Below are 57,671 nucleotides of genomic sequence, written 5' to 3'. Positions count from 1 at the left end.
AGAACGACCTCGTGATTTGCGACGGCGACCGTCCGGCTTGCGTAGCCGGCGTGATGGGCGGCGTCGAATCCGAAATTGTTGACACCACCAAGAACGTGTTCCTCGAAAGCGCCTGGTTCAACCCGACCATCGTCCGCAAGCAGGCCAAGCGCCTCTGCATCTCGACCGATTCCAGCTACCGCTTCGAACGCGAAATCGACTTTACCACCCAGGACGAATACAGCCGCTACGCCTGCGCCATGATTCAGGAAGTTGCCGGTGGCCGCATTCTCAAGGGTACCGTCGAATACACGGGCGACGACCACAAGAAGGCCCTCAACGAAGTCACGCTCCGCACCGCCCGCGCCGAAAAGGTCATCGGCATGAAGATTGATGCTGCCGACATCGAAAAGTACCTCACGGGTATCGCTCTCGAAGTCGTGAAGAAGGACGCCGAATCCATCACCTTCAAGATTCCGAGCTTCCGCCCCGACCTCGAACGCGAAGTGGACCTCATCGAAGAAGTCGCCCGCCTCGTCGGGTTCGACAACATCCCGTACACGCTGCCCTCCTTCAAGATGCAGCCCAACGAGCTCCCGCCGATTGAAGTTCTGAACCGCAAGATTCGCAAGACCCTCTCTGCGATGGGCCTGCATGAATGCCTGAGCCTTCGCTTTACCAGCAAGGCCCGCACCGAAGCATTGTTCGGCGCCGAAAATGATGACCGCCGCAGCAAGCCCGCAGCGCTCCTCAACCCGCTTTCCGATGAACTCGGCGTGGTTCCGACCAGCCTGCTCCCCAACCTCCTCAAGAGCGTCGCCGAAAACGAAAAGAACCGCCCCGGTTCCGTTCGCCTGTTCGAAGTGGCCAAGGGTCAGTTCAAGCGCGACCGCAAGGACGTGCGCGATCCGGGCTTCGACGAATCGAACCTCGTCGCCCTCGCCGTTGCAGGCGCCTTTGACGTGAACCCGCTCAACGACAAGCCCGCCCAGATTGACTTTGCAGCCTTCAAGGGCTTGGTGCAGAGCTTCCTCAAGCGCGTGGGCCTCGTGGTGGAATTCCGCGTGCCTGCCAAGGCTGAAATCTACCTGCACCCGGGCAAGCAAGTCGAAGTCCTCGCCGACGGCGTGGTGCTTGGCACCATGGGCGAACTCCACCCGACTGCCATGTCCGCTTTCGAAATCGGCTATACCACTTACGTGATGGAACTCGACATGGACAAGATGGAACACGCCACCCACAAGAAGATCGTGTTCGAGCCGTTCAGCCGCCAGGTACCGTCTAGCCGCGACATTTCCCTCGAAGTCGACAAGACCATGACTCACGAGCAGATTCTCGCACGCATCAAGGGCCTGAACCCGAAGAACCTCGCAAAGATTACGCTCAAGAGCATCTACGAAGGCGACAAGATCGAAGCCGGCAAGAAGAACCTGGTCTACAGCCTCACTTACCAGGCCATGGACCGCACCCTTACCGACGACGAAGTCAACAAGGCCCACAACAAGCTGCGTGACAAGCTCGTCGCAAACGGCGACATCGTGCTGAGATAGGTGTGAGCTCGGGCCTCACGGCCCTTTGAGCTATGAGCAATGAGCGCGCATTCCTTCGGAATGCTGTGAGATACAAAAAGAGCCCCTTACAGGGGCTCTCATTATTTAGATACTCATAGCACACAACGTGTGCGGCCTCACAGCTCAAAGCGAAGCGACCTCAGAGGCGGTTACGCCGACCTCATCGCTATTCCAGCGCTTCCCTAATCTGCTGAATGAAGTCCATTTCTTCAGGGCTGACGTTGCTTTCGTTTTCGTCTTCCTTAGAGGCGTTCGCTACACGGAGCATCGATTCAAGAACCTTGCTTTTGAATTCACCGGACTCATTCTTGATTGCTTCTACGCAAGCAGTGGCACGGTCCTTGGCGGACTTGAACTTGGCGTAAGTGCTATTGAAATCGTCCCAAGAAACATCCGGGGTCAATTCGTCGTGAATCGCATCGAGCATATCGCTTTCGGCTTCGGTCGCCGAAGTGGAGCCTTCCAAGAGTTTGTCGGTTTCGTTTTCATGGAAAAGGCAAGCCACCTGCCAAGAAAGAATCAACAGCGCTAAATTCGGATTCATGATTACCTCGTGGTTTTATTTACAAATAATAAAAAAAAATGTGAAATGTGGAATGTGGGATGTAAGATTACCCATTTTTCATCAGCCTTTCGTCATTTCTCATTAGTCATTACACATGTCACACCTCACACTTCACATTTCTGACTTTTTACTACATTTAAAGTCATGGCATACGTAGCAATGGCCCGAAAGTGGCGTCCGCAATCTTTTTCCGACATGGTCGGTCAGGAACATATCGCAAAGACTCTTCAAAACGCAATTGAAGGAGGTCGCTTGCACCATGCATTCCTGTTTACCGGAACCCGCGGTGTCGGTAAGACCACCAGTGCCCGTATCCTCGCCCGCACGCTGAACTGCAAAGGCGGAGACCCGCTGCACCCTTGTGGAGAATGCGAAAGCTGCAAGGACATTGCCGGCGGAAACCCGATGGATGTGTTCGAAATAGATGCCGCTTCCAATACCGGCGTCGACAACATCCGCGACGTGATTGAACGCGTGCAGTACCCGCCTGTCATCGGCAAATACAAGATTTTCATTATCGACGAAGTCCACATGCTTTCGACGGGCGCCTTCAACGCGCTCCTCAAGACGCTCGAAGAACCGCCTGAACACGTGATTTTCATCTTCGCGACGACCGAAGTCAACAAGGTGCCGCAGACAATCCTCAGCCGCGTGCAGCGTTTCGATTTCAAGCGTTTGTCGATCGAACAGATCCGCAGCCGCCTGCGCTACATCTGCGAACAAGAAGGCATCAACGCCACCGACGAAGCCCTCGACATTTTCGCCGAAAAAGCCGACGGTTCCATGCGCGACGGCCTCACCTACTTCGACCAGGCATACGCCTTTACCGGCAACGAAATGAACGCCGACGCAGTCCGTGGCGTCCTCGGCATTCCGCCTGTAGAACTCTTTTTCTCGCTGATTTCGTCTATCGAAAGCCACGACCTCAAGGGTTGCTTTAAAATGGTGGACGATGCCTGCAAGCGCGGTATCGAATTTACGCCCTTGCTCGACGGATTCGGCAAGTTCTTGCGCAACCTGCTTTACGCCCGCCTTGACGCCTTTACGCCCGACGCCCTGAACATTTCCGAAGAAATGTTCACCAAGTACAAGAGCGTAGTGCCCGAACTCAAGAACGGCGACATTCTGCGCATCAGCAAACTCTTGATTGACCTGCAGGGAACGCTACGCTACAGCACGAACCCGCGCCTGCTGGTAGAAACCACGTTTGCCCGCATGGCATGGCTCGACAGGCTTACGGACTTGAGGCGTGCGCTTGCCGCCATCAACGACCCGAAAAGCGCCTCCGACGAGGCGTTAAAAAAAAAAAGTAACTGATGTCCAAAATATGCTTGACGCCGAAGAAGAAGCCAAGGCGTTACAGCAACAGGACGAAAATCCCTTCGCAGCCCTACAAAACGGCATCGCCAGCGGATACAATGGCGACGTTTACAGTCGTTACGAGATTTCTGCCGCCTGGGGTTCTATCAAGACCCGCATTGCCGATTCCGGCGATTTCGCGTTCTCGGTGGCCCTGAACGACACCGTGCTCGAAACAGGCGATTTGAAGGCAACCCCCTTCCCCATCGCGCTCACCTACTTGGGCGACAACGCAAGCGACGCCTGGGGCGTAAAACAAATGGAAGACCACCCCGAATACATGGAACGCATCAAGCAAATGCTCGAAGAAATGCTCCAGACGCAGGTGGATTTGACCCTCAAGACCAGAGCCTTCAACGAATCGGAGCTCCAAATTCGCAAGCAGGCACAAATGTCGCCTTTTGAACTGGACATGGAAAAAGAACCTGGGCTTCGAAAGCTCAAGGAACTTTTCGCCGCCGAACTGATTTACAGCATCAAGAGCACTCGCCCCGTGGCAGCCCCCCAGCAAGCCGAAGGTTGCGACACCACGGAAAGTGACGAATAGTTTTCTATATTACCCTAAAAACATTTAACGAGGAAAACACTATGGACATGAGCAAAATGCTTCGCGATCTCCAGAAGATGCAGAGCAAGGTGATGAAAGCACAAAGCGACCTTAAGGCACAGAGTTTCGAAGCCGAAGCCGGTGGCGGAATGGTGAAGGTCGCCATGAACGGTAAGGGAGTCCTGACCATGATCAAGATCAATCCCGATGCCGTCGACAAGGACGACGTGGAAGCCCTCGAAGACCTGCTCATGGCAGCAATCAACGCTGCCGTCAAGAAAAAAGACGACGCCACTCAGGAAAGCATCAGTGGTATTACCGGTGGCATGAAAATCCCCGGCCTGATGTAGCCAAAATTACACAAATGTTCACCGCAACAGTCTGTCCCTCCGGCAGACTGTTTTTCGTCCCCAAATAAGTGCAATTCATCACTTAAAACACCGTTGCTCCCTTTTATATAGTGCAAGATTTTTTACATTTGTTGCGCAAAAAAAGTGTATATAGGAGTAAGAATGCCCAGGCATTTAGCAGCATTATCGGCTATGGCATTGAGCCTTGCAGCCCCGCAATGGGCGGGTGCTACAACCTACACGCGCGACGAAGCCGTCAAAATAGCCCTTGAAAAGTCCTCGGACGTCAAAACTGCCGAAGAAGAAGTCATTTCGGCAAATTCCCAGGTTGATGCCGGTTACGGCAACGCATTACCTTCAATCGATCTTGATGCCACCGTCACCCGTATTTTCGGTTTGGACGATGTAAACAACAAAAAGCCCATATTCAACGCGCTGAACCAGACCCAGTCTCAGTTGAATGACGGCTCTGAGCCTTCTGCCTACGACTACGTGAACGCAGGCGCCATCGACGGCCTGATTTACGGCATGTCCCAGCAAGGTTACCGCTGGCAGTCCAGCGTGGGCCTTACCGCCACCCAGATCCTTTACGCCCAAGGCAAGGTCGGTACCGGCATCGAAATCGCCAAGGCCTATAGGCACGTCAAGGAAGTCAACCTTGAAAACACCAAGGCAAACGTCCGCTACGACGTGGAAAATGCATTCGACCAGCTCATTTTCCTGGATTCATCAATCGTTATCCTGTACCAGTCCAAGGACATGCTCCAGGAAAACCTGGACTTCGTGGAACAAGCCCTGAAAAGCGGAATGGCCACCGAACTGGACCTGATTCGCATCCAGCTCAAGATGGACCAACTGAACTCACAAATCAACAGCACCGAAAAGAAGCGCGTTCTCGCTCGCAACGCCCTGCTTAACACCATGGGCCTTGAATGGGATTCCGAAGTCAAGTTCCAGGGAGACCTCCGCGATCCGTTGCAGGGTTACACCTATCCCGACACCTCCATGGCGAACGTGAAAAAGCGCCGCAAGGAACTCGTGATGCTCGAAGCGAGCGAAGAAATGCTCCAAAAGAACGTTTCGATCGAAGAAGGCGGCTACAAGCCGACACTCGTTTTGGTTGGCGGACTCAAGTACACCAACAACAAAAACCACTTTTACCAGTGGGACGCCCCGGACTGGGACGAAAACATCAACAAGTACATCGCCTTGAACCTCAAGCTGAACCTCTTCAACGGCATGAAGACCAAGGAAGCGGTCGTTCAGGCAAAGTCCGACTTGCGTAGCACCCAAATCAAGAAAGAAACCGCCGAACGCGGCTTCCGCATGCAGATTGAATCTTGCGCCAACACGCTCGAAGATGCAAATTCCCAACTTGAAATTGCCAAGCGCCAAATCGACCTGGCACAAAAGAATTACGACCTGACCAACGATAGCTACAAGCTCGGAAGAGAAACCCAGCTGAACCTTCTCACTGCAGAAAACGACCTTCGCACAGCGAAGATCGGCTACATGCAAGCTATCGTGAATTGGAACCAGGCTTACAACGCCCTCCTTCAGGCCACCGGTGAATATTAATAAGAGAGACGAGGAAAGAAATGAACAAGACAGTTAAAACCCTCCTGACAATCGCTGTCGCATCGCTGATGCTTGTCGCCTGCGACAAGAAAGAAGAAAATACCGAAAAGAAGGCGTCGACTATCGAAGAAATCCAGAAAGAAAAGGGTAAGCCCGCCCGCGTCGTCAAGGCTGGCACCTCCAAACTGATCGATGTCCGCAAGTTCAGTGGCACTATCGAAGGCATCAACCAGAACAGCGCCATTTGCAAGATGGGCGACCCGATTGCAAAGATCAACGTACAGGTCGGCTCCACCGTCCAGAAGGACCAGGTAATCGCCGAATACCTCTTTACGGGCGACAACACCCAGTACCAGGAAGCACAAGAAAAGATTGCCGTTCTTGAAAAAGCAACTGAACGCATGCGAGAACTCCATGCCAAGGGCGGCATTAGCCAACAGGACATGGACAGCCAGGAAATGCAACTCAAGGTCGCAAAGATGGGACTTGAAACCGCCCGCCGTGCCACTTTGATTCTTGCTCCTGAAGCAGGCGTGGTGACCGAAATCAAGTTCAAGGTTGGCCAGACTCCGGGACAGGGCGCTCAGTTTGCAACCATTGCAAAGCTCAACAAGGTTATCTTGAAGTTGAACATCACCAGCAAAGACATCGGATTCTTCAAGAAGGGGGCATCTGCCAAAGTCACTGTCGCCGGCGAAACGCTCACGGGTAAAGTTTCCTTGATTCCGCTCGCAGCCGACCCGGCCACCCACTTCTTCCCGGTCGAAATCACTTTCGACAACAAGGCCAAGAAGCTCCTACCCGGCATGTACGTGACCGCAGAACTCGATGCACGCCAGGTGGAAGGCATCGTGGTTCCTGCCGAAGCAATCGTTTACCGCAATGGCATTAACGCCATTTGGACCGTTACCCCCGAAGGAAAGGCTCTCCGCAAGATTGTGAAGATCGGTGTCCAGACCAAGAACGACGTACAGGTTACCGAAGGCCTTGAAGGTGGCGAAACCGTGATTGTCGAAGGCCAGTCCAAGATGAACGACGGCGACAAAGTGCTGATCGTTGAATAGGAGATGATTCTGAATGATTAAGGCCAGTATCTATAAACCGATAACCATGATCATGGTCATTTTGACCGTGGTGGTTTTCGGTCTTTATACCTATTCTATGATGGTGGTGGACTTGATGCCGAAATTCGACGTCCCCGTGGTCACCGGCACCATCATTTACCCGGGTGCAAACCCCGAAGAAATCGAGACGACCATCATCAAGCCTATCGAAGATCAGGTGGAACTGGTGGACGGTATCGATTACGTGCAGTCAATCTGCCTTGAAAACTACGGTATCGTGATCGCCATGTTCAACATGGGTATCAACGTGGACGTGGCAGCAAACGATGTGCGTTCTAAAATCGAACTTGCGGCAGCCGACTTCCCGGATGCCGTGCAGGCACCGATTATTTCGAAGGTGGACATCAATGGTGCGGCCATCATGTCCATTTCGTTTACCGGTCCGCTGAACTCCACGGAACTCCGCCAAAAGGTGGAAGACGAAATCGAACCGCTGTTCACCTCTGTTCCGGGCGTGGCAAGCGTAGACATTTTCGGTGGTACCACACGCCAGATTTCCATTGAACTTGACAAGGACAAAATGATCGACCGCAATGTAGACATTGCGACCATCATGGGAATTTTCGGACAAGCTAACGTCAACAACCCGATTGGTGAAGTCATCGGCAAGCACAAGAACACGACCGTGCGTACCGCAGGTAAGTTCACCAGCCTCGACGAAATGCGCGACTTGGATATTCCGACCAAAACAGGCGTGATCAAGCTTTCTGAAATCGCCGACGTCAAGGACACGATTGAATCAATTACTTCTGCTTCCCGCTTCAACGGAACGAACTCCGTGTCGCTCGACATCAAGAAGCGTTCCGACGCTAACGTGGTTGAAGTTTCGAGAGGCGTGCTCAAGCGCATGGCCCAGATTCAGCAAACACTCCCCGAAGGATTCGAACTTCACCTGGTTTACGACAAGTCCGAAGCAGTGAACGAAGCTATCGATAACGTGATTCAGAATATCGTTATCGCAATCGGCCTTACGGCTGGACTTTTGCTCTTGTTCCTCGGCAAGTTCTCGACCATGTTCATTGCGGCCCTTACGATGCCGATTTCCGTGATTGGTGCATTTACCCTTATGTATTTTGCGGGCTTTGGCATCAACATGATGTCGCTCATGGCTCTGTCGAGTTCCGTGGGTCTGTTGGTGACGAACTCTATCGTGGTGCTTGAAAACATTAACGAAAAATTAAAACTTGGACTTGACCCGAAAGAAGCTGCTTACCGAGGCACCAGTGAAATCATGGTCGCCATCATGGCTTCGACACTCACCAACGTTTGCGTGTTCGTGCCGATTGCCTTCATGAAATCCATTGCCGGTATCTTCTTTAGAACGTTCGGTCTGACCATGGTGTTTGCAACCTTCGTGTCGCTCTTGGTGACATTCACCTTGACACCGCTCATGGCAGCCTACCTGTTCAAGGGCAAGAAGAAAGACGAAAACGGAAACATTATCGAAGAAAAGCCCTCGATTCTCGACCGAATTCTCTCCCTCTTCCCCAAGGCCTTGAATGGAATTCGCTTTGTGTACCTCAAGACCCTTTCGTTCTGCCTTTCTGTTCCGGGCGTCATATTCCAGGTCGTCGCTCTTGGCGCAGGAATTTTCTTCGTGGGCGTTCTTGCCAAGAACTTCCTCACGGTCGAAGTGATGCCGAAACAGGACCAGGGCATGATCTCGGTGAAGCTCGAAATGCCTGTGGGCACCAACATCGAAACCACCGACAGCGTAGCACGTATTATCGAAGAGAGAGTCAAGGGTGTTCCCGAAATCGTGCACTACAGCATGAACGTGGGCGGTTCCAACGGTTTTACGACCGTAAACCAGGCTACCATGCGTGTCAAGCTCCTGAAAGACTGGGAAGGCCGTACTCGTAGCACCGACCAAATCGTCGATTCGCTACGCCCTTACCTTGCAAATATTCCTGATGCATTTATTTCGATCAAGTCTACTTCCGCCTCCGAAATGAGCAACAACTCCGCTGGCGACGTGGTTCTCGAAGTGAGCGGCCTGCATGCCGACTCCGTGGTGAAGGCTTCCGAAATCGTGATGGATAAAATAAGGGAAACCATCGAAGGTGTCGTCGACGTGAAGATGAGCTACGAAGCAGGTAAGCCAGAAATCCGACTTATCCCGAACCGCCAGGCTCTCGCTGATTACGGCATTACGCTCCAGACCGCCGCCAACTACAACTACATTGCCGTGAGCGGTTATGAAGCCGGCCAGTATACCGACGACGGTGAAGAATATGACGTGTACGTGCGCATGATGGAAAAAGACCGTCAAAGCCACGCCGATATCGAAAACCTTCCCATCTTGACCCCCAAGGGATACGTAAATGCCAACGAGCTGTTCTTCATCGAAGATGGCGCTGGCCCGACCCGTATTGACCGCAAGCGCAAGATGAGACGCGTGGACGTTTCAATGAACTTGTTGCCTGGACACACGACTGGTGAAATCATGGGCAAGGTCGGAGCGCTCGCCGCAGAAATGAAGGATCAAGTTCCCGAAGGAATTTCGTTCGGCTTTGGCGGTAACGCAGACATGCAGAATGACATGGTGGACGAATTCAAGACGGCCATCCTGATGGCTATCATCCTCACCTACATTCTATTGATTGCACTCCTTGAAAGCTTTGCCCAGCCGTTCATTATTATGACGACAATCCCGATGGGTGCTATAGGCGTGATTCTTTCCCTTATCGTTACCGGCAAGGCACTTTCGATGATTGCCTTGATGGCTATCGTGATGCTTATCGGTGTGGTGGTGAACAACGCCATTCTATTGCTTGACGAAGCAAACCGACTGTTACGAAGTGGTGCCATGGGCAGACGATCTGCCATTATGACCGCAGGCGAAACCAAGTTCCAGCCGATTGTGCTTGCAACGTTTGCCTCTGTGGTGGCTCAGCTCCCGCTGGCATTCGCCCTCGGTGGTAACGTGGCTGCCATGACCCAGCCGATGGGTATCGCCTCTGTGGGTGGCTTGATTGTGTCTGCAATCCTCACCATGTACTTGGTGCCGACCTTCTTCTGGCTCCCGAACGCCATCTTCCACAAGGCAAAGAAGAAAGCCGGAAACATCAAGAAGAATTTCCAGCGCCATAAGGCATAAGATTTAGACAATAGAGAGAGAAGTAAGTCCCGACTCACTAGAGTCGGGACTTTTTAATACCGTTCGGCTCACCGGTTCCGTTCGGCTAAAAATCTTGCAAACAATGTGTTGCACGCTTGCGCGGGAATGTTTTTTATTTTCGAGGTATGGAGTTTTTACTTTCTACGAAATGGTGTCGCGAGCACGAGGTTGCCCTATTGGGCGACTTGAGCGATTGCAGGCCGGGACAGGCCTATCCTGTTGCGGTTACAAACGACTGCGATGAATTTTTGCTGCAGAAGGTGCGAACGGAACTTGGCGCGCCTGTGCAGGCCTGCATCAAGAGCAAGGCCGAGATTTTCCAGCTGTTGAGCAAGTGTTCCGAAAACTTCGACGATGATTTATTAAAGCCCGAGAACGCGCAAAATGCCTCTTGGGAGTCCGAACCGATTGTGAATCTGGTCGACAGCCTGATTGAGCAGGCGATTGATTTAAAGGCGACCGATATTCACCTGGAGCCTGTGTCACAGGCGTTTCGTGTACGGCTGCGGCAAGACGGATTGCTGAACGATTATAAGAGATTGCCTTTATGGATTGGGGAACCGGTTTTAGTCCGGCTGAAGATTCTTTCAGAAATTGACATTACAGACAAAAGAATTCCGCACGACGGCTCGTTCACTTTTAGCGGGTTCCGCCATAATGCAAACATTCGCGTGAGCACGCTTCCCGTACAGGGGGGCGAAAAAGCGGTGCTCCGGATTTTACCGACAGCGGGTAGCCCGATTGCGTTTTCACGCCTTGAAAGCGAACCATACTCAAGGCTGGAATCACTGCGTTTGAGTTCAAGGAATCTTGAGTTTTTGCGGAAAGTATTCCATAGCCCGCAGGGATTGTTCCTGGTAACTGGGCCGACTGGGTCCGGGAAGACGACTACGCTCCACGCCGGTTTGCAAGAAATCGTGCATAGGCAAATCAACGTGACAACGATTGAAGACCCAGTAGAGTATCCGCTAGAAGGTGTGTCTCAGGTGCAGGTAAACGAAAAATGCGGATTCACGTTTGCCGTAGCGCTCCGGGCCATTTTGCGCCAAGATCCCGACGTGATCATGGTCGGCGAAATCCGCGACAAGGAGACCGCGCAAATCGCCCTCCGCGCAGCCCAAACCGGACACTTGGTCGTATCGACCTTGCATACGAATTCTGCCAAGGCCGGATTCGCCCGTCTCAAGGATTTGGGCATTTCGCGAACGGCCCTGCAGGAATCGTTCCTAGGCATTATGGCGCAACGCCTGGTACGCTGCCGCCCGGCCCAAGCGTTCCCCTATTCGGGCCGCCAAGCGGTGGTCGAGATTCTAATGCCCGACGGCAATTACGTTGACGGCACGCTCCGGGAAAACGCAAGGAGACTCGTTGAAAGCGGATATACCGACATAACAGAAATAAAAAGAGTTTTTGGCAATGTGGAATGTGAGATGAGTGATGTGTGATGTAAGATAGTTCATTTCACATTTCACACTTCACATTTCCTCATAGAGGATAACTCTACTAAGGTACTAAAGTACCAAGTATCGTTTATAACATTTTTTACTATATTCTCGGCCATGAAGATTTCCGATCGTGCATTGGGTTACATTTCGCTGGTAGCGTTGTTTGGGCTGTTCGCCCTCATCGCTTATTGCATGTGGGATGCCCATCATGAGGAATCATCCATTATTCAGGTCGATTTCGACGAGCTCGGTTCCCTGCAACCCGAAGATCAGGTGATGATCCGCGGCTACACGGTCGGAACGATTGGCAAGGTCCTGTGGCTCGGCGACCGCGCCCGCGTTGAAATCAAGTTCAACGAACCTATCGTGATTCGCGAAGGCACCCAATTCAACAACATCAACCATGCGATCATGGGCCAGCGCAGGCTCGAAATCATTCCGTCCAAGACAGGCAAGGTGCTCCCCGAAAGCTACATCCACACGGGGCATTTTGAACCGGGTATTGCCGAAGTGTTGCGCTATATCGAAAACGTGAACGAACAGGTCGAAACGATCCGCCATATTGTATACCTGGTGGCAAACGGCGACTCGACACACCGTTCTGCAAGCGCCTTGGTGGAATACGTCATTCAAAATATCGAAATGGCGCTGTCGAACACCGAAAGGACTCTCCAGACTTTGCAACCGGCATTGAACAACCTGTTCAATCAGGCCGATGTCGCTAGCCGCAACTTGCACATGGTTGCAAACCAGGCCGATTCAGCTATCGAAACCGTAACCGGTACCATTAACGAAAAGATTGCTCTTGCCGAAAACGCCATGAAGCAGATTTCGGAAGGCGCCACAAAGACAAACGAGTTGATCAACACCATCGAAGCGGACCCTGTATACAGCAAGATTCTGTATTCTTCCGAAATGGTCGACAAGGTGAACGAATTGGTCAACAAGCTGAACGAAATCGTACGCGCCATCGATACCAAGGGTATCAAGATGCTTGACGAAAACGGCAACCCGATCAAGCCCTTCACCTGGAAGAACTTGAACCTTGTCGGAAAGACGGCCCGCGTGAAGGCGCGCGAACGTGCTGAACAGGCCCAAAAAGAAAAGGCCCAGAGCGAAGCAAAGTAAGCCATGGACTTGAACAACCTTCCCAAGATGGGTCCAAAGAGTCTCGAGGCCCTCAAGTCTGCGGGTATCATTTCGCTTGCCGATTTTCTATTCAACATTCCCCGCACCTACCTGGACCAGACCAAGGTGACCGCCATCGGGAACCTGCACGTGGGCGACCGCGTGGTGGTGATCGGAAAGATTTTGCGCGGAGGGATTATTCGTGGGCGCGGCAGCCGCTATGTGGCAACCTTGGCCGACGGCACCGGTGAACTGACGCTTACGTTTTTTCAGGGCGCGCAGTACCAGAGCAAGCGTCTGAAACCGGGAACCCGCTGGCTTGCCACAGGCGTCGTTGGCGAATACCGCGGATTCCAGATGACGCACCCCGACATGCAGCCCATGGACGAAGACGAAGAGTTCTGCGGCCAGATTCTGCCGGTGTATTCCATGACCGAGGCGATGATCAAGGCCCGCATTACGCAAAGGGCGCTTCGCAACTGGTTCAGCGTGATTTTCCATTTCCCGGCGCTTACGCTTTCGGGAATTTGCCCGAGGGAACTCACCGATTACCTGCATTACAAGCCCGTCATAGACGATTTGCGCATTCTGCACAAGCCCGCCGACTTCGATTCGATTCGCAAGGCGAAGCGGGAGCTCAAGGTTTTGGAACTGCTCCCCTTCTGCTTACGCATGGTGAAGCGGCGCGAGAACCAGAAGGTTCGCGGGCACGAAAGGCAAATTGACTTGGGCCAGGTCATGCTCGCCAAGTCGCGCTTGCCGTTCAATTTGACCGGCGGGCAGGATGCGGCGCTGAACCGCATCATTGACGGCCTGAACGGCAAAAAGCAGTTCCACGCCTTATTGCAAGGCGATGTGGGCTGCGGCAAGACGGTGGTCGCCCTGCTCGCCATGCTGGCCGTGTGCGGCGCTGGCGAGCAATGCGCATTGATGGTGCCGACCGACATTTTGGCCAGGCAACACTTTAAGCAGATGAAACCGTTTTTCGAGGCCGCAGGAATGCGCATTCAACTTTTAGTTGGGGCGACCCCCGCCGCCGAGAAACGCCAGATTCTGGGTGAACTGCAAATGGGACTTTGCCAAGCGGTGATTGGCACGCATGCGCTGTTCTCGAAGGATGTGACTTTTGCCAAGCTCGGGTTCGTGATTATCGACGAACAGCACCGCTTTGGCGTAAACCAGCGCGAAGCACTGCTTTCGAAGGGCGAATATCCCGACATGCTCGTGATGAGCGCCACCCCGATTCCCCGAAGCCTCGCCATGACCATGTACGGCGACTTGCAGGTGATTTCAATTAAAGAAAAGCCCGCAGGCCGAAAGCCCGTGAAGACGCGCCTTGTAAGCCCCGACAAGCGCGGCGACATGAAGAAATTCATTTGCAGCGAGGCGAAGGGCGGAAACTTGTGCTACTGGATTGTAAGCCGCGTCGGAAGCGACGACGAAGGCAACGCCCGCAGTGTCGAAGATGTGGTCAACGAACTCCGCGCCTTTGATTCCAGCGTCGTGGTAGAAGGCATTCACGGTCAAATGGACGAAGAGCAGCGCGACGGCATTTTAAAGCGGTTCGCCGCCGGAGAAGTCCATATTCTTGTGGCCACAACCGTCATCGAAGTCGGCGTGAATGTGCCCGAAGCAAACATTATGGCTATCGATCAGCCGGACCGTTTCGGGCTTGCGCAACTGCACCAGTTGCGCGGACGCGTTGGCCGTGGCGATCAGCAGGCCTGGTGCTTCTTGATGTTGCCCGATGGCGAAGCTGCCGAAAATTCGCTGGAACGCCTCACCCAATTCAGCCACACCGACGACGGCTTTGAAATCGCAGAACTCGACTTGCAGACTCGCGGCGCCGGCAATCTGGAAGGCAACGAACAGAGCGGCAGCTGGGTATTCCGCTGGTTCGACTGGATTGCCGACCAGGAACTCATTGCGCAAACCTTACAGATGGCAGAAAACATTCTAAAAGACAAAGACGCCTTTGATGAAGACGCCCGCGAAAAAATCCAGCTGTGGTATAGCGAAAAGAAATCCGCCAACGAAGACGGCGTGCATTAATTAGACGAGAGAACGGCACTTCGTGCCTACAGACGAAAGACGAAAGGAATTTCGTACTATTCTAGCATCGGGGCGACCGTCAAAATGACAAGCCCGACCAGCACCGCATTCAAAAAAAAGAACGAACGGCGCACAATCTTATAGAACAGCGGCAACCAGTGGAACACATGGTCGCTCGGCTGCACCAGTTCCTTGAACCCGAGGAATACGCTGATTGCACCCGTGACAATCATCATCATAGCGCCCACAAAGTAACCCTCGTTCCAAACGGCAACCGTAAGGATTGTTCCCATGAGCATGGCGATTACGCCAATGGTTGCCTCAATGCGCAGAATCAATTTACTCAGTTTTTCTTTATTCAAAATATTTCCCGTACGTTATAATGCAAATATAAGATAAAATACAACGAGCGCTTTCGCGATTGTTGTATTTTTGCAATGGGAAAGGAGGGTTTTAGGGAGGGCGGAGCCTTCCCTAGTCGGAGAATGCCTCCGCTGTTAGCGGAGGCATTCAAATAAGGGGCAGTTGTAAGCCGGGTTTTGTTCCTTCTTGCGAAGGCGATGACCATCTCTCTGGACGAATCGTTACCGACCGCCTCAAGCAACCTACCCGAATTCCAGCTGGTGCGGGCCGCCCCAGGTTCACTTGCGTGAACGGAATTCTGCTTGGTCTTGCACCGGATGAGGTTTACCATGCCACTCCTGTCACCAGGAGCGCGGTGAGCTCTTACCTCGCCATTTCACCCTTACCTGCCTTGCGGCCGGCGGTTTACTTTCTGTTGCACTTTCTGTCGTGTTTCCACGCCTGGACGTTATCCAGCATCCTGCCCTGCGGTGCCCGGACTTTCCTCCAGCATTGCTGCCGGCGGCCATCCGCCACCCCACCCCAAATATAGAAAAACGCCCCTCGAAATGAAAGGGCGCTTCAAAAAGTTTGAAATTTGACGTTTTTTAGCGAGAAATACCGAATCGGATGGCACGTTCACCCTTTACGCGCAGCACATACACACCGCGTTCAAGGTCAGCAAAATCCACCGTTTCTCCTGCAGAAACCACGCCGTTTTTCACCATACGGCCACGCAAATCCGTCACGGCGTAAGCGAGGTCGCTACCCTTCGACACCGTAAAGCTCATGTTGTTTTCGCCCATACGGAGTGCAGACGGCTTAACCAAAGCCACCACAATACGGTCGGCGCTTGCAGGTTTCTGGGTCAAGTCATAAAGGAAGTCAAAGACTTTCTTTTGTACCTTCACGTCATAATCTTCGTAATCATAAAATTCATGGGGTTGGCCATCGACAAAGTAGGTGTCATGTTCCACGTTGTTTGCCGTAAGCACCGAGTCAATCACATAGCTACCGTAAAGGGTCGGAGTCGCCACATGGAATGCAAGCGCGCCAACCGATGCCGCAGTCGCAGGCATCAAGTTTTCAAGAACGGCGGCAATGTTACTCAGCGGGCGTCCTGTCTTAAAGACGACCGTACTGTCGGCTTTACCATGAACCAAGAGAACCGGCTTTTTCACGTCTTCGATAATTTTCGGATCATGCACAGCGCCCCACAAGGCCGCCACGGCATTCGCCTGAGAACCATAGCCCTGCACACCATAAGCATCGAGTCCGCCCAAATCCGGAGCATTCTTTGCTGCCGGCGGAATTTCGGATTCCTTGTCCATGTAAATGTTTTCGAGCGAAAGGATTGCGCCTGCGCTATTGCCAATCAGGTAAATGCGATTCGGGTCAATGCCCAATTCGTCGGCGTTCGACCTAACGTAACGGACTGCGGCACGGATATCCTGGATTCCACGATACACCGTTCTCGAGAAATCGAGGCTATCGATAGTGAGCGCCTTGTCCTTGATGACAGCCGTAATCCCCAGGCGATACTCCACCGCCGCAGTCACAAAACCACGGGCTGCCAGAGAGTCGCAATAAGTCACCGTGTGCTGGTCATAATCGTTCTTGGAGCCTGCCGCAAAGGCACCGCCATGCATCACCAAAACAGCCGGGCGTTTCTTTTCAGTATCGTTTTTCGGCTGATAAATATCCATCTTCAAACTGACTTCCTTAAGGTCAGTCTCGTTATCAAACAGGTAGACAGGCATGCCATCGTTCAAAACGGCATACGTAATAATCGCAGTCGAGATGGAATTGAGTGTCTTGAGGTGTTTTACGTTAGAGGCATAAATGACATCTCTCTTGACCGAGACGTCAAACATGCGGTCTTTGTAACGTTCTGCGGCACCGGCAAAGGCTACCGCGCTGGCTAAGAAAAGGGCAATCTTCTTCATATAATCTCCTTACACGCCAAATATAGCTAAAGGAGATAATTTTGTCTGCAATCGTACAATTAAGGATTCGGTTTATTTTCCGACGCCTTTTTAGCCTCCAGTTCCTTTTGCTTGCGTAAGATTTGTTCGCGGGCAAGTTCAGCCTTTGTCTTCTTTTCTGCGAACAAGTTATCCAAAGCGGATACGGCCTTGCCGTCGGCATCTTTCGCACGGGAATTAAAAAACAGCGCCAGCAAGAAGAAAACAACCAGGTAGCAAGCTACCGCCGACAAGAGCGCCACGATTTCGGAACCCGAGGCCGCCTCTACCTTGAGGTAGAGGACAATCGACAGCGGGATTGCAAGCATGAACAGGAAAGCCGGGAGTTTTTCTTTCATGACCGCTAAAGTAGAAAATTACTGGGCTCCGCTTTGCTTCTTGACTCTTAAAGCAAGCTCTGCATCGGCGGAATCAGCCGTATACTTGTAGTCGGGCTTGTAGCCGCGAGCATCGGTAATGAAATCTTCGCCGCCAGCGGTATGCCAGTTGGATTCCATGTCGGCAAAGCCCACCGTAGAATCCACCGGAGCACCGTCTTCGTAATACCAGCGGTATAACGTCACAGGCATTTCGTTATTGAAGATGTTCTTTTCTATCAGGCAGGTAGCGGAATCTGAACATACCACGCCCGACAAATCTAAAGAGTAGAAGAAGTTGTTGTAGGCATGAAGTTTGCCTCCATGAGCAAGAATTCCGTCGCGAGAGAGCCCCTCGAAGTAATTGTGATGCATTGTCAGGCTTTGGGCCGTATCCATAATGATATCGCCGGCAAGTCCGAACAGCACACCCGTCTGAGCATTTTCAAAACGAGACCAAGAAATCGTGACATTATGCGAGCAGCGCTTCACATCGAATTCCACCAGCGGGTATTCCTCGAAGGTGCAATGGTCCACCCACACATGATGCGTACGGTTATGGATCGAAAGGGCGCGGCGAGAGGTCGTATCTTGCGCTGTAATAGACGGCGCCGTAAAGGTCAGATTTTCAAAGATCAAGTTGCTTGAAGCATCGGTAAGCACACCCATGCCCGAAATGCGGATATCGCGACCGCGGCCATCGAATGTCTTGTCGGACTTCAAACGGAGCGGAGCCTGCAGGTTATAAGTGCCATCTTTTTCGAAAAGCACCCATACCGGGCCTTCCTTGTAAGCACATTCACGGAGCGACCCCGGTGCAATCACCGCCGTCGTTGACGCCGAATCCGTACTGGTCGTGTCTTCGACAATAATGTAGTCTTCGGTTGTGGTCACAATACAGACTTCGCCCTTCTGCTTGCTGATATTGCCCGCAGAATCGGTAACGCCCGCAGCACCGAGCACGCCTACAGCATAGCCGTCGGCCAACTTAATCAAGGCATCGTGTTCGTTCCAGTCGGCATCGGGATATTCACTTGCAGCCGTTTCCTTAGGCTTGACCACATTAATGCTTGAAGTGGAATCAGAGCAGTCTACATACAAGGTATCGCCCGTCGTCGACTGCACCTTGGCCGAATAAACCTCTTGCGGGTCGCCGATTTGCACGTCAAAATCGCCCACCGGGAGCGAGTCAATCACAAAATGCCCCGTACTGTCCGGAATCACGTAGCGGTCAAGGCCCGCAATACGGACCACCGGCATCGAATCACCGAGCATCACGTAGCCTTCAATCGAAGAAAGTTCGCCGAGCTTGACCGTATCGATTCTAGCGGCCGACTTTTTCTCCAAGTCTACGCTGCGGATGGCGCCTGTTGCCACTGTTCCATCGACATGGCGAGCCTCCACCGTGTAAGAACCCGGTTCCATCGGAATCTTGACAAAACCCGAATCATTCGTTTCGAGCCAAGGCACCACGCGGTTGCCTTCGGGTAAAAAACCTTCCGGGAGCGCACGCACACGGCTATAAGCGGCTGGCTTACCGCTTGCCAACTGAATCTGCAACGCGATCGTCGATTCGGCTTCGGTACCGCCCGCGACATCGCGACGTTCAGAGCAGCCCACAAAGCTACTGCAAAGCATTCCCGCCACCACGGGAGCTAGAACTGCATATAAAGATTTTCTCTTAAGCATTGTCCGCACCCCCTTCGGCATTTTCACCGGCGATATCATCACCGGCAACTTCTAATTCGTCGCCGTTCGTCATTTCCATACCGCGAATACGGCGCTTGCGCCCGCGGCGCTGCGGAGGCGGATACGGGTCCGAAAGCGGAAACAGCTGCATGCCGAGCTGGAATACCCGATTAGGCTTTGCACACTGCCCCACCTTCGCGAGAATTTCACGGCGAAAACGGCGCACCATTTCTACCAATTCCTTATAGGTGTCCTCGTCACAGGCAAACGCAAGCGTCGACAGGTTTCGTTCATTTCTGTCGAAGCGGTCCATGGCGTCTTGCGCCACATTCAAGTTCTGCTGGATGTAAGAGTTGACCGCCGTACTGAAAGATTCAGACCCGCTCGAAATCAGTCCCTGCGTCTGTTCGTAAAAGCCCGTCACCTCGTTCTTCTTGATCATCGACAAACGTTCCAAGAGCGCAATCGAAGACTTAACCTGCGAGGCCGTAATCGGCGGACGCACCATCAAGCCGAGTGCCGCGTCATCGCCCACATACGGGTAAAAAGTTACCAGTTCGCGAATGACCGCATGGTACCAGTGGTCAAAGTATTCAAACTGATCCTTGGCCACATTTTCGACCTTGCATTCCTTGGTGGCCACCAGCTTTTCCAGGTACTGACGGCTTTCGGAATGGTTCTTCGCCTGGTTGAACGCCACCATGTCGGCAAAGTAGGCCTTTTCGCGGTCATCATTGCAAAAGATATCGGCAAACACCGAAACCAGACGGCTGGTCAGGTTACGCTTGCCCTGCAGAATCTTGTTGAACATCGACGCATCGAACCCGGCACGGTCGGCAATATAGCGGTGGCTAAAACGCCAATCGCCCTTATGGCGCTCTTCATAGGCGTCACGCAAAAATTCGCGGTAGTTCAAGTATTCAAAAAGATTCACCATATTAAAAATCCATAAAAAAAACCGAGCGCAAAAGGCTCCCGGTTATCAATATAATAAATATTTCGCCTAAAAGTCTACATTTTTTAAATAAAAATGTCTACAGTACATAAAAGAACTTAGTTGACAGAACTTAGAGCTTAGAAAAAAGAAATAACCTAAGTTCTGCAACTATACGAAACTTAGAACTTTAGCTCTATAGTTGAGTTATCCTCTATGGGGAGCAGCGATCTAAGTTCTAAGCTCTATTTAACGGCTTCGAAACCACCGGGCGGATGCGTTTGCCGCACAGCGTCACGATAATTCCCGCCTGCGCAAACATGTAGTAAGCCGTGTCGCGGCTGTTGTTCAGCGTGGACTTCGGGTCGTAATCGTCCTTGGTCACGAACACTTCGGCAACGCCCGAAAGGCTCACATCCAGGGCGCAGCGTTCGCACGGAAAACCAATCACGTAAAGCTTCGATCCCGGAGGAACTTTGCCGCGGGCATAGTGCAACGCGTTGATTTCGGCGTGAACCATGAACGGGTACTTGTTCGCCTCGAACTCGTGGTGGCTCAAGAGCTCGCCCGAATCGGCATCCAGCAAATCGTACGCCAGCAGTTGCTTTTCGCGGGTGTACGGCACCGTCTCGTCGTCGAAACCAGCCGGAGCGCCATTGTAGCCTGTGCTGATCACGCGACCGTCGGCACTCACCAGCACCGCCCCCATCTGGGTATTCTGGTCTTTAGAAAGGCGCGCCTGCGCGCACATCATCTGGGTATAGACTTCGTCACGAAGCTTGCTGCGAGATTGAGAATTGTTCATGTGAGATAATATAGTAAGAGTAGACTGTAGGAAGTAGGCAGTAAACAGTGGTTTGCAGGCTATTGAAAGTTCGAATACAGAAAAAGCCCGCCGGGCGCGTACCCGACGGACTTCTTCAATTTTCATCCCGCTAAGTATAAGCGAGTGAGACAAGGCGCGAGCCCCCGTAGCATCACTCTTTATCCCGCTAAGTGGAACCGAGCAAGACAAAGAACGATTTGGCGTAGCGTACTAACGAGACCGTTCGGCTCTACAGCAAATAGGTACCTACGACATCGCCTCACTCTCGCAAAAAACGCCTCGTTAATACGAGGCGCTTTATTGCTCACAAACGTACGTGAATATTTATCCGCTAAGTATAAGCGAGCAGAACGAGGCGTGGTTGCGCGTAGCGTACTAAAACGTACGTGAGCGCAACCGCAACGAAGTTATGCGAAGCTTAGACGACGCGGGTCATGCCGGACATGCGTTCGCGCAGCCAAGCACCGACTTCTTCCACCGGATGCTGACGGATGCTCTTGTTCACCTTGATGAGTTCTTCGTTATCCACAGCGGTGGTCTTGCCTTCGCCGTAGATAGCGCCGATGTCGTCCTTCTTCACTTCGTTCTTCATGAAGTCGGCGAGCAGAGGCACGCACTTGTTGGCGAACAGGTAGCAACCGTATTCGGCGGTGTCGCTGATCACGCGGTTCATTTCGTACAACTTCTTACGAGCGATGAGGTTCGCGATAAGCGGAGTCTCGTGGAGAGATTCGTAGTAGGCGCTCATCGGCTTGATGCCCACGGAGCACATGGTTTCGAATGCGAGTTCCACACCGGCCTTGATCATGGCGGTCATGAGAACGCCGCGGTCGAAGTATTCCTGTTCGGTGATCACCTTGTCGGTAGCTTCGACCTTTTCGAATTCGAGCTCGCCCGTTTCGCCACGCCACTTGAGCAAATCCTTGTCGCCGGCTTCCCAGTCGACCATCATGGTGCTGGAGAACTTGCCGGAGATGATGTTGTCCTGGTGTTCGCAGTAGAGCGGCTTCATGATCTTCTTCATCTTTTCGGCGAGTTCCGTGGCGCGGATCTTGGCCGGGTTGGAGAGACGGTCCATCATGTTGGTGATGCCGCCGTGCTTCAGGGCTTCGGAAATGGTTTCCCAGCCGTACTGGAGCAGCTTGACCGCGTAAGCCGGTTCAACGCCGAAATCCTTCACCATCTTGTCGTAGCAGAGGATGGTGCCGGTCTGGAGCATACCGCAAAGGATGGTCTGTTCGCCCATGAGGTCGGACTTCACTTCGGCGACGAAAGAGCTTTCGAGAACGCCCGGACGGTCGGCATGGAGGCCAGCGGCGTAAGCCTTGGCGTAGTCCCAGCCCTTGCCTTCGGGGTCGTTTTCCGGGTGCACAGCGATAAGGCAGGGCATACCGAAACCGCGAACGTATTCGCTACGGACTTCGGAACCCGGGCCCTTCGGGGCGACCATGATCACCGTGATGTCCTTACGGATTTCCTGGCCTTCTTCAACGATGTTGAAGCCGTGGCTGTAAGAGAGGGCGGCGCCCTTCTTCATGAGCTTCATGATGGCCGGGATCACATTGTGGTGCTGCTTGTCCGGTGTGAGGTTGCAAACGAGGTCTGCATCCGGAATCATTTCTTCGTAGGTACCGACCTTGAAGCCGTTTTCAGTAGCGTTCTTCCAGGACTGGCGCTTCTGTTCGATGGCTTCCTTGCGGAGCGTGTAAGAGACGTCGAGGCCGCTATCGCGCAGGTCAAGCCCCTGATGGAGACCCTGGGCACCGCAACCGACGAACACGATCTTCTTGCCCTTGAGGGCTTCAACACCACGGCTGAATTCAGAATGTTCCATGAAACGGCAGTGGCCAATTTCTTCGAGTTGGCGACGCATAGGGATAGAATTGAAATAATTCATTTTTTGAACCTCTGTTAAATAAAATTGTTCCGGGGGAAAATTTAGTAAAGTAGGAAGTAGGAAGTAGGAAGTAGACAGGAAAAAGATTGGTTTGAAGGGGGAAGAATTCCCCGAAAACCCAAAATCAAAACGCCCACGGCTCCAGAGATATACGAAACTTGGCAACTTGTTGCCTTAGTTGAGTTATGCTCTATGAGTATTAAGCTCTCCTCACTCACATGGCCGTTCCGGAATGTTCGCTCGGAGACTTATCTTCCTCCGCCTTAGGGCCCGCAGCTAGGCGAACCTAGTCTTTTACACAACGAACAGATAATCCATAATAGTTCTTTTCCATGTAATACACCATATATTCATTATGGTAGTTCAAACTCAATCCACACGCGCGATAGTCATTGACCTCAGTTGAACTCCAAAAATTCACGTAGTCGCCATCATCCATATATCTACCGAAAGAACCATAATTGTCGGACCTTTCACCAGCAGGCAATGCAGAAAAACCATAAGCATCCGTGCCTTTACCGCCATACCAAACGCTAGTAGACTTGAGCATCATGCCTGCTATTGACGCCCCTCCAGCTGCGATGAAAAGCATATTCCACTCTGTCGTATCCGGCAAATGCCACCCCTTGGGGCAAATACCGCGCACCGGATATGTCGGCAAGCATGGCTTATCATAGCCACAACCCTTACCGTTCGTAGACCACGTTCCCACACTGTCCATTGCAGTAGCCCAGGTATAAAGGCGGCCATACTTGGTGCAGTATTCTGCCGAATCGTTATAGCACCAACTAGTGGAATCTGAGGTGTAGCTGAGGACATCATAGCCAACCAAGCCCCTATATGTATAGGTTACGTTAAAGGGAACGCTAGTGTACGCATAATTCAAGTTCTCCGCCATCCAAATATGTTCGCCAATCTGAACTGTCTTATAAACCTGGCCATCACGCTCATCTAAAATTTCCCCATATTTACCCGCTTCAAGAAATTCCTGATTCAAGTATTCTGTCGTGAAGCATCTGTATTTGGAACAGTCGTATGTCCCCGATGGCATGACCATCGCTTCGGCGTAACTTTTCGGCGTTTCACCTGAACTTGAAGATGCACCCGACTTTTCCGAACTTGACGAAACCTCATTCTCACTACTGCTAGAATTTACTGACTTTTCGCTGGAGCTAGACTGTACATCAACAGAACTGCTGGACTTATCCTTCTCGCTGGAACTAGATTGTTTTGCGTCGCTCTGGGTGTCGCTGGATGAAGACTTCGCCCTTTCACTGCTAGATTCCGGATCGTTGCCTGGAATGACGGAGGAGGATACACCTCGTTCAACCGAAGAAGACGATTCAACGCCCGGCTCATCATTTGGCCCAGCAGATGCCGACAAGCTGTCATCGCACCCGACAAGCGCAAATGCCACCATGCTCAATGCCACAAAAAACTTTTTCATAAAACCTCCAGCAGGCCGATATAATAAATCCACAACAAATGTAATTTATTTCGCCTAAAACGACAAAAAGGCGGCCTCACAGAAGACAAAAACTACGCCACGGTTTTCAGCAATTCCCTGCCAATACGGCGGAGTTCCTCGTCAATGAGTTTCTTCCTTGCCAAAGAGGGTTTCTTCGTTCCGTTTACGTATGCGGCGAACAGGGGCTGAGGGATCCCCAATCGGCGGGCAAACGCCGAGGCGTTAAGTTCGGGGAACAGCCAAAATACGCGGCCAATGGGATTTGTCTTTTTCGGCGAAAAGAATCCCGAAAGTTCCAGGCCTTCGTCCAGATCGTCAAACCACACGCCATCGTAATCTACGCGGCAGTTCTCCAACTGCTTTCGCGAAGCCTTCCGCAGCGGTTCGTAATCTCGGATGAGTTCACGCCCGATTCGGCCATCTTTCAGTTCCACGCAAACAGCGTCCTTTTCTACCCAAAGCCTTTTTACATCCTTTTCCGTAATCTCGTTCATAAAGAGATTCCACCCCTTTCAAATATCTTCGGCATAATTAATATAGGTTATTATTTAATAACCGTCAATAGGTTAAATATTTTTATTGCCATACTCCTTCACTATTACTAGACAAAAACCAAGGTTAAGGGGGTATATCTTGCAAAAATAACAGAATTTACACCCTTAAATGGTTTTATTAATATAGTGGTGTGGAACCAGTGTTCGCCGCCGGCCATCATGGTCAACGGAAAATCTTTCCGCATAGGTAAAGCGGTAAATGCAACGTTTCCGTTTGTCCGTCATTCGTCACGGCGATATTCTTTTGCGAAAGTACGAATCCTTTCTTAGGCGAAAACCTCTTGCAAAAGACGCCATAGCTTTTCGCTTTCGTGTGTTCTTCCGCCTTGACTTCAATCGGCATCAACTCGTTTTTAATCTCAATCAGAAAATCGAGTTCAGCCTTGTTCTCGGACCGCCAGAAATAAGGGTGCAGCCCCTGCTTCACAAGTTCATTCATTACATAGTTTTCCGTAAACGCACCTTTGAAAGTGGCGTACAGCGGTGTTTCTTCAAGAATCGTGCTGGCGTCAATTCCAGACTTCACGCGCAGTAACCCGACATCGCTCATATAGACCTTGAAAACCGTGCCGTTGGCATTGTTCGATAGCGGCAGTTCCGCATTCGTCACACATTCTAGTTTGTGCAAAAGTCCCGCATTAAAAAGCCATTGCAGCGCATCTTCCAAATCAGCAGCACGCTTGCCCGCCTTCACATGCGAGAACATGAACTTGTTGTTGTCCTTTGCCAGTTGCTTGGGAACGGAATCCCAGATAAGCCCTAGTTTCGGAATATCCGATGGCGGAGCATGCTTTGAAAAATCATCTCCATAATCCAAGAGAATGTTTTTCAGGATTCGGTCCACTTTTTCAAAATCATTTTCCTGTACAAACGACGCCACCGCAGCGGGCATGCCGCCGACAACATAATAAAGTTTCAGATAATTCTGTAGCGGAATGGTGTACATTTCCGGCAGCGCACGACGCAGGTCATAGTTCGAAAGACCTTCGAGCAAGGACCGACCGTCATCAATCGCCATCAAGAATTCCTCAAAACTCATGGGGAACATCTGCAGACGTTCCACCTTCCCCACTGGGAAAGAAATTTCCGACTTGCGGATAACCACTCCCAGGAGAGATCCAGCAGCAATCACATGAAGCCCGGAACGATCTTCGCAGAAATACTTGAGGCTCGTTATGGCCTTGGGGCACGCCTGGATTTCGTCGAAAAAGACAAGCGTCTTCCCATCCGTAATTTTCTGCTTAGAATAGCGCTCCAGTTCCATCACAATGCGAGAGACATCGAGATCGTACTCGAAGATGGACTGCAGGGCAGTATTTCCTTCGAAATTGAAATACGCCAGATTTTCAAAAAAACGGTTCCCAAAATCCTTGATTGCGTAGGTTTTTCCGCACTGACGTACCCCGGTCACCACCAGCGGCTTACGCCCTGGCTCAGACATCCATTCTATGAAATTTTTCAGTATTTCGCGTTCCATGCTCCAAAATCTACATTATTCATATCAATTTTGCAATAGTTTCTGCATTTTTCATATGAATAAAGCAAGCTCTTCCGCATTTTCCGCATTTTACCCTTCGAATTTCCAGCCGCAATCGTTGTGGTAGACCATCTGGCGGGTCATGCCGCCATCGATGCAGATGTTTTCGCCGGTAATAAAGCCGGCTTTTTCGCTTGCGAGGTAAAGCACCATGTTCGCGATGTCCAAGGGGTTCCCGACGCGGCCCGCGGGCTGCTGCGTGGCATCGGGGCCTTCGTAGGTTTTGAAATCCGTATCGATCCAGCCCGGCGAAATGGAATTCACGCGCACGCGACCAGCAAAACTCACGGCCAGCGCATGGGTGAGGGCTGCAATCCCGCCCTTCGCCGCCGTATAGCTTTCCGTTTGCGGTTGGCTCATGCGGTCGCGACTCGAGGAAATGTTTATAATGCTCGCACCTTTCGCGAAATGCGGTGCGAAAAGCTTTGCGAGGTAGAACGGAGCCGTCACGCCCACGGCGAGCGCGTAGCTGAATTCCTCGTAACTGCACTCGTCTATGCCCTTCATCAGCGGCAGCGCATTATTTACCAGCACATCCATGTGGCCGTATTTCTCGATAACGAACTGAGCAAATTTTTCAAGAACATCCTTCTTGGAAAGGTCCCCCACAAAGCAAGGATTCTCGCGGATGTCGATATACGCGACCTTCGCACCCTCTTTCTCGAATTCACTCACGACGGTCGCACCAATCCCGTGCGCCCCGCCCGTCACCACCACCACTTTATTTTCAAACGATTTCATATCGGTAAATATACCTTTCTCACCGCAAAAAAGGTATTTTTAAAGCTATGGAACCAACAGAACCGTTATTCGCGATTATTGCAAAGATTGTACTTATTATCATTTTTGCCATTATTCCATTTGTATTTGGCATTTTTGTCAACATTTCCACCAAACACCGCAAGGCATTTCTTATTGCAGGACGAGTCGTTTCAATTCTGTCAGCCATTTTTATTGCAGTGACTCTTACGGTCGGAACACTTTATGCCACAGAAGATTCATACGAAGTACGACCATTCTATATTTATGCATGCTACTTTTGTGGACTGACTATAGCATTCCTTCCTTTATCCACATTTTACTTCATCACATGCCAAAAGACAAAAAAACGAAAGGCCTGTTATCTCACCATTTCATTTATCGCATTCTTCTTAATTCTATCAGGACTTGAATTTTTGTACAATCGAGCTTATGGATTCGCATTTGAAACGGAACGCCAAGAACTTTCCATAAATGATTTCTACACGAACAATCCTGAGGCTGATAAAAATAGCGATATCAATCTTCACATTTTTATTCAAGATTGGGGTAGCGGCAAATGCCTCAGCCTCATAGCGAATATATCCGTATATAAAGATTCCATCACACTAAAAACAGAAGAGAGTTGTTTTAGCGGGAACAACACATCAGAAACCAATTCATGTTATCGCAATGATTTGCCGCCAGACCTGGTCCAAGATATTATTGATGAAATCACCTATTACGAGCCAGAGATTGAATACAGTTGGTTCACGGACCTATGCTTGCATCCATCCCTATCTATTGAACTTGCTGACAATAAAAAAGCGACAGCAATAGAATTGAACCTTCCTGACCTTGACGGATTTCACCCCAACGCGCAGCGTATAGCAAAAAAAATTAACAATCTTATAGAAGATTCAAATGTCGACCCAACAAAGGGCTGTAGCAACGACTAATTCTTATGCTCCATTTTTTTGACGTCACAAAGAAATCACCGTGGTTGCCGCAGGTCAAGGCTCTGTACGAGTCAGCATTTCCAGCCAACGAACGCATTCAGATAAAGCACTTGCTCGACGATAAAATCAAGCGGGAATTTTGGGCGTTTTTTGATGGAGATACTTTCTGCGGGTTTTCAAATTCCATTTCATACGGGAGCATCACGAACATCGTCTATTTCGCCGTCGTTCCAGAACTGCGCAGCCGCGGGTACGGCTCGAAAATTCTGCAAGCCATCCGCAGGCAACACCCCGACACGCGCATCGTCGTCGATATCGAAGTCGAAGAAGATTCCAAGGACGCCGAAGAACTCGAACGCAGGAACCGCCGCCGCGATTTTTACTTGCGCAACGGCTTTGACGCCGCTCCCGTCGAATACCACTGGCAGGGCGAACACTACCGCCTACTCACCGCAGGCGGCATCGTCACCGAAAAAGAATTCCGCGACTTTTGGAAAGAAATCCTGAAGGATATTCCCGGAGCAAAGTATCCGTAAGATTTTACAGCGGCTCTTCGCACAATCTTTTCTCTATTTCCTCAATAGAGGGCATTGTACCTTCAACCTTTTCAGGGTAGAATTTCTCCAGTTCGTATTCAGAGATACTGATAGGTTGCGTACTTGATTCCAGAGCGTACTGCGCCTGCACCTTGTCCTTTTCCTTGCAAATCAGCAGACCGATTGTCGGGTTGTCGCGCCCTTCCTTTTTAAGGATGTGGTTGCACGCCACCATGTATCCGCCCAATTGCCCGATATCGGCAAATTCAAAGCGCCCGATTTTCACCTCGACAACGACATAGCAAGAGAGATTCAGGTTGTAAAAAAGCAAATCCATGAACTTTTCCCTTTCGCCTACCATAATGCCATATTCCCTGCCGACATAGGCAAATCCCGTGCCCAACTCCACAAGAAAACGGGTAATATTGTTCAGCAGGCTATCTTTCAGCAGTTTTTCGTTGTAGCGGCCCGTAATACCCGTAAAAGCGAAATTGTAAGGATCTTTCGTCAGTTCCTGGGCCAAATCGCTTGTTTCGGCGGGGAGAGTCCGTTCAAAATTCGTCAAAGCCTTTCCCTGGCGCTCGTAAAGATCGGAAGAAAGCGCATTCAAAAGGGACGAACGGCTCCAGCCATTTTCTACCGTCTGGCGGGCAAAAAACAGGGCCTTTTGAGGATTTTCCTTGAACTTGTCCATTAAGACAACGTGATGTCCCCATGGAATTGAAAAGATGTCATGGGCAATTTGCTCAACAACTTGTTGAGTAATTGGAAAATCTTCCTTTTGTTCCCCGATCTTGGGTGCATTTTCCAAATAGGGGCGATACATAAGATAAAAGTTCTTCATGTACAGAATGTTCGTGGGAGAAAAACAAGTGGCACTGGGAATCTGAGCCTTTAAGTCTCGGCTCAGATTCTTCATGAAGCCGCTGCCCCATTTGCTTTCGGCCTGCTTGGTTACAATATCGCGCCCCAATTCCCAGTAGTAGCGCAACATTTCGCTATTTACCTTCACCGCCGCCTTGATCTGGCTCTTGCGATAACGGGAAGAAAGTTCCTTGACCCAGTGAATGTAATCCTTGTCCAAGATATTGATAGATTTTTTCGACATAGATATCCTCTTAAAAATGGTTGCACAACGGTGCGAATACACCGTATAAACGATGCACTATACGCCCTTGCTTTTTTGCTTTGTAATGGAGTTTCCACGATTTGCGTGGAATGGGATAATCTTGCAATTCTGTTGGCGAGGGCTTTCTCCCCTAAAGGGGACCATGGCCCACTAAGTGCTAAAGCACTAAGTGGTTGCAGCCCCGGCGTTACCTGTCACTCTTTCGAATGAACCCGAGTAGGGTATTTTCCTACCAGCTATCCAACAGGACCGTCAAGAAGGTTGATGGGCCCCGCCGCGAATGCACGTACGGACCGAATGGTCTATGTCGACTGTCGCGAGGATTATCGAATTACGATTGTAATATAAGTAAATGCGTACTCTCAGTCAAGGGGCACGCCGCCAGTTTCAAACCACTAGAGTTTCATCTTCTTCAAGAAATCCGCATCCAGTGGCCACCCTGAAGCATCGGGGATTACGGAATCCACGGCGCAATAAAGGCACAATGCCGTCCGACGACGAATCGCCAATATAATCGAGCCCCGCTCCACGGTCTGCCTGCTGAGCGTCACAGACAGAGAGTTCCTGGAAATCTACAGCCATTTCGGCAGTACCAGGGCTCCGAAAAAATGGCCCAAATCGCAGGATTTTATCCAATTTTTCTGATTTTTTTAGCGTCAAGCCGCTTGCGAACCCGCATAAAATAAGGTATATTCAAAAAGTAGGTCTTATAGGTGCTCTTTATGAGCCGAGGTAAAACATGAAAAAAATCATCTTCGCAATCGCCTGCATCATGCTTTGCGCATGCGCCGAAAACGGTGTAAGTCCTGAATCTTCTTCTCAGCCGGTCATTCAACAGCCGTACGATAACGAAGGCAATGCATTGTTGCTTTGCGGTACTACTCTTGAAACGGCCGAGTTCGTCGAAATCTGTACCCGCGACAAGAAGATTTATCCGGTAAATGGAAAATGCGTTTGGGGAACGTCTATAAGAACATGGAGTAACGGGGAAACTACATGTGTTCCTGAATGTCCGGCTGGTAACTACTGGAACAAGGGCAATACACCGTATGTCGACGTGTACGGTAATTGCCGTTCTCTATAAATAATTCATGTGGCTAGGACAGAAGATAGAGAGATATTTGGGTGACGAGCTTTTCGACGAGCTCGATGTCACCCGATCCGATTACGAGACATTACCCGCTGCGGATTTTTACGACAAGGTTGAAGCATCGTGTCGTGAACTCAGGCCTGACATAATAAACGAACTCGAGAAAGAAGAAATCGACGCTAACGCTCCATGGAAAGTATTCACTGACGAACAGTCGGTACGTAAGTTCTGTAACTCGTACGCAAAGGGTAAGTTCTCGCTGTGCATGAAAATCATGGACGAGTCTTATAGGGGCTCTTTACGAGCAGAGGGAAAACTATACCTTTGAAAAAGTGGTATATTGTCCAAAAAGAGGTTTATCTTGTTTAGTTAAGTTCTATAGGGATTCTTTAAAAGCCGAGGCAAGCAATGATAATCGCGATCAACAAAGATGAACCATGGTGGGAAAAGACGCGCGCTTTCGCGAAAGATTGCCCATGGCAGCCGGGGCGTCGTTTAGCCGAGCGAATGTCAAAAAACGATTTCCTAGACTGGGAAAAAATTTTCGTTGCTGTACACGGTGAAGATGTTGTCGGCTTTTGCGTTCTCGAGGAGAACGGGAACATTCCTGCGAAATTCAGTTGCAGCCCCTTTATTAACCTCGTTTACGTTGGCGAAGAATTCCGGGGAGAGCGGCTATCCAAAAGCTTAATTGACGCGGCGCTTGATTACGCCCAAAGGCTCGGCTACAAAAAAGTTTATCTTAAAAGCGAGCACCACGGCCTATACGAAAAATACGGGTTCAAGAAGATTGCCGATTTCGAACCAACGGTCGGGCTTGCGAACCAACTGTTTGAAATCAAAATTTCAATTTAACATTAGCTTTTAAGCATTCCTTCGCGGCAAAAAAATTTTTGACTTTCCGCCTTTTTAACCTATATTAAATGTATGAAATACGTAAAAATGGTTTTGAGGGTTCTGCTGGGCATTTTTATATTCTTTCCGTGAAAGAAATCCTGAAGGATATTCCCGGAGCGAAGTACCCGTAAAATAAACCCCCCGATGAAGAGCGTCCTGAAAATATTCCTGTTTGCCCTGGTGTTCACAGGGCTTGCCTTTGCCGAAGCGCAAGACAGCGACGAGCCCTCGGTTTCCAAGTTCCGTGAACGGTTCTCGCTGCGTTTCTTGTGCGATTACAATTTCGTGGCCATCTGGAATTCCGCCTACAACAACTCGACGCTCAATTCGAACCGCCCGATCAATGTGGGCATCGGCTTCGGTTACGACAACCTGTTTACCACATTCGGGATTTCGTGGGACGTGTCCGCCGATTTCAAGTACAGTCTCCCTTTTACCACTTCAAAAGAAAAATCAGACACCCAGGCTTTCGAGACAGGGCTCGACTTTTTCCCGGGAAACTGGTGGCTTGCGGCAAAGCTCCGCTTTTACAGCGGCTTTACCACGGAAGTCGAACGCGACGGCGAAAAGGAGCAAGAATTCATTGATCTCTGGTTTGCGGACATGTATTTCTCGATGCTCTGGATGGCGACCGCGAAAGAAATTTTCGCCCCCAGGAGCGCCTACTTTTTGGACAGGCGTCAAAAGAAATCTGCCGGGAGCCTGATTATTGGCGGGCGCCTGCAGCGAAACATTGCCGAAGATAACGACGGAGTGCTCGGTTACGTAAACGACAAGCGCGACATCACCTCCATCTGGGGTGACGTCGGGTACACCTACACCTTCGTTTTCAGCAACGGGTATTTCTGGAACCTCTGGGGCGTTGTCGGTATCGCATACGGCCGCGAACACGCTAACGACGGCAACCTGCTGTTACCCGAATCGGACATAAAGACCGCATTTGGCTACATCGGGGAAAAATGGGCATGGAACATCGTTCTTAAAAGCGGATATTCCGCCATCGCGTTTAGCGAACATCTGGAGCAAAAATACGTATCTGCCTTCGAAATCCTTGTGGTACGCAGGTTCTAGCCGCACTCGGAGCACATCCTGTTCAGGGGCATGCGCATCGAAGACCTTTACCGTGACGCCACTTTCACTGTAAATAAAAACGCCCCCGAAGAGAAGTTCATCAAGTTCTACCTGCAATGGGATCATAACTTCTGGGCAACTAGGCAAGAAAAGATGAAAAACGGTAAAGTCAGCGGTCCCACCTTCAACAGCGAAAAGAAATACGGCATCATCAGGACTGTGAACGGCGAATCGTTCTAAGGGCGATTGTTTCGGGGATTTAACCCATTTCGCAATAACCTGTGACATTTAGCATGCGTTTTTGCATGTTGTTTTTTAGGTATTCTTTTTATCTGAAAAAGAACTAATTTTGTTTTATAAGGGTCTCATTATGAGACCCGGTTATCTTTTTTCGACAAGAGGGGCCCTATGAAATCCAGATTTTTATTGACTGCAGGTTTTGCGCTCAGCATGTTTTTTGCGGCCTGCAGCGACGACAGCGCCAGTGCAAATCCAATTGACGCGGGCAAAGACGACGGCCAAATTGCAGACGAGACCCCGTCTGACACAACCACGCATAAAAAGTCCTCCGTCGATACCGAAGACGGAGCTACCTTCGAAACAAAAGGCAACCCTTCCTATAGCGATTACGGCATAAGCGAATCTTACGAAGGCGGCATTCGCATGGTCGACGCCGTCTATACCGCAGAACCGACTTCTGTCATGGTGCCCGGGGAAGTCGCGGACATGACAGTTCTCGACGAGTACATTCCTATAGACTACGCCCCCGGTGGAGGAGATGGCGGATTTAACGGCAAGACTTATGGTCTCCTCACGGCCTCCGAATGGAACGATTTGGACAATTGGAGTTCCTGGACAGAAATAATGTCTGGCGAATTTGCCTCCAAGGCAGACTACTGGGATTTTGACCCGCGCAATCTCGCAGCGGTACAAGTGGTAGACGAAAACGGCACCGGCTTAGCCAACGTTTCGGTAAAGCTATTGAAAGGGGATAATGAGGTTTTCGCCACGAAGACCGATAACAAGGGATATGCCTACTGCTGGGTAAACCTGTTTGACGGTGGCACCGAAGAAGTCTTTAAAGATGAAGATTTTTCGTTGAAAATCAATGATGAAGTATCAGAAGCCCCCGTAAAGCTTACCTCTATCGGCAACGATTCGCTCAAAGTGAACGTGGTTACAAGCGACGCCAAGCAAGCCGACGCCAAGGCAGACATAGCCTTTATCGTTGACGCCACCGGTTCCATGGGCGACGAAATCCGATTCCTCCAATCGGACCTCAAATACATCATAGACCACGCTCATTCTGAAACCAAGGTCGCATTACGTACGGCAGTGGAATTCTACCGCGATGAGGAGGACGAATATATCATCCTGGGTAAGGATTTTTCCACAAACGTCGCCAACACCCAAGCATTCATCGATGAACAGTATGCTAATGGTGGTGGCGACTACCCCGAAGCTGTGCATACCGCGCTTGAAAACTCGCTGCAAAAATTCTCTTGGAACGAATCGGCCCGTGCACGCATCGCCTTCTTGATTCTTGACGCCCCCGCCCACCACCAGGACGACGTCATCGAAAGCCTCCAGAAATCGATAACCCTCTACGCCAAGCATGGCATCAAGCTTATTCCCGTAGCGGCAAGCGGTGTCGACAAGGACACAGAATCCATGTTGCGTTTCTTCGAGATTATCACGGGCGGCACCTACGTGTTCCTCACCGACGACAGCGGCATCGGTTACTCGCATATCGAAGCTTCTGTGGGCGACCACGACGTAGAAAAGCTCGCCGACCTGATGATTCGACTGATAAAAAAATACGTGGAATAACTAGAAATGAACAAAATCATTTTATCACTCTAAAAAAGCGAAAGGGCGGTCGAAAGGCCGCCCTCATTATTTTGTACGCTTGCAGTTTCACATAAAATAAAGTATATTCGGGGTGTTTAAAGATAAATAAAAAGGAGAAACGCAATGAGTCAGTGCAAATCCGAAGACATGGAAAAAATTTGGATGAAGAGAGTCCGTAATCTGGCGGGCCTGATGGGGATGATTCTGCCTTGGGTTTCGTTACTCGGAGCCATTCTCGTTGCTCACACCAAAGGGTTTCCTGAAGATTTCTGGGACCTTCTGTCCATCTCGGAGACCTACTATGTGACGCCTCCGCTGGTAGGAATCTTGACGACAGCCGCAGTCGTGTTAATGTGTTACAAAGGCTATAGCACTAAAGACCACGTCATTTCGGCCCTAGCAGGTCTATTCGGCTTGATGATCGTCCTGTTTCCATGCGATTGTCCTGCAGCAAGCGACATTGTCGGATTTTTCCAGTTGCCCGTAAAGATTTCTAACATCATTCACTGCGCATCTGCAATCGCGTTCTTTTTGCTTTTGTCGTACATGAGCCTGTGCCAGTTTACTCAAGGTAAAGATGACACTCGCAACAAGCACATCAAAAACATCATCTTCAAGATTTGCGGCATCGGCATGCTGGCCTCGTTGGCCTTGATGGTCATTCCCGTTGAATTTTTTGCCAAGACGTTCATTGTTGAAGCAATCGCACTCACCTTTTTCGGTGTCAGCTGGCTTGTGAAAGGAGAATTTCTCGGATTGCTGTCTGACGAAAAGTCTAATTGATGATTCTTCGCAAGCCCGATTTTTACGACCAGTTCAAATGCATTGCCTCGCGGTGCAGCGACACTTGTTGTGTCGGCTGGGAAATCGATATTGACGAGGCGACACAAGAGGTTTACCGCAAGGTGGCGGGAGCCTTTGGCGAGCGGCTCCGCGCAAATATTGAAGACGGGCATTTTAAATTACTCCCCCACGACCGTTGTCCGTTTTTAGACAAAGACAACCTTTGCGAAGTTTACCAGCACTTGGGCGAAGACGCCCTGTGCGATATTTGCACCGAGCATCCGCGATTCGTCGAGGTTTACGGCGACATTATGGAGCGGGGGCTCGGGCTTTGCTGCGAAGAAGCCGCGCGCTTGCTGCTTGAAGGCGAAGGCCCGCTGACCTTTACCCGCGAAGAATGCGATGAACCCGAAGACGAATTGGATGACGACGACCGCGATGTCCGCGACCAGGTTCTTGGGGAACGCGAATGGATGTTCGAAACGCTTGCTGACCAAGGCTTGCCTTTCGCCGAGAGACTCTACAAAATTTTCGGCTATACGGGCGAGAATCCGTTTGCGCCGTTTGAAAGTGCGAATGCCATGTTCGAACTTTTGGCGAAGCTTGAAAGCTACGGCCCGGATTGGGACGCCGCTCTCGAGCGCATCAAAGCTAGGATTGATTCTAGCGAACCGATTGTAGACCAAGGGTTCTTTACCGAAAACGAAAGCGTGCGCCTGCTCGCGTACTTGATTTACCGGCATTACGCCAAATGCCTTTTTGAAGGCCGTGAGCAAGGCAAGCGACAATTCGCGCTTTTATTCTGGAACCTGGCCCGATTCTTTACCAAGGAACTTGCAGGCGCAAATTCCGCCGTCACACCTAGCCCGCGGATCAACACAAAAATAAACGCGGTCAAGATTCTTTCGAAGCAACTGGAATACTGTCAAGAAATTATGGAAATCGTCGAGATTTCTCTGGACGAATAAAAGCTAGGCCGCCAGGCGGTCTTTATCCATCACGTGCTTACGCCATTTACCGCTCTTCCAGCGGAGCCAGAAAATAAGCGGAGCCGTACTATACACGGCAACGACCGTGATCCAGGCGTATTGAGGCGGCAGGTGAAAAATGTAGGCCGCCACGTACAAGGCACCCGCCACGCACCAGTTCATAATGGCACACGCGAACATGACCCACACGGTATCGCCCGCACCGCGAAGCGCACCCGCATAAATCACAAGCAGGACTTCCACAAAAATGTAGAAGGTCGCAATCCGCAACATGAATATGCTCATAGGCCGCGCTGCAGCGAAAATGGCAAGCGCCTCGGCAGAAGCTTCAGCGGCATCGGGTTTAAAGATATCCGTCAGTATGCCCGGCAAGAAGATAAAGAAAACGCCCATCAGCAAAGAATATCCCCAGCCGAGCTTGAGGCCGGAATAAGTCGAACGCGATGCCGCGGCACCGTCGCGCGCACCCACGTAACGCCCCACGAGGCTCGTGGACGCCACTTCAAGGCCCATCAGCGGAACGTAGGCCACCATGTCCCAGTTGAACATGACCGAAGACGCCGTGGCCGCCTCGGGCCCGAGCGCATGGAACATGAGAATCAGGAGCTGGAACGCCGCCATGTTCAGGCACATTTCGACACCGGAGGGAATGCCCTTCTGCAAGAGTTCCTTGGTCAGGGGCCAACTGAATGCAAACGCATAACGGGTGCGGAAACGGTTGTGACAATTCTTGCCGAAAAATTTTGCGAACAAAATCACCGTCGAAACCAGGTTCCCGATCAAGGTGCCATAAGCAGCACCCGCCACGCCCAAAGCAGGAATCGGGCCAAAGCCGTAAATCAAGAAGAAATTGCAGACGACATTCACGAGCATGCCCACGAAAGCAGCCTTCATCACGATCTTGGTTTCGCCGATACCGCTAAAGAAACACGGAGCCGCATTGCGCACCAAGTTAATGATGCCGCCGAACATCAGAATATTAAAGTAGGTCTTTTGATACTGCAGCTGGTCTGCCGGCAAGTGTTCCATTCCAAATGCTACATGACCCAGCGGAATCGTGAGGTACAAAAGCGGCACCGAAACAAGCGACAGGTACACCGCCTGCATAAACACGCGGGCGCAATCCCAGCGCTTTTTGCCACCCAGACGCTGCGCCACCATAGCGGTCGTGTAACTGATGGCACCGGTAAAGAACATGGTGAGCGCAAGCTGCACCGCCCCCGCCCCAAGCGCCGCATTCATTTCGGCAGGGCCAAGCTTCGAAAGGAACAGACGGTCGATAAAAGTCATGATTGTGTCGAAAGACATCGACATGAGCATGGGAAGTGCCACTACGAGCACATCCTTTACATCACCGTTTTTCTTGAATTTAGACGGTCTGTAGAACTTATTGAGTATCGCGTCGACCATATTGGGCGACAAATATAGAAATTTTTACAATTTATGCAAGTTTCTATCGAGCAACACTTTCAAGTTTCTTTTTTAAGGTTGAAAGGACTTCTTTCTTTTCGGTATCAGGGCGAGCATGGAGGCTACCTGTATACAGGGCATCGACAAGCCCGTTTGAAAGCGCTTCGGATGCCTTACCCTGGTCACCCAACTTTTTTACCTGGAGTTGGATTCCTTCGCTAGAAAGCGAAGCCGACACTTTTTTCAGCGTTGATTCATCTTCTACGTTTACGACGCCCACCGTCACGGTCACTGCAGTCACTTCTTTTTTGAGGGTTGCATGCTTACGGGCGCAACAGTCAAATCGAGCCGCAGCAAAAGAACTTAATAAAGCACATAATAAAAGTATTTTTTTCACAGTCCCCCCTAGAAATCGAACATAACTTCGACGCCGAATATCAGAGAAGGATCGTTTTTATTGCCTTCGGACGGCCAATCTTTATCGTCAGGGATATCGGCAAGAACCATCGAGATAATATTTATTTTGTAACCGGGAACATTAAAGTAGAACCGTCCACCGACGCGCCACGATTGCAAATCTTCATCTTTGTCTAAAGTATTCGTATGGTATTCAAGAGGGATACCGATACTTAAGGATTCCAGCAAGGCTACGCTCGGTTCTACCGCTACAAAAAAGTATTCCGGACGAGTTGTCATTTCCAAGAATGTACGTTCCGGGTCATCGATAACCGCATAGAACAGAGAACCTATGATGCAAAATCTCGAAAATTCAAACGACGGTTCAGCCAAGAATACATGATTCGATACCGCATCATCGCTAGCCAAGAAGACCGAATGAAAGCCGTATAATCCATGCAAGGCAAAATGTTCCGACGAAAGCGAAATATCTAGCCCAGCATAAAGTTCATTAAAATCCTTTCGCTGATAGCTTTTGTAATCGGCATAAGGGCGAAATACCTGGTCTGCAATTTCAAGATCGTAAGCGGCATGAATTTCGTACGTAAGGCCTTCTTTGCAATCCATTCCCATGTATTCGCCAAACATATAGTGGTAATAGCAACTTTGGTCGTTACTTCCGCTACCAAAGCCGGCATTGAGTTGCAAGCCTTTCCACAAGAATTCAACGCCGCGAATAGACTTTTGCCTTATGCCCGCAGCATCGTCCCGAGGGTCGCCAAAATCATAATAATTTTTGAACAGACCTTCGAAATAATTTAAATCGCCAATACGAAAAGCCAAGTGTTCAGAAGGCGCATATTGAACATAAGCTCCGTTAAAAACGACAGTCGGGTGCACAGGATCCATGGTTGCGTCATCGCCCATATCCATGCCTTCCATCTCTTCCATTCCATCCATCGCCATTCCCATAGCCTCAATTTCGAGCCATGCAGACCAACGATCGTTAAAACGGACATCGAAATCCAAGTCTAGCATAGATTCATAACGATGCACGACGTTCGATTCATCAGTATTCCAATCGGCATAAGCGTGAACCATAATCATTCCCGAAAGGTCCAGCTTAGGACGCTCAAAGGCAAGCGACAAACCGACTAATAGAAGGACATATAGTAATATTCGTTTATTCATACAAATAAATTCTGGCACCCATCACTTACAAGATTACTTTTTCAAACTCTTAATAAATTCATCGATATAACCCGTTACCGTTTTCACGTCTTCGGCAGAACCCCAATGGGTATTGTGGTCGGCACCTTCGACTTCGTGGAACACAACACTTTTTGCTCCAGAAAGTCCCTTTTGCAAGGTTTTCTGAGATTCGCTGTCGAACAAGGCATCCTTGGTGCCCCATATAATTTGAACATCCGTCGCAATCGAAGAAAGACGTTTGGTATTATCAATTTTCAAAAGATTCTTGACCAGGGATTTCCACACATAGTAGGGAACTTGTTTCAGGTGTTCCAGATTGGCAGCCTGGAAATCCTTATCCGGATTCGTGCTGTAGCCCCACGCCTGAATAAAGCTTTCAGGGAGTTTCTGGGTCGAATCGTATGCATAAATGCCATCGAACGATTCGTCACCGGTACCGTTCACAAGCCAATCCAGCGTGGCATTTTTCTTGTCGACCGAAGCGCCCGAGCCAATCAAGGTGATTGAAGAAACAATTTCTGCGTTCGTGATGGATAATTCCTGAGCAATAAAGGCTCCAAGCGAATGTCCCACAATGTGAACTTTTTTCAGGCCAAGTTTTTCGACAAAGGCTGCTATATCGCTTGCAAGTTCAGCGACAGAATACGAAGATTCATCAATCGGCTTGTCCGTTTTTCCGTTGCCGCGGTATTCGGGTACATAAACGCGATAACCCTTTTTGGCAAGTGCCGGCGCCACCTGCGACCAAGAAACTCGGCCATCGGTAAGTCCGTGAATCAATACGACCGGAGTTCCCTTTTCATCACCCGTCACTGTATAGGCCAAATGTATTCCCGTTGCAAGGTCAACCGATTTTTCTGTCCAGTCGACATTCTGGTATTCGGCAAAGCTCTTTGTCGTAAAGGTATTGTTCTTGCCCATAAAATGATGCCCGTTCACCTGAGCTTCATCTTCAAAAGCATAGACATCCGTATTGTTGCTCCCCACATGAACAACATCGGCACTTCCAGAAAAATCGACACGGCCAGAACGCTTGATGAGCAAATTTCCGGTCACCTTGACATTCTTTAGGACCGTTGCACCTGGCGTTGTCGTAGAAACCGTCAGCACACCATTGATTGTTGTATCTTGCAAGAAAATGAATCCATCTTGAATATCTTCATCTCCAAGCGTCAGGTCGCCGGCGCTAGGTTCTTCCATATGATGGCCATGGTGCTCTTCGTGAGAAGCATTTTCTTCGTGGGAAGTTTCTTCTTCGTGAGAAGATTTTTCTTCGGGGGCGCTACTAGAATCATCAGAGCAAGCGGCAAAGAAAAGTGTAGAAGCAAGAATTGCTGCCGAGAATAAAGCAAAATTATTATGAATTGTCATTGAAGCCTCCGTTTGTAATCGTTTTAAATCGGGCTCAATATTAGATTTTACGGAGGTTTACGTCCAATACTATTTTTTCATGGCAATTGATAGCTTTTTTCTATAACAAGTTCATTTTATCGTGAGCAAACGGCTTACCTCAAATTCAAAGTCCAAGCAAGAAATTACTATATTTGACCCACTATGTTTTCACAGCTGACCGACTCTCTAGAATCTACTCTCAAGAACCTGCGCGGGCAGGGCAAGCTCACCGAAGAAAACGTCGCCGAATCGCTGCGCGAAGTGCGCCGCGCATTCCTCGAAGCCGACGTGAACTTCAACGTGACCCGCGACTTCGTTAAGGCCGTCAAGGAAAAGGCCATGGGCTCCGAAGTGCTTTCCTCGGTGACTCCCGGTCAGCAGATTGTGAAAATCATCCACGACGAACTTGTGGCCGTGATGGGTGGCGAAACCAAGGAAATCAACCTTTCCGCTCCGGCTCCGGTGGGCATCATGATGGTGGGTCTACAGGGCTCCGGTAAGACCACCTTCGCCGGCAAAATCGCCCTCTGGATGCGCAGCAAAAAGAAGAGGAAGCCGCTCCTGGTGGCCGCCGACGTGTACCGCCCCGCCGCCATCAAGCAGTTGCAGGTGCTGGGCAAGTCCATCGGCATTCCGGTGTATGACGAAGGCCAAGGCAATCCGGTCGAAATCATCAAGCACGGTTACCAGTACGCCAAGGACAACGGCTTTGACTTAGTGATTTACGATACCGCAGGCCGCTTGCAAATCGACGAAGAGTTGATGCAGGAACTCGAAAAGGCCCGCGACGCCGTTCACCCGGATGAAATTTTGTTCGTGGCCGACGCCATGATCGGTCAGGAAGCGGTGAACGTGGCAGAGACCTTCTGGAACCGCCTGAACTTTACGGGCGTTTGCCTTTCGAAGATGGACGGCGACACCCGCGGCGGTGCAGCGCTCAGCATCAAGAAGATGACGGGGGTACCCATCTGCTTTATCGGTGTCGGCGAAAAGCTCCCCGAAATTGAACTGTTCCACCCCGACCGTATGGCCAGCCGAATCCTCGGCATGGGCGACGTGGTGAGCCTCGTGGAAAAGGCCCAGCAGGTCATCGACGAAAAAGACGCGAAGGACCTGAAGAAGAAGATTCTCAACAACACCTTCGACCTGAACGATTTCTTGAACCAGCTGCGTACCATCAAGAAGCTGGGCCGCATCAAGGACATTCTGAGCCTGATTCCTGGCCTGAACAAGCTCCCCATCGACCAGATTGACGAAAAGGAACTCGTTTACGTAGAAGCCGTACTCAGCTCCATGACGCCCAAGGAACGCAAGAAACCGCAGATTCTGGACGGCAGCCGCAAGGCACGCGTAGCCAAGGGTTCCGGCACCGAAATCGGTCGCGTGAACGCGGTGCTCAAGCAGTACGAAACCATGAAGGAAATGTTCAAGAAGGTCGGCGACATGGCCCGCAAGCAAAACAATGGCGGAACAGTTGGCAGTAACTACACGCCGCCCAAGGACAAGAAGAAAAAGAAGAAGAAATAAAAATGAAGCCCGCTTTAAGCGGGCTTATTTTATGATTTTGCGAATTTAATTTCGCGGATTTTAGAATTAGTGATTCTCTAGCTTGCTCAAGTCAGTCGAAAGCATTTTCCAGAGGCGGGATGCGAAAGGTTCCGCCCATTCTTTTTCGGGCGCCACACGGCTCGTAGTGGCAGCGGTAAATTCAGAATACACCAGGAACACAAGTTCCCCGTAGCGGGCATCCCACAGCGTCCAGAGCGTCTGCCAGGTGTAACCACCGCTCTTGCCGAGGTCGGTATCCATGCGCACATTCAGCACCACCGGAATCGAAAGGTAACGCAGTTCGTAGCGACTTGCAAGTGCGTTCAGCAAGTTCTTGAAATTCTTCGATAGTTCGCGGGAAATGTCCTGCTCAACACCATCGCGTTCCAGCCACGGGCTCATATCGCTCAACTTTTTACCGTCGGCAAAGACCGAATTCAAAAGCAGCTTGGAAAGGCTATCGACGTATACGGAATCGGCATCGGGCAGGCGCATGCCCGGAAGCATAAGTTCGCGGCGCATCTTGGGGAACGCTTTGACCATCAGGGAATCTTCGACGCGGGCTAGGTCAAAATCCAGGGCGTCTGCACTATAGCTGTGGCAGAACTTGCATTTTTCGGGGCGGTCGGCCTTGACCGAAAGCGCCGGGAACACGCCCCACACCGCCGAGGAATCCATGCGGCTATAAGCCTTCTTGTTCCATTCGCGGTAGGTCTTTTCGTTGCTGATTTTGAGTTCGATATCGCCGCGGGTGCCGCATTCCTGACACGGAGCGTCCTTCATGCTCGCATCGCCCGAAACGTCTTCGCCACCCTGGCTGCCGGCGCAACCCGAGAACGCAAGCAAACCTAGCATCAATACAAAGCTGAACAAGCATTTCGTTTTCATATTTTAATACCTAACTATTTTAAGCTCCGAATTCCGAACTCTGAATTCTGAATGAACTAGACCTGCCTCGGTTTACCAGTCCAACCAAGCTTTTCGCGAAGCGCACCCACAAATCCCGTATGGCGCAAGCGAATAAACGTCGTCACCGACTTGCTTTCGGCAAGAGTCAGCACATCGTTCGGTTTTAAAACTATCGTGGTACGGCCATCGAACACCAAGTCCAGCGGGCCATCAACTGCAGATTTCATTTGGAGTTGTTTAGAAGAAAGCGAAAGCACCAGCGGGCGCACCGAAAGACTGCTCGCCGCCACCGGAGTCAGCACCACCGCGGGCGTTGCCGGATGAATAATCGGGCCGCCAGCCGCCAGGTTGTAGGCGGTAGAACCCGTCGGAGTCGAAACGAGCACGGAATCGGCCCAGTAATCGGTCAGGGCAGTCCCATTGTATTCCACGCTCACGTTCACCATGCGCTCGGGCGCGTGCGCACGAACGTGCACCTCGTTTAGCACCGTCTGCTTTGCCACTTGCTTTTTACCATGGTAAACGACCGCGTCAATCATCATGCGCTCGCGGGTCGAAAAGTCGCCGGCAAGCAAGCTATCCAAAGTCTGCGAAAGGCCTTCGACACGGGTCTCGGCCAAGAACCCGACTCGACCCGCGTTCACGCCCAGAATGGGCGTGTCGTGCCCGAGCGCCATATGCGCCGCCGAAAGCACCGTGCCGTCGCCGCCAATGGCAAGCAACAAGTCGGACTGGCAAAGCGCATTTTCCTTGACAATCTTGATAGGCTTGCGCACCAAATCCTTCAGATTGTTCAACACGCAGAACGTCACCTGCGGATGTTCGTCGGCCCAGCCCGAAATCACATCGAGGGCGAGAGCCAAATCCGGATTCTTGTCTTTCCAGCCCACGATACCAATCGTGCGGAATTGGAATTTTTTGACCTTGTTCACTACGACGCCTCCGTTTCAGGCTTTGCCGTGGCCTGCTCCAAAAGCTGTTTCAACTTCTGCAAGACACCGGGGTAAGTGCTTTCGACAAGTTCGGAATTGGCCACAGGCTCGTCGTTTTCAAGTGCAATCGAAAGCACCGAAAGCGCAAGGCCATTCTGCGGCACCTCTCCGCCGTCAAAATCGCTTCCGTTCACAATCGTTTCTAGCCCGCGAATCACAAGGCCGTCGTCATAGACGCCCACTTCGGCGCCCGTCTTGCGCAAGTTCTCGGCCAAGGCTTCGTTGGTGGAGCGCATTTCTTTACGCAGTTCCTTGGGGATGCGCAAAATGGTTTCGCCTTCGGCAAAGCAGGCGGCCACCGCCAAGAACGGGAATTCTTCGATTCCGGTCGCCATCGTATCTTCCGAAAAGCGCCTGCCCTGCAAGCGCTTGCCCGAAGCGAGCGGATAAACCATCACATCGCCATAGACATCGCCAAAGCGTTCGCGACGGCTCACGGTTTCAAAGTTTCCACCCATGCGCTTGAGGCAAGTGAGGGCACCGGCGCGGGAGCTGTTCAAATCCACATTCTTGAGGCAGACTTCGGTATTTTTGGGAATGCCCGCAACCGTCGTCAAGAGAACAAAGGCCATCGCTTCGGTCGCGTCGCCAGGAATGTAGTAATCGCGGCCCGTAATCACCTGGGTTTCCGAAATTTCGGTGAACTGCGAACGTTCCACCTTCTGGCCGCGCGCAATCATCATGCGGCGTTCCAGTTCTGTCAGTTGTTCCATGCCGCGGCTTTCGTACTTGACATTCACGCCAAAGTACATGAGCATTTTAGTCCACTGGTCGTGTACCGAGCCCTTTTCCTCGAACGACAGGTATTCGCCACGAATGAGCGTGCGCAAAAGCAAGCGGTTACGCATGATGGTCGCTACGTTGCCCAGCGAATCCTTTTTAATCGCCACTTCTTCGGGCGCAAAGGTAAACGTAAACTTTGCCGGTTCATCGTCGACAGGCTTTACCTTGAAATACTTCTGCAAAAGTTCCTTGGCACGTGCCACCTGCGCAATGCCCGTTTCGTCATTTTCGGCGGCAAACGTATAAATCTGCTCTACATCCTTGGAAGCTAGCGTCCAAAGCATCACGCAACGAGATTCGCCCAAGTCTATCGGGAGCATGCTCGGGAGCGCGTACTGAAAACCCTTGCCTTCGAGCACCAGTTGGTGGCCTTGCTGCGTATAATTCAGGCCAAATTCCTTGAGGGCCTCGGCAAAAGGTTCTACACCCGCGGCAAAAGAGAAATCTTCAAAAACGGTACGACCATTTACAAGCAGCGCCATCACCAGCGCAAGCTCCATGCGTTCGCGGTCGGGGTTTAAAACAAATTCCATTAGCGTTCCTTTACGTCGTAACCAAGCTGCAACAGAATCTGCATGGCACGGCGGGCCTCTTCAGGGGTCTTAAACGCAAGCAGCAACGTGCCTGCAATATTTTCGCGGACTTTCATCAGTTCAATATCGCGAATGTTCAAATTGTTGTCGGCTAGGGGCTGCATCACCTGCAGCAGCGCACCAGGCACATCTTTCAGGGGAACCGTAATTTCGGAGAAGGCGGCTGCGGCATTGCGGCCCGGCGCAAACAGACTGGCACGGCCATCGTTACCGGCCTTAAAGACGGTTTCCAATTCGGCAGAATGGTCATCAGCGGCGGGTTTGCCGTCGCACACCACCTTCAAATTTTCCATGGCCTCGACCGTCTTGTCGATTCCGGCGCGGACTTCTTTAAGCGCAAGCACCGTCTGGTCGCGGTTAGTGACGGCGATATCGTGCCACATGTTCCAGCCAGAGGCGGCAATGCGCGTCATGTCTCTAAAGGCACGGCCTGCGTAATGCTGGTAGTTAGGCTTCACCAGGCGCTCCGGCATGCTCGCCGCAAGCGTCGACGAAAGCATCTGCGGCATGTGCGAAACCCAGGCCATGGTGCGGTCATGATGTTCCGGCGGGAACACCACGGCATTTGCGCCCACGAACGAAATCAAGTTCAAGAGCGGCTTGTACACCGATTCGTCGACACCTTCAGGCGGGCACACGAACCAGTAGGCATTTTCAAAAATCGAGGGATCGTTGTATTCGAGCGTACGCTTTTCGGAGCCTGCCATCGGGTGGCTACCCACAAACACGAATGGTTCCGGGAGCTTGGCGCCCGCCTTGCAAATTTCCACCTTGGTCGATCCGATATCGCTCACCAAAATCTGGTTCTGGCCCGCAAGAGCAGCCAAGTCCATCTGCGAAAGAGCATCGATGGTCTTAAGGATATGCAGAATCGGAGCGCACAGCAAAATCACATCGGAACCGGGAACCCAGTCCTTGATTTCGTCGTAGCCGAAAAATTCATCGGCAAGCCCCAGTTCCTTTGCACGGGTAAGTGTAGCCGGGCTACTCACCGCACGCACCACCGTAGGCAACTTAGCCTGCTTAATAGCAGCGGCTACCGAACTTGCCAAAAGTCCAAAGCCAACGAAGGTAATCCGCATTATTCTTCTACCTTGCAAGTTTCGTCAATAATGGTTCTAAAAATGTTCTTGAACGATTCTGGAGGCAAGGGGCCATTCGCCTTTTTCGCTTTTTCGGCGACCCCGTTCAAAACAGCCTCTTCGCGCGCAGCATCAAGCACGGGGAGTCCCTTTTGCTTCTTGATTTTACCAATTTCCACTGCGAAACTCGCCCTCTTGTTCAAAAGGGCAATCAGTTCATCGTTCAGTTCATCAATACGGTTGCGCCAGTCTTCAATATTCATACTTTGAATTTAGAAAAAAGGCTCAATGGTGTCGCTTAAAACTCCACCTTGTACTCGTCAAAAGCCTTCTTATTGGCCTTCATGTTCGGGCCATCCCAGTCAAAAAGCGCTGGCCCCCAGGCTCCACTCAAAGTAGGTTCCCAGAAAAAGGCGCCAATCCAGCGGTCTAGCCTGCGAACCATATCTACAGCCTTCTTGCGCGAGCCATCGTAAGAATATGTATTATCCGATTCACCGCCGTTGTATTCAGCCACAATGAATTCCAAATTCGGATAAGTCGAAATCAAATTTTTGAACAAACTATTCCATTTGTCCGGTTTGTCGTCACCGTAAGCGGTATACGCCGAAAATCCCATCACGTCAGCAGGAACCTTCTGGTTCTTGAAGATTTCATTCATCCACCAATCGACCGTACTCGTCTTGCGAATGCTTTCGATATGAAGAACCGTCTTGATGTTTTGCGACACCGCCTTGACGGCGCGAATGCCCGCCTTAAAGTACTTGCCCGCATTGGCCTTGCCGGCACTTGTACCCATATCACCATTGATTGCAGTAGATGCCTTGTCTACCCCATTGCCCCAGCAGTCTGTTTTGCTGTTCGGCACATGTATCAAAATGCCCGGCGTGGTTTCGTTACCGATTTGCACCATCTCCGGTGTCGCATTCACCTGCTTTAAGGAATTCAACAAGTCGTATGTATAGTTGTACACCGAATCGGCCATAGCATCGGAACTTTTCACGTTGCGCCAGCGAGAGGGAATAATCTGCTTGCCTGGATCGGCCCAGTTGTCGCTGTAATGAATGTCGAGCAAGAACGCCATGCCCGCCGCCTTGATCTTTTGGGCGTAAGCGATAATGTGGTCCTTGTCGGCATAACTTTCGGCATCATGATCGCAGCCCGACGCCGCATAACCGTACTGCGCCTTCGGACTCACAAAAGTTTTCAAGCGAATCGCATTGAATCCGTGGTCTTTCAGGAGCGTAAAGATGTCTTTTTCGGAGCCGTCGACATCGTAGAATTTGGCACCCCAGCGCTCGTATTCCTGCACCGTCGAAATGTCCGCACCGTTATAGAAGCTAAAGTCAAGCGCAGGCCCCTTGCTCGAAGAAGAGGGCGGCTCCATTCTAGAAGAAGATTCCGGAGGGGGTTCCATCTTGGAAGACGAAGAACGCGGCGGCCTCGAGTCCGAAGATAAATCAGGAAGGATTCCCGACGAAGACGATTTTGGCGGTTCCACAGCCGAGGAATGAGACGATTCCATTCCTGAAGAAGCACCCGGATTGACTTCAAGCGCCGACGATTCCGGAGTATCCGCTGTAGAAGAACTCAGGTAAGCAAGCGTATCCCCGCCTTGGGGCGGATAAACTAAGACCTCAGGCGGAGGCATATGAATGGTATCATAAATCGTATCGCGAACAGTTACCGCAGATGAATCGCGTTCATTATCTATGACTTCGTAGTCATATTCCGCAGCATTGTTAGATCCGTTATCGCAACCATTCACGACAAGTGCAAATAGCGTCGCAAAAGAGACTAGACCAAATTTTCCCATTCGAATTCCCATGCCCCTAATCTATACAAAACACCCCGAAAAATCAACAAACGAATTCTTTACACTAGGCCTTGCGCGGCAAAAAACAGCCCCACAATACAGCAAAAGGCCCCGTCAAAGCGGAGCCTTTCGCTAAATTCAACAGACAGGGCTAAGCCCTATGCCGTAAAATTACTTGACCTGGAAGTAGTAGGTCTGCAGGGTCTTGCCATCCTGGGCGAGCTGAAGAATCTGCTTGCCAGACGGAAGAGTGCCCGTCACCTGGAACAGGTTTTCGGCCTTGTATTCCACATTCAGAGTCGTGCCCTTGGACTTGTCTACAAAGAGACCTGTCTTTTCGTCGGCGCCGAAGCCCTGGCAGTCGGAATGGTCAGCCACCTTGCCTTCCACAGCCGGGTAGGTGGTCGCAACCAGCGGAGAGGTCACGGAGCTTGCATTCACGTAGAACACGTTGAGTGCAGCGTCCACGGCCAACGGAGCCGGGAGGCTAGAAACCTTGGCTGCGCCCTTATCGGCCTTCTTCTTTTTCTTCTTGTCAGCCTTCTTGCCCGGAACCTTGGCGGCATCGGTAGCAATCGGCATGGTCAAACGGTAACCGGCAACGGATTCGCTGCAGCTTGTAGAATAGACAACCCACTGGTTATCAATCTTTTCAGGACCTTCGGTCGTACCGCTCTTGTAGAGACCCGGCTTGATCTGGTCGCTGTATTCGTACAGAGTCACAGAGAGGTTCGGGTTCTTTTCGTCGGTAGCAATCTTCTGCTGGCCGAGAATGTACTTGGAACGACGGGCCTTGATCAGGTATTCGCCAACGGGAACCTTTTCAAACTTGAACTTACCCTGCTGAAGGTCGCCCTTGTAGGGGTACTTCGGGTTCTGCGTACCGAAGATGGTTGAATCCATCCAAACGGTCGGCATTTCAATAGCCTTGCCAGTAAACGGATCGAGGACGACACCTTCGATAGTGCCAGTCTTCTGGCAACCGGTCATAGCCATAGCCACGAGAGCGGCTGCACCAATAAAGAGTTGCTTTTTCATTTGAATCCTTTTTTTAATAAAAGGGCCCCCTTACGCAGGGAGCCATTCATTTATCTGTAATTATTCGGCGTCTTCAGCCTTGGCAGGAGCAGCCTTGCGGGTCTTACGCTTTGCACCAGTGATGTTGCCAGCGAAACGCTTGTTGAAGCGGTCGATACGGCCAGCCGTATCCACGCGATGCTGCTTGCCCGTCCAGAACGGATGGGTATCAGCCGTAATTTCCAAGGAAATTACGCTATATTCAACACCATCGATAGTCTTCTTTTCGGCGGAAGACTTCGTGGAGCGGGTGATGTATTCTTTACCCGTATTCGCATCGACGAACACGACCGGTTGATAGTTAGGGTGGATACCTTCTTTCATTTTTAAACTTCCTATGAAGTAGTTAGATTTTGAGAGCCTAAATTTAGAAGAATTTCGCCATTTTGGCAAGGGAAATAGTATTTTTGGGAACATGAATAGAATTTCTGTGGCATTTTTTACAATTATCCCTTCGCTTTTCATGGCCTGCGGGAACGACGCTCCCGTGGCAAAAATCATCGTAACCGACCAGAAAATGCCCCTTACCGAGTGGCCCGACAGCGCCTACATCGCCTCGCTGGACTCTATTTTGGCACTGGAGCCCATTAAAAAGGGCGCAGACACCGAAGCCAAAATCAACATGAACGTGTTTGAAGCCCCCGTTTTCAAGCTGCCGGGGTCGGTCACCGGCAAAAAAGAGGCTTCCGCGAAGGCGAACCACGCAGGCAAGTCCGCGGGGGCAAAACAGGCAAACACCCCCAAGGCCGACAATTCCGCCGAACTTTTTGCAGACCGGTTCGCGACAGCGCTTTCCAAGTTGCAGTCCGACCCCTCTAACGCAAGCCTGTACAAGACAGTCACCGCAAACGAAGGCGACGACCTGTTCAAGCTGTTAAAGCGTACCTACGGCGCCGGAGTCCAGGGGCTCCCCCGTTTCTATGTTCTCTCGGCTCTACAATCAGTAAACGCCGGCGTCATGCTAGAGCACTTGAACGCCGGCGATAAAGTCCGAGTACCTAGATTATAAATTCAGATTTCAGAGTTCGGAATTCGGGAAAAATAAAAGTTACGCACCAGTTTCCAATTCCGAAATCCGAATTTCTAATTCCGAATTACAACACGCCCTTGCTGCTGGGGATGCCTTTCACATTCCTGCTCGGGGCAATCGCCATCGCCACAGCGCGGGCAAAAGCCTTGAAGATCGACTCCAGGCAATGATGGTTGTCGTTGCCGTAGAACAGTTCCACATGCAGGTTCATGCGGGCATTTTCGCACAGACTCTTGAAGAAGTGTTCGAACATGCTCGCTTCGATACCGCCAGCCATGGCAGCCGGGAGCTTCACGTTCCACACAAAACCAATGCGGTTGCTAAAGTCAATGCACACGCGGCTCAAAGCCTCGTCCATCGGGACAAAGTAGAATCCATAGCGTTCGATTCCCTTCTTGTCACCAAGGCATTCCACCAAGGCCTGACCAAGCACAATCGCAATGTCTTCCATGCTATGGTGCATATCGACATGGACATCACCATTGCAAGTCAAATCCAGATGGATTCCACCATGGATTTGGAACAAATTAAGCATGTGATCCAAGAAGCCGTTTCCGGAATTGATAGAACCCGGAGTGGAATCATCCAAGTTGAGCGACAAGGCGATATCTGTTTCGCCGGTCTTTCGTGTGAGAGACGTGCTACGCATCATAGTCCTCTACTTTTTAACAATCACGCCACCATACACGCGGAAACGCGTCACGCGGCCAAACTTCATTTCAGGAAGCGGAGTTTCGACACCGTTCAAAAGCATCTTGGCGATAGCCGTCGGATCGCCGATAGTTACGCACAAAGTATCGTTCGTGTTGTAAACCATGCGAACACCGGCCCTAGAAATATTTGCTTCCTTCAAGAAGGAATCCGCATCTTCGCGACGCTTGAGGCCCACCCAAGAAAGGGATTCGCCAGAACCAATCAACACGAAGTTCGTCTTGCTGGTCTTGGGAGAAGTCGGAACAGCAGCCTTTGCAGTATCCTTCTTGGAGTCAGACGAAATGAAAATTGTTGCAGATGCCGGCAGGTCCGATTTCTTGATGGCAGAATCCACCACAGCCTGGCTCACCGTCGTATTGGCAGCGGCCAGCTTTGCAGAATCCTTAGCGACAGAATCAGCAGCCATGGAATCAGCCGGGACAGCCTCGGCACCATCCGGAATTTCCTGGGTCATGGAATCTTCGACTGCCACCGGGAGCTTTTCAGCGGGCTGCTGTTCGCTAGACTGCTGGGCCAGGGATTCCAAATCCAAGAAATGGGAAGCGACTAGGAATGCCAGTACGAGAAGTACAAGCACCACGGGAACAGCCATACTCTTTTTCTTGATTTCGCCCTCTTTGAGGGGAGCAAGCTTGCGGCCAGCCGACACATCATTAAAATCCGTTTCGACCGGAGCACCGCTTTCGGCATTGTAGGCCTTGAGTACCTGGTCGGCATTCAAATTCAAAACATGAGAAATAGAACGTAAATAACCACGCACGTAAGCGGCCACCGGGAACGTTCTCCACTCGCCAGCTTCAATCGCCTTAATATAAGAGACTCCAAGCTTAATTGAATCAGCAAGTTCCTCCACCGTCATCTTGCGGCTTTCACGAACTCTTGCAATATACTGACCCACTTTCTCTTCGGGTCGCATTTCTTCTGCTGGAATAGACATTATACCTCTACCTTCATATCGACCAACATCTCGAGCATCCGCGCTACAGGCAAACCCACCACGTTGTAGTAGCACCCCCGGATTTCCTTGATAAGCCTTGCGCCACCGGTCTGAATCCCATAAGCACCAGCCTTATCCATCGGGTCCCTAGAATTTACATATTTTTCGAGCTCTTGTTTGGAGCAGTTTCTAAAAACAACCTCTGTTTCCTCGCATTCCGCTTTAATAATTTGTCCGCCATGGGCAATGGCCACGCCGGTTATTACTTTGTGCGATCTGCCATTCAGCTTTGTAAGCATTTCCAAAGCTTCCGCCTCGGAATGGGGTTTGCCCAAAGGCTTACCGTCCAGGAACACCAACGTGTCAAAGCCAAGCACGATTTCGGAGGGCATCTTGCGCGAAACGGCAAGTGCCTTTATGGAGGCATTTTCTTTCGGAAAATCCAGCGGATTCGTCGACGTCGGCTTTTCTTCTTCGTTCGAAACCACTACTTCAAAATTCACACCGATTAGCTGCAGAATTTCTTTGCGCCTCGGCGATCCACTCGCAAGAATTACTTTAGTCATCGTAAATCCCTCATCCCTCACTGCTCATTACACACTTCACACTACACATTGTTAATTCGTTTCCGTACTACCCGCATTGAGCTTGATATCCGGCAAATCTCTCACGTAAATCGAGAAGCTCCAGCCTGCGGCAGGCCCTGTAGGAGTCCAGCTAAAGTCAAGCTGCCAGCAGTGCAACACGCGGTTAAATGTAAAGCTATGCGTCACAAATCGTCCTTCGTTATAGTTATAACGGGTGCTGTAAGTCATTTCCCAGTTCTTGGTGGGTTGCAGACTTGCACTAATGCCGGTTGAATGCGTCACGCGGTCCTGAAACAAGTCGCGCGCCACGCGAGTGCTGCTAAAGCTGTAGCTATAGTCAAAGCCAAAGGTCCACTTGAGCATTTCATACTTGCCCAGCTGCGACGGCAAACCGCCATTGAATTCACCGCTCCAGCTAAAGCGCTTCGAAAAATCGTAACCCCAGTAAATGAGTTCCGGCATCTGCACCTTGTTCGGGTCTTCGGTAAACTTGTGGTACACGCTATGGCGGGTATTGATCGTGAACAGGTAATCCGGCAAAATCTGGAAACCGAACGAAGACGTAATGTCCGAGAACTGCAGCGAATCGGCGGCAAAGTTATACGAAACGCTGTGGCGAGTCGTAAGCAAGCGACGTGTGCCGTACTGGTCTTCCACCGCCTTTGCCGTATCGCCCTTCGTGGTATCGGCCGCATGGCCCACCACCTTCAGGTACTTGATATCAAAGTCGTTGTTGAGTCCAAAACCAACAGTTTTCTGTTCAATCTGGTACGGAGTCTGGCCCAATAGCGGATGCGGAGCGAACTTTTTCACTGTATCAATTTCCGGTGCATACGTATACGACACACTCGGCGATAGCACATGCCTTGCGCCTGTAAAGCGACCAATCTCGGGAACCCAGATACCGTAAAGTTTCGTATCGGCCGTAATGCTGTAATTGTGGTTGTAGGCCACCTGACCATATTCATCATGTTCGGGATCAAGGCTCATGTAGCGCTTGCGGTACTTCAGGGAATCTTCGGGATTAATCCAACCCGTTCCTGTCCAGTAGCCCGTAAAGGTCGCGCGAGGCGTGATGTTGATGACATCGAACAGCGTGCCCGAGTAATCCATGGAATACGTACCCGTATAGCCCACATATTCTGCGGTCGTGTCTACGGCATTGACCGTATCGCGCGCACGCTTGGTGTAATAGTTGAAGCGGTTGTTAAAGTTGTAGTTGAACTTTTCAAGATAGCTTATGAACGAACCGTCTTCGTACGCTTCCTCGTCTTCATCGAGTTCAAAGGTAAAGAGCTGGCCACTCATGCGGTACTGGATATCCGGAATTTCGCGCTCCATCATGTCCGTCACCAAGTTGTGGTTCTGGCGGGCCTTCACGGTAAGGCTCTTGTTCGTTCCGAAGCGGCCCGAGTAAGTCAACTGCGCATTTGCTTGCTGGTTCAAGATCGTTTCTGCATCGAGCGCCTTATCCTTACGAATGCTCTGGCTACTGACGAACGAGCCCGAACCGCTCAAAGTCTGCTTGCCGTCGGGAGTCAAGTTCTGGTTGTGCGTAAAGCGAATATCGTAGCCGCTGTTCGCCATATCGAATTCTTCGAGGTACGACGTATAAGACACGTTTCCGTCGAGCACGTAACGTTTCTTGTATCGCACTTCGCCCGTCAGAGTCGAGCGTTCGAACCTAGCCTCGTCACCTTCGATAATGTCGCCCTTGACCGTTGCATCCCAATAATCGTTTGCCGCGTAATAGAAACCGAGATTACTCATGTAGTAACCCTGTTTCTGGTCACCGCCGAACTTCGGAGTCAAAAGGCCCGACTTACGTCCACTCTTCAAGGGGGCAACAATCATCGGGAGCACTGCCACCGGCACATCGGCAATGTTCAGTACCACGGGGCGCGCGGTAATCGTCTCCTTGGGCTTTACCACCATGCGCCGTCCGTAGAAATAGAAGTGCTGGTGAGTGGAATCGTTACAAGTACTGAAGTCGCCACGCGCAATCTGAATTCGTTGGTCAGGGAGCCTTCGGACTTCCATGCCGTTCAGTTGCTGGTTATCTTGATATGTCGTTGCGTAATAGATTTCACCGATACGGCTTTTCATGTTGTACTTGAGCCGCATACCCGAAAGCGATGGATTCTTGGTTTCGCGCAGCACCGGATCGCCCGTCGCCGCCAGGATGCTGTTTTCCTGATCAAACAAAATCGTATCGGCATCCAGAGTTGCCGAACGATACTTGAGCTGGGCACTGTTATTCAGGTTAAAGGTCGATTTATCGACATCGTAAACCAAGTCCACGGCGCGGTATTCAATGGTATCTACACCGGTCGTGTCGTTCATCCAGTCAACCTCTGTCGTATCCTCTTCTTCCTGAACACGCTCTTCGAGTTCAAAGCGAGTCATCTCCTGGCCGAAAGCGGCCGGAGTGGCGATGGCAAAAATCCATAATGCCAAAAAAGCCCACAGAATACGATGGGTTCTAGATAAAATCACGTTGGGGCAAATATAGGAAGTTTCACTCCCTAAGATTCACTTCTTTTTCATTTAAATTCAATTATTATGCGGGAGGGGACCCAGCTCAGAGTTGCGAAGGCCGCACGGTCCCCTCCCTGCACCCTCCCCTTCCTTGGCCGACGCTTTTTTCACAAACAAGAATCTTATTTTATACAAAAAAAAATTCTCTGATGCACTCAGAGAATTTCTTAAAAAACATTAGTCAAGCGTTTGAATTACTTGAGCACGGCGTTCTTGCCGGACACAGAACCGTTGTGGTCAATACGAACAAGATAACGGCCGCTCGGAACGTTTTCGCCATTCCAGCGAAGCGTGTTAAAGCCCGGCTGAGCATTGTCGGCACGGAGGGTTGCCACTTCGGCACCGTCAGAATTCAAGATCGTGACGATTGCAGTACCGGCTGACTTGAGGTCAAAGCTAATGGCCTTGCGGCTAAAGCCCTTGAGCAAGGCGGAAGCTGGCTTCACGTTGCCATTCACCTTGGGAGCCGGAGCAAATTCATTTACGCGTTCCACATAAATGCCGTTCAGGTTCGTTGCGCGCACCTTGGCGTCAGAAGCAACCAGCGAGCCCTGTTGGAGCACGGCAACCAGCTGCTTGTTGTTGCTCTCGGTTGCACTCGCGTAGGTTTCAAGTTCCTGAGCGTTGAATTCAGCCTTGTTGTACCAGGATTCCACCTTGGCGCTTTCCAGATCCTTCACGGTAATCTGGGCACGACGGATGGTTGCAGTATAAGTTTCGCCTTCGCTCACGTAGGTAATTTCGAGCGGTTTATTCACCGTACCGCGGAGCATCGACTTGGACTGTTCAATATCGTTACCCTTGAGGCTCACACCGTCAACAGCGGTAATCACGTCGCCCGCCTGGAGCTTGGTTTCGGCAGCGGGGGTACCCGGAATCACTTCGACCACCTTCACGCCATCACGAATCTGGTAAATTGTCACACCGATACCGCCGAATTCTTCGTCGGCCATAATCGGGGCTGCAAGCATAGCTGCAACAAGAGAAGCCTTGATAAACTTGTTCATAGGAACTCCTTATAAATTCTATACGTTCTAAATATATAATTATTAATCGTTTCGGCAACTCCAATTGACTAGATTATTCAAAAATCAGCCTCATTGGAGCCAAATGTCGAAAAAAAACGCTGAAAAAGCCCCTATTCGAACATGGTGCCGTCTTCTTCGTCTGCGGCGCCATCGTCGTAATCTTCGATCGATTTGCCGTTGCCAGGCACAATAATCAGGCCTAGCGTCACCGGGTCGCCCTTCATGTTCAGGTAGGCTTCCAGCCACAAATTCGTTGAAAGGCGCAGCAGGCGAAGGTCGAGCATGGTGCCGCCCTTGTGAATGCTTTTCGGATTCCTGTTGAAGAACAGGAACTTTTTATTGATATATTCGAAGCGGTCCTGGTCGTAGTTGATGGACCATTCGGAATTGCCGTCGTTTTCTTGGCGGTAGGTGCAACGGTCGTTATCGATGTCGCATTCAAAGCTTGCACTTTCATGGTAACGTTTGTTCCATTCGCGGCTAAAGGCGCAGCTCTGTACGCGGCCAGCACCATTGCGCTTTTTATTCAGCTGGTCGTTAATGACCACAAAGTCCATTTTCTGATTCTTGACCTGCTTGTAGACATCCATCAAAATGATGTACGCTTCAATATTGTTGGGGCATTTACCCGTCAGGTTCACGTCTTCGTGCGCCTTCAAGAGCGTCTGCTGCATGTCAATATCAATAGCATCGGGAATTTCACTTTCCTTGATTTTATCGAGCACCTTCTTGGGCGGAACAAAGACAACCTTGTCGCCCTTCTTGATGGCATAACCCAACTGATCGCGCACGTAGTCCAGGCACTGTTGCACGTGAATGTGCACCGTATTGGAACCGCCAGACACGAAGTCCACGCCGATCCGCACATTCCATTCGCCCGCGGTGCTGCCCGCGTTCTTGTCGATTTCGCAGAAGGGATCTTCGCGAATACCGTCAATAAATATCACTTTCGCATTGAGCTTAGTCACCACCGATTCTTCTTTGTCCAAGGCTCCACCCAAGCTCCAGAAATTCGGATTCAAGCGCAACACTTCGGCAAAGGCCTTGTCGCCATCGAGGGCCGGCAACAAAGAATCGTTGCGGGCATTCTTTTCTTTCAAAAGTTCAGAATACTCCGTCGTAACGTTCATATTGGTAAAACCGTTACGCTTTGCCGGTTCAGGCATAGCCAGCGCAA

The 57,671-nt window shown here is 50.8% G+C and carries 54 protein-coding genes and 1 other RNA gene (2 of these 55 only partly in view); 22 read left to right on the top strand and 33 right to left on the bottom strand.

Annotation, left to right across the window (positions count from 1 at the left end; all coding sequences use genetic code 11):
- Positions 1–1,529, top strand: the 3' portion of a protein-coding gene (gene pheT / locus BUC02_RS06690) for a phenylalanine--tRNA ligase subunit beta (protein ID WP_073320429.1). Its footprint begins 907 nt before the window's first position; 1,529 of the gene's 2,436 nt are visible here — the last part of the coding sequence; its start codon lies off the left edge, out of view; its stop codon occupies positions 1,527–1,529.
- A 187-nt stretch (positions 1,530–1,716) separates the two neighbouring features.
- On the opposite strand, the gene BUC02_RS06685 is transcribed toward pheT, so the two are convergent.
- Complete coding sequence (locus BUC02_RS06685; protein ID WP_073055752.1) at positions 1,717–2,094, bottom strand: hypothetical protein; 378 nt, start codon at positions 2,092–2,094, stop codon at positions 1,717–1,719.
- Between the two features lie 165 nt (positions 2,095–2,259).
- Between BUC02_RS06685 and dnaX the strand changes: the two genes are divergently transcribed.
- The 9 genes from dnaX to BUC02_RS06645 all read left to right on the top strand — a co-directional run bounded on the left by dnaX (position 2,260) and on the right by BUC02_RS06645 (position 14,819).
- On the top strand, positions 2,260–3,432 hold the full coding sequence (gene dnaX, locus BUC02_RS06680; RefSeq protein ID WP_254794131.1) for a DNA polymerase III subunit gamma/tau: 1,173 nt from the start codon (positions 2,260–2,262) through the stop codon (positions 3,430–3,432).
- 10 nt (positions 3,433–3,442) lie between these two features.
- The gene (locus BUC02_RS16540) at positions 3,443–4,021 is read left to right on the top strand and encodes a hypothetical protein (RefSeq protein WP_254794130.1); all 579 of its coding nucleotides are present in this window, start codon (positions 3,443–3,445) and stop codon (positions 4,019–4,021) included.
- 41 nt (positions 4,022–4,062) lie between these two features.
- Complete coding sequence (locus tag BUC02_RS06675; protein WP_073320427.1) at positions 4,063–4,371, top strand: YbaB/EbfC family nucleoid-associated protein; 309 nt, start codon at positions 4,063–4,065, stop codon at positions 4,369–4,371.
- Between the two features lie 162 nt (positions 4,372–4,533).
- Complete coding sequence (locus tag BUC02_RS06670) at positions 4,534–5,949, top strand: TolC family protein (RefSeq protein ID WP_073320424.1); 1,416 nt, start codon at positions 4,534–4,536, stop codon at positions 5,947–5,949.
- Between the two features lie 20 nt (positions 5,950–5,969).
- Positions 5,970–7,013: an efflux RND transporter periplasmic adaptor subunit gene (locus BUC02_RS06665; protein ID WP_073320421.1), complete on the top strand. Its 1,044-nt coding sequence runs from the start codon at positions 5,970–5,972 to the stop codon at positions 7,011–7,013.
- Between the two features lie 13 nt (positions 7,014–7,026).
- The gene (locus tag BUC02_RS06660; RefSeq protein WP_073320418.1) at positions 7,027–10,173 is read left to right on the top strand and encodes an efflux RND transporter permease subunit; all 3,147 of its coding nucleotides are present in this window, start codon (positions 7,027–7,029) and stop codon (positions 10,171–10,173) included.
- Positions 10,174–10,319: 146 nt separating this feature from the next.
- Positions 10,320–11,639 carry a GspE/PulE family protein gene (locus tag BUC02_RS06655; protein ID WP_073320663.1) on the top strand — a complete coding sequence of 440 codons (1,320 nt, stop codon included), beginning with the start codon at positions 10,320–10,322 and terminating at the stop codon, positions 11,637–11,639.
- Between the two features lie 114 nt (positions 11,640–11,753).
- Positions 11,754–12,767 (top strand): MlaD family protein, encoded by a 1,014-nt coding sequence (locus BUC02_RS06650; RefSeq protein WP_073320415.1) that lies wholly within the window; start codon positions 11,754–11,756, stop codon positions 12,765–12,767.
- Between the two features lie 3 nt (positions 12,768–12,770).
- On the top strand, positions 12,771–14,819 hold the full coding sequence (locus BUC02_RS06645) for an ATP-dependent DNA helicase RecG (RefSeq protein WP_073320412.1): 2,049 nt from the start codon (positions 12,771–12,773) through the stop codon (positions 14,817–14,819).
- 56 nt (positions 14,820–14,875) lie between these two features.
- Here BUC02_RS06645 and BUC02_RS06640 read toward each other — a convergent pair whose 3' ends face one another.
- The 12 genes from BUC02_RS06640 to BUC02_RS06585 all read right to left on the bottom strand — a co-directional run bounded on the left by BUC02_RS06640 (position 14,876) and on the right by BUC02_RS06585 (position 27,148).
- Positions 14,876–15,181 (bottom strand): hypothetical protein, encoded by a 306-nt coding sequence (locus BUC02_RS06640; RefSeq protein ID WP_088656974.1) that lies wholly within the window; start codon positions 15,179–15,181, stop codon positions 14,876–14,878.
- A 150-nt stretch (positions 15,182–15,331) separates the two neighbouring features.
- Positions 15,332–15,703, bottom strand: an RNA gene (rnpB, locus tag BUC02_RS06635) — RNase P RNA component class A.
- A 66-nt stretch (positions 15,704–15,769) separates the two neighbouring features.
- A complete protein-coding gene (locus BUC02_RS06630; protein WP_073320407.1) occupies positions 15,770–17,107 on the bottom strand; it encodes a carboxylesterase family protein in 1,338 nt (445 codons plus the stop codon).
- A 59-nt stretch (positions 17,108–17,166) separates the two neighbouring features.
- A complete protein-coding gene (locus BUC02_RS06625; RefSeq protein WP_073320404.1) occupies positions 17,167–17,484 on the bottom strand; it encodes a hypothetical protein in 318 nt (105 codons plus the stop codon).
- Between the two features lie 18 nt (positions 17,485–17,502).
- The gene (locus tag BUC02_RS06620) at positions 17,503–19,191 is read right to left on the bottom strand and encodes a pectate lyase family protein (RefSeq protein ID WP_175549811.1); all 1,689 of its coding nucleotides are present in this window, start codon (positions 19,189–19,191) and stop codon (positions 17,503–17,505) included.
- Positions 19,184–20,128, bottom strand: coding sequence for a TIGR02147 family protein (locus BUC02_RS06615; protein WP_083564451.1), 945 nt, complete (start codon positions 20,126–20,128; stop codon positions 19,184–19,186). Before BUC02_RS06615 ends, BUC02_RS06620 begins: the two co-directional genes overlap by 8 nt.
- Positions 20,129–20,363: 235 nt before the next feature.
- Positions 20,364–20,930, bottom strand: a complete 567-nt coding sequence (locus tag BUC02_RS06610) for a deoxycytidylate deaminase (protein WP_073320398.1) — start codon at positions 20,928–20,930, stop codon at positions 20,364–20,366.
- Positions 20,931–21,369: 439 nt separating this feature from the next.
- Positions 21,370–22,848, bottom strand: a complete 1,479-nt coding sequence (gene ilvC / locus BUC02_RS06605) for a ketol-acid reductoisomerase (RefSeq protein ID WP_073320395.1) — start codon at positions 22,846–22,848, stop codon at positions 21,370–21,372.
- A 286-nt stretch (positions 22,849–23,134) separates the two neighbouring features.
- A complete protein-coding gene (locus tag BUC02_RS15660; RefSeq protein ID WP_139261047.1) occupies positions 23,135–24,295 on the bottom strand; it encodes a fibrobacter succinogenes major paralogous domain-containing protein in 1,161 nt (386 codons plus the stop codon).
- A 92-nt stretch (positions 24,296–24,387) separates the two neighbouring features.
- Positions 24,388–24,810: a DUF2442 domain-containing protein gene (locus tag BUC02_RS06595; RefSeq protein WP_073320389.1), complete on the bottom strand. Its 423-nt coding sequence runs from the start codon at positions 24,808–24,810 to the stop codon at positions 24,388–24,390.
- A 223-nt stretch (positions 24,811–25,033) separates the two neighbouring features.
- Positions 25,034–26,347 (bottom strand): ATP-binding protein, encoded by a 1,314-nt coding sequence (locus BUC02_RS06590; RefSeq protein ID WP_073320386.1) that lies wholly within the window; start codon positions 26,345–26,347, stop codon positions 25,034–25,036.
- Positions 26,348–26,437: 90 nt separating this feature from the next.
- Positions 26,438–27,148, bottom strand: coding sequence for an SDR family oxidoreductase (locus tag BUC02_RS06585; RefSeq protein ID WP_073320383.1), 711 nt, complete (start codon positions 27,146–27,148; stop codon positions 26,438–26,440).
- 47 nt (positions 27,149–27,195) lie between these two features.
- Here BUC02_RS06585 and BUC02_RS06580 point away from each other — a divergent pair, with 47 nt between their 5' ends.
- Together BUC02_RS06580 and BUC02_RS06575 are read left to right on the top strand one after the other, a co-directional pair.
- Positions 27,196–28,104, top strand: a complete 909-nt coding sequence (locus BUC02_RS06580; RefSeq protein ID WP_073320380.1) for a hypothetical protein — start codon at positions 27,196–27,198, stop codon at positions 28,102–28,104.
- A gap of 5 nt (positions 28,105–28,109) precedes the next feature.
- Complete coding sequence (locus tag BUC02_RS06575) at positions 28,110–28,640, top strand: GNAT family N-acetyltransferase (RefSeq protein ID WP_073320377.1); 531 nt, start codon at positions 28,110–28,112, stop codon at positions 28,638–28,640.
- A gap of 4 nt (positions 28,641–28,644) precedes the next feature.
- Here BUC02_RS06575 and BUC02_RS06570 read toward each other — a convergent pair whose 3' ends face one another.
- Positions 28,645–29,748, bottom strand: a complete 1,104-nt coding sequence (locus BUC02_RS06570; protein ID WP_073320374.1) for a PDDEXK nuclease domain-containing protein — start codon at positions 29,746–29,748, stop codon at positions 28,645–28,647.
- 408 nt (positions 29,749–30,156) lie between these two features.
- Positions 30,157–30,351 carry a hypothetical protein gene (locus tag BUC02_RS16140; protein ID WP_175549810.1) on the bottom strand — a complete coding sequence of 65 codons (195 nt, stop codon included), beginning with the start codon at positions 30,349–30,351 and terminating at the stop codon, positions 30,157–30,159.
- Positions 30,352–30,508: 157 nt separating this feature from the next.
- Between BUC02_RS16140 and BUC02_RS06560 the strand changes: the two genes are divergently transcribed.
- The 8 genes from BUC02_RS06560 (at position 30,509) to fliB (ending at position 36,429) form a co-directional block, all read left to right on the top strand.
- Positions 30,509–30,853: a hypothetical protein gene (locus tag BUC02_RS06560; RefSeq protein ID WP_073320371.1), complete on the top strand. Its 345-nt coding sequence runs from the start codon at positions 30,509–30,511 to the stop codon at positions 30,851–30,853.
- A 37-nt stretch (positions 30,854–30,890) separates the two neighbouring features.
- Complete coding sequence (locus tag BUC02_RS06555; protein ID WP_139261046.1) at positions 30,891–31,187, top strand: hypothetical protein; 297 nt, start codon at positions 30,891–30,893, stop codon at positions 31,185–31,187.
- An 80-nt stretch (positions 31,188–31,267) separates the two neighbouring features.
- Entirely contained in the window at positions 31,268–31,714 is a 447-nt protein-coding gene (locus BUC02_RS06550; protein ID WP_073320365.1) for a GNAT family N-acetyltransferase, read from the top strand.
- A 186-nt stretch (positions 31,715–31,900) separates the two neighbouring features.
- Positions 31,901–32,827: a DUF4421 family protein gene (locus BUC02_RS06545; RefSeq protein WP_073320362.1), complete on the top strand. Its 927-nt coding sequence runs from the start codon at positions 31,901–31,903 to the stop codon at positions 32,825–32,827.
- Positions 32,828–32,857: 30 nt separating this feature from the next.
- The gene (locus BUC02_RS06540) at positions 32,858–33,067 is read left to right on the top strand and encodes a hypothetical protein (RefSeq protein ID WP_073320360.1); all 210 of its coding nucleotides are present in this window, start codon (positions 32,858–32,860) and stop codon (positions 33,065–33,067) included.
- A 168-nt stretch (positions 33,068–33,235) separates the two neighbouring features.
- Entirely contained in the window at positions 33,236–34,657 is a 1,422-nt protein-coding gene (locus tag BUC02_RS06535) for a vWA domain-containing protein (RefSeq protein ID WP_073320357.1), read from the top strand.
- Between the two features lie 144 nt (positions 34,658–34,801).
- A complete protein-coding gene (locus tag BUC02_RS06530; protein ID WP_073320354.1) occupies positions 34,802–35,461 on the top strand; it encodes a hypothetical protein in 660 nt (219 codons plus the stop codon).
- Positions 35,461–36,429: a flagellin lysine-N-methylase gene (gene fliB / locus BUC02_RS06525; protein WP_073320351.1), complete on the top strand. Its 969-nt coding sequence runs from the start codon at positions 35,461–35,463 to the stop codon at positions 36,427–36,429. The genes BUC02_RS06530 and fliB overlap by 1 nt, the downstream gene beginning before the upstream one ends.
- 3 nt (positions 36,430–36,432) lie before the next feature.
- Here fliB and BUC02_RS06520 read toward each other — a convergent pair whose 3' ends face one another.
- The 4 genes from BUC02_RS06520 to BUC02_RS06505 all read right to left on the bottom strand — a co-directional run bounded on the left by BUC02_RS06520 (position 36,433) and on the right by BUC02_RS06505 (position 40,839).
- Positions 36,433–37,860: an MATE family efflux transporter gene (locus BUC02_RS06520; protein ID WP_073320349.1), complete on the bottom strand. Its 1,428-nt coding sequence runs from the start codon at positions 37,858–37,860 to the stop codon at positions 36,433–36,435.
- 43 nt (positions 37,861–37,903) lie between these two features.
- Positions 37,904–38,257: a MetQ/NlpA family ABC transporter substrate-binding protein gene (locus BUC02_RS06515; RefSeq protein ID WP_073320346.1), complete on the bottom strand. Its 354-nt coding sequence runs from the start codon at positions 38,255–38,257 to the stop codon at positions 37,904–37,906.
- An 8-nt stretch (positions 38,258–38,265) separates the two neighbouring features.
- Positions 38,266–39,363 carry a hypothetical protein gene (locus tag BUC02_RS06510; RefSeq protein WP_254794129.1) on the bottom strand — a complete coding sequence of 366 codons (1,098 nt, stop codon included), beginning with the start codon at positions 39,361–39,363 and terminating at the stop codon, positions 38,266–38,268.
- Between the two features lie 117 nt (positions 39,364–39,480).
- On the bottom strand, positions 39,481–40,839 hold the full coding sequence (locus BUC02_RS06505; RefSeq protein ID WP_073320321.1) for an alpha/beta fold hydrolase: 1,359 nt from the start codon (positions 40,837–40,839) through the stop codon (positions 39,481–39,483).
- A 183-nt stretch (positions 40,840–41,022) separates the two neighbouring features.
- On the opposite strand from BUC02_RS06505, the gene ffh reads away from it, so the two are divergent.
- Complete coding sequence (ffh, locus tag BUC02_RS06500) at positions 41,023–42,387, top strand: signal recognition particle protein (protein WP_073320318.1); 1,365 nt, start codon at positions 41,023–41,025, stop codon at positions 42,385–42,387.
- A gap of 66 nt (positions 42,388–42,453) precedes the next feature.
- Here the strand turns inward: ffh and BUC02_RS06495 are convergent, their stop codons facing one another.
- The 8 genes from BUC02_RS06495 to BUC02_RS06460 form a co-directional block, all read right to left on the bottom strand.
- Positions 42,454–43,296 carry a hypothetical protein gene (locus BUC02_RS06495; RefSeq protein ID WP_073320315.1) on the bottom strand — a complete coding sequence of 281 codons (843 nt, stop codon included), beginning with the start codon at positions 43,294–43,296 and terminating at the stop codon, positions 42,454–42,456.
- A gap of 56 nt (positions 43,297–43,352) precedes the next feature.
- Positions 43,353–44,249: an NAD(+)/NADH kinase gene (locus BUC02_RS06490; RefSeq protein WP_073320312.1), complete on the bottom strand. Its 897-nt coding sequence runs from the start codon at positions 44,247–44,249 to the stop codon at positions 43,353–43,355.
- On the bottom strand, positions 44,249–45,625 hold the full coding sequence (locus tag BUC02_RS06485; RefSeq protein WP_073320310.1) for a 3-phosphoshikimate 1-carboxyvinyltransferase: 1,377 nt from the start codon (positions 45,623–45,625) through the stop codon (positions 44,249–44,251). The genes BUC02_RS06490 and BUC02_RS06485 overlap by 1 nt, the downstream gene beginning before the upstream one ends.
- Positions 45,625–46,767 (bottom strand): prephenate dehydrogenase/arogenate dehydrogenase family protein, encoded by a 1,143-nt coding sequence (locus BUC02_RS06480; protein WP_073320307.1) that lies wholly within the window; start codon positions 46,765–46,767, stop codon positions 45,625–45,627. The genes BUC02_RS06485 and BUC02_RS06480 overlap by 1 nt, the downstream gene beginning before the upstream one ends.
- The gene (locus BUC02_RS06475; protein WP_073320304.1) at positions 46,767–47,030 is read right to left on the bottom strand and encodes a chorismate mutase; all 264 of its coding nucleotides are present in this window, start codon (positions 47,028–47,030) and stop codon (positions 46,767–46,769) included. Before BUC02_RS06475 ends, BUC02_RS06480 begins: the two co-directional genes overlap by 1 nt.
- A gap of 35 nt (positions 47,031–47,065) precedes the next feature.
- Positions 47,066–48,595 (bottom strand): glycosyl hydrolase 53 family protein, encoded by a 1,530-nt coding sequence (locus tag BUC02_RS06470; protein ID WP_254794127.1) that lies wholly within the window; start codon positions 48,593–48,595, stop codon positions 47,066–47,068.
- 159 nt (positions 48,596–48,754) lie between these two features.
- Positions 48,755–49,621 carry a hypothetical protein gene (locus BUC02_RS06465; RefSeq protein ID WP_073320299.1) on the bottom strand — a complete coding sequence of 289 codons (867 nt, stop codon included), beginning with the start codon at positions 49,619–49,621 and terminating at the stop codon, positions 48,755–48,757.
- 60 nt (positions 49,622–49,681) lie between these two features.
- Entirely contained in the window at positions 49,682–49,984 is a 303-nt protein-coding gene (locus BUC02_RS06460) for a type B 50S ribosomal protein L31 (RefSeq protein WP_072977299.1), read from the bottom strand.
- 91 nt (positions 49,985–50,075) lie between these two features.
- On the opposite strand from BUC02_RS06460, the gene BUC02_RS06455 reads away from it, so the two are divergent.
- Positions 50,076–50,669: a cytochrome c family protein gene (locus BUC02_RS06455; protein WP_073320296.1), complete on the top strand. Its 594-nt coding sequence runs from the start codon at positions 50,076–50,078 to the stop codon at positions 50,667–50,669.
- An 85-nt stretch (positions 50,670–50,754) separates the two neighbouring features.
- Here the strand turns inward: BUC02_RS06455 and hisB are convergent, their stop codons facing one another.
- The 6 genes from hisB to BUC02_RS06425 form a co-directional block, all read right to left on the bottom strand.
- On the bottom strand, positions 50,755–51,339 hold the full coding sequence (gene hisB / locus BUC02_RS06450; protein WP_073320660.1) for an imidazoleglycerol-phosphate dehydratase HisB: 585 nt from the start codon (positions 51,337–51,339) through the stop codon (positions 50,755–50,757).
- Positions 51,340–51,348: 9 nt separating this feature from the next.
- On the bottom strand, positions 51,349–52,341 hold the full coding sequence (locus BUC02_RS06445; protein ID WP_073320293.1) for a helix-turn-helix domain-containing protein: 993 nt from the start codon (positions 52,339–52,341) through the stop codon (positions 51,349–51,351).
- On the bottom strand, positions 52,341–52,907 hold the full coding sequence (locus BUC02_RS06440; RefSeq protein ID WP_073320291.1) for a Maf family protein: 567 nt from the start codon (positions 52,905–52,907) through the stop codon (positions 52,341–52,343). The genes BUC02_RS06445 and BUC02_RS06440 overlap by 1 nt, the downstream gene beginning before the upstream one ends.
- 51 nt (positions 52,908–52,958) lie before the next feature.
- Complete coding sequence (locus BUC02_RS06435) at positions 52,959–55,385, bottom strand: putative LPS assembly protein LptD (protein WP_249268906.1); 2,427 nt, start codon at positions 55,383–55,385, stop codon at positions 52,959–52,961.
- 275 nt (positions 55,386–55,660) lie between these two features.
- Entirely contained in the window at positions 55,661–56,473 is an 813-nt protein-coding gene (locus tag BUC02_RS06430; RefSeq protein ID WP_073320288.1) for a PDZ domain-containing protein, read from the bottom strand.
- Positions 56,474–56,604: 131 nt separating this feature from the next.
- Positions 56,605–57,671, bottom strand: the 3' portion of a protein-coding gene (locus BUC02_RS06425) for a hypothetical protein (RefSeq protein WP_073320285.1). The gene runs 49 nt beyond the window's last position; the window shows 1,067 of its 1,116 coding nt (coding positions 50–1,116); its start codon lies beyond the right edge, outside the window — the gene reads right to left on this strand; it ends in the stop codon at positions 56,605–56,607.

It is taken from the genome of Fibrobacter sp. UWOV1, from assembly GCF_900142495.1.
GTDB lineage: Bacteria > Fibrobacterota > Fibrobacteria > Fibrobacterales > Fibrobacteraceae > Fibrobacter.
Note: the sequence above shows the minus strand (reverse complement) of the source record. Positions and strands in the feature narration are given on the sequence as shown.

What these genes read in the sequence shown, in the direction of transcription:
- BUC02_RS06545 (WP_073320362.1), top strand. Translation starts at nt 31,901, where the DNA reads ATGAAGAGCGTCCTGAAAATATTCCTGTTTGCCCTGGTGTTCACAGGG.
- BUC02_RS06495 (WP_073320315.1), bottom strand. Translation starts at nt 43,296, where the DNA reads ATGAAAACGAAATGCTTGTTCAGCTTTGTATTGATGCTAGGTTTGCTT.
- BUC02_RS06580 (WP_073320380.1), top strand. Translation starts at nt 27,196, where the DNA reads ATGGAACCAACAGAACCGTTATTCGCGATTATTGCAAAGATTGTACTT.
- BUC02_RS06480 (WP_073320307.1), bottom strand. Translation starts at nt 46,767, where the DNA reads ATGCGGATTACCTTCGTTGGCTTTGGACTTTTGGCAAGTTCGGTAGCC.
- BUC02_RS06430 (WP_073320288.1), bottom strand. Translation starts at nt 56,473, where the DNA reads ATGAACAAGTTTATCAAGGCTTCTCTTGTTGCAGCTATGCTTGCAGCC.
- BUC02_RS06520 (WP_073320349.1), bottom strand. Translation starts at nt 37,860, where the DNA reads ATGGTCGACGCGATACTCAATAAGTTCTACAGACCGTCTAAATTCAAG.
- hisB (WP_073320660.1), bottom strand. Translation starts at nt 51,339, where the DNA reads ATGCGTAGCACGTCTCTCACACGAAAGACCGGCGAAACAGATATCGCC.
- BUC02_RS06655 (WP_073320663.1), top strand. Translation starts at nt 10,320, where the DNA reads ATGGAGTTTTTACTTTCTACGAAATGGTGTCGCGAGCACGAGGTTGCC.
- BUC02_RS06475 (WP_073320304.1), bottom strand. Translation starts at nt 47,030, where the DNA reads ATGAATATTGAAGACTGGCGCAACCGTATTGATGAACTGAACGATGAA.
- BUC02_RS06575 (WP_073320377.1), top strand. Translation starts at nt 28,110, where the DNA reads ATGCTCCATTTTTTTGACGTCACAAAGAAATCACCGTGGTTGCCGCAG.
- BUC02_RS06560 (WP_073320371.1), top strand. Translation starts at nt 30,509, where the DNA reads ATGAAAAAAATCATCTTCGCAATCGCCTGCATCATGCTTTGCGCATGC.
- fliB (WP_073320351.1), top strand. Translation starts at nt 35,461, where the DNA reads ATGATTCTTCGCAAGCCCGATTTTTACGACCAGTTCAAATGCATTGCC.
- BUC02_RS06455 (WP_073320296.1), top strand. Translation starts at nt 50,076, where the DNA reads ATGAATAGAATTTCTGTGGCATTTTTTACAATTATCCCTTCGCTTTTC.
- BUC02_RS06505 (WP_073320321.1), bottom strand. Translation starts at nt 40,839, where the DNA reads ATGACAATTCATAATAATTTTGCTTTATTCTCGGCAGCAATTCTTGCT.
- BUC02_RS06645 (WP_073320412.1), top strand. Translation starts at nt 12,771, where the DNA reads ATGGACTTGAACAACCTTCCCAAGATGGGTCCAAAGAGTCTCGAGGCC.
- BUC02_RS06440 (WP_073320291.1), bottom strand. Translation starts at nt 52,907, where the DNA reads ATGACTAAAGTAATTCTTGCGAGTGGATCGCCGAGGCGCAAAGAAATT.
- BUC02_RS06595 (WP_073320389.1), bottom strand. Translation starts at nt 24,810, where the DNA reads ATGAACGAGATTACGGAAAAGGATGTAAAAAGGCTTTGGGTAGAAAAG.
- BUC02_RS06530 (WP_073320354.1), top strand. Translation starts at nt 34,802, where the DNA reads ATGAGTCAGTGCAAATCCGAAGACATGGAAAAAATTTGGATGAAGAGA.
- BUC02_RS06620 (WP_175549811.1), bottom strand. Translation starts at nt 19,191, where the DNA reads ATGCTTAAGAGAAAATCTTTATATGCAGTTCTAGCTCCCGTGGTGGCG.
- BUC02_RS06470 (WP_254794127.1), bottom strand. Translation starts at nt 48,595, where the DNA reads ATGGGAATTCGAATGGGAAAATTTGGTCTAGTCTCTTTTGCGACGCTA.
- BUC02_RS06650 (WP_073320415.1), top strand. Translation starts at nt 11,754, where the DNA reads ATGAAGATTTCCGATCGTGCATTGGGTTACATTTCGCTGGTAGCGTTG.
- BUC02_RS06670 (WP_073320424.1), top strand. Translation starts at nt 4,534, where the DNA reads ATGCCCAGGCATTTAGCAGCATTATCGGCTATGGCATTGAGCCTTGCA.
- BUC02_RS06685 (WP_073055752.1), bottom strand. Translation starts at nt 2,094, where the DNA reads ATGAATCCGAATTTAGCGCTGTTGATTCTTTCTTGGCAGGTGGCTTGC.
- BUC02_RS06445 (WP_073320293.1), bottom strand. Translation starts at nt 52,341, where the DNA reads ATGTCTATTCCAGCAGAAGAAATGCGACCCGAAGAGAAAGTGGGTCAG.
- BUC02_RS06460 (WP_072977299.1), bottom strand. Translation starts at nt 49,984, where the DNA reads ATGAAAGAAGGTATCCACCCTAACTATCAACCGGTCGTGTTCGTCGAT.
- dnaX (WP_254794131.1), top strand. Translation starts at nt 2,260, where the DNA reads ATGGCATACGTAGCAATGGCCCGAAAGTGGCGTCCGCAATCTTTTTCC.
- BUC02_RS06465 (WP_073320299.1), bottom strand. Translation starts at nt 49,621, where the DNA reads ATGAAAAAGCAACTCTTTATTGGTGCAGCCGCTCTCGTGGCTATGGCT.
- BUC02_RS16540 (WP_254794130.1), top strand. Translation starts at nt 3,443, where the DNA reads ATGCTTGACGCCGAAGAAGAAGCCAAGGCGTTACAGCAACAGGACGAA.
- BUC02_RS06485 (WP_073320310.1), bottom strand. Translation starts at nt 45,625, where the DNA reads ATGGAATTTGTTTTAAACCCCGACCGCGAACGCATGGAGCTTGCGCTG.
- BUC02_RS06550 (WP_073320365.1), top strand. Translation starts at nt 31,268, where the DNA reads ATGATAATCGCGATCAACAAAGATGAACCATGGTGGGAAAAGACGCGC.
- BUC02_RS06615 (WP_083564451.1), bottom strand. Translation starts at nt 20,128, where the DNA reads ATGGTGAATCTTTTTGAATACTTGAACTACCGCGAATTTTTGCGTGAC.
- ilvC (WP_073320395.1), bottom strand. Translation starts at nt 22,848, where the DNA reads ATGAATTATTTCAATTCTATCCCTATGCGTCGCCAACTCGAAGAAATT.
- BUC02_RS15660 (WP_139261047.1), bottom strand. Translation starts at nt 24,295, where the DNA reads ATGAAAAAGTTTTTTGTGGCATTGAGCATGGTGGCATTTGCGCTTGTC.
- BUC02_RS06630 (WP_073320407.1), bottom strand. Translation starts at nt 17,107, where the DNA reads ATGAAGAAGATTGCCCTTTTCTTAGCCAGCGCGGTAGCCTTTGCCGGT.
- BUC02_RS06535 (WP_073320357.1), top strand. Translation starts at nt 33,236, where the DNA reads ATGAAATCCAGATTTTTATTGACTGCAGGTTTTGCGCTCAGCATGTTT.
- BUC02_RS16140 (WP_175549810.1), bottom strand. Translation starts at nt 30,351, where the DNA reads ATGGCTGTAGATTTCCAGGAACTCTCTGTCTGTGACGCTCAGCAGGCA.
- BUC02_RS06675 (WP_073320427.1), top strand. Translation starts at nt 4,063, where the DNA reads ATGGACATGAGCAAAATGCTTCGCGATCTCCAGAAGATGCAGAGCAAG.
- BUC02_RS06625 (WP_073320404.1), bottom strand. Translation starts at nt 17,484, where the DNA reads ATGAAAGAAAAACTCCCGGCTTTCCTGTTCATGCTTGCAATCCCGCTG.
- BUC02_RS06585 (WP_073320383.1), bottom strand. Translation starts at nt 27,148, where the DNA reads ATGAAATCGTTTGAAAATAAAGTGGTGGTGGTGACGGGCGGGGCGCAC.
- BUC02_RS06610 (WP_073320398.1), bottom strand. Translation starts at nt 20,930, where the DNA reads ATGAACAATTCTCAATCTCGCAGCAAGCTTCGTGACGAAGTCTATACC.
- ffh (WP_073320318.1), top strand. Translation starts at nt 41,023, where the DNA reads ATGTTTTCACAGCTGACCGACTCTCTAGAATCTACTCTCAAGAACCTG.
- BUC02_RS06570 (WP_073320374.1), bottom strand. Translation starts at nt 29,748, where the DNA reads ATGTCGAAAAAATCTATCAATATCTTGGACAAGGATTACATTCACTGG.
- BUC02_RS06540 (WP_073320360.1), top strand. Translation starts at nt 32,858, where the DNA reads ATGCGCATCGAAGACCTTTACCGTGACGCCACTTTCACTGTAAATAAA.
- BUC02_RS06665 (WP_073320421.1), top strand. Translation starts at nt 5,970, where the DNA reads ATGAACAAGACAGTTAAAACCCTCCTGACAATCGCTGTCGCATCGCTG.
- BUC02_RS06590 (WP_073320386.1), bottom strand. Translation starts at nt 26,347, where the DNA reads ATGGAACGCGAAATACTGAAAAATTTCATAGAATGGATGTCTGAGCCA.
- BUC02_RS06510 (WP_254794129.1), bottom strand. Translation starts at nt 39,363, where the DNA reads ATGATTATGGTTCACGCTTATGCCGATTGGAATACTGATGAATCGAAC.
- BUC02_RS06660 (WP_073320418.1), top strand. Translation starts at nt 7,027, where the DNA reads ATGATTAAGGCCAGTATCTATAAACCGATAACCATGATCATGGTCATT.